Origin of the sequence: Streptomyces sp. NPDC088762 (genome assembly GCF_044750905.1) — a bacterium.
Lineage (GTDB): Bacteria > Actinomycetota > Actinomycetes > Streptomycetales > Streptomycetaceae > Streptomyces.
The window spans coordinates 527573-581217 of record NZ_JBIVKT010000004.1 but is presented as its reverse complement, the minus strand read 5'-3'; the positions used below and the strand labels follow the sequence as shown (position 1 = coordinate 581217).

Below are 53645 nucleotides of genomic sequence, written 5' to 3'. Positions count from 1 at the left end.
CTCCGGCTCCGGATCACAGGTCAAGACCCTCAAGTACCAGGGCTCGGTCGGCGCGGTCACGCTTCCCGAACTCGCCGCGGATCTGGGCTACTTCGAGGACGTCAAGCTCGAATGGGTCGGCAACACCACCAGCGGCCCGCAGGACATCCAGACCGCGGCCACCGGTCAGACCCACTTCGGCAGCGCCTTCAACGGCGCGGTCATCAAGCTCGCCGCCGGCAAGGCCCCGATCAAGGCAGTCATCTCCTCCTACGGCTCGGACCAGCACTCTTACGCCGGCTACTTCGTCCTGGAGGACAGCCCGATCCGCTCCGCCCGGGACCTGATCGGCAAGAAGGTCGGCATGAACACCCTGGGCGCCCACTACCAGGCGCTGCTCGACACCTACCTCGCCCGCAACGGTCTGTCCAAGGCGGACGCGGCCAAGGTCGAACCCCTGGTCGTGCCGCCCGTCAACACCGAACAGGCGCTGCGCGCGAAGCAGATCGAGGTCGGGGTCCTCACCGGCATCCTGCGCGACAAGGCCGTCGCCTCCGGCGGCATCCGCCCGCTGTTCACCGACGTCGAGCTGCTCGGCCCGTTCAGCGCGGGCACGTACGTCATGACCGAGCGCTTCATCAAGCAGAACCCGGACACCGTACGGACCTTCGTGACCGGCGTCGCCAAGGCCATCGAGTGGTCCCGCACCACCCCGCGCGAGGAGGCCGTCGCCCGGATGACCGAGATCGTCAAGAAGCGCGGCCGGAACGAGGACACCACGGCACTGCAGTACTGGCGCTCGTTCGGGATCGCCGAGACGGGCGGCCGGATTCCCGACAAGGAGTTCCAGCTCTGGCTCGACTGGCTCGGCGAGCGCGGTGAGATCAAGCAGGGGCAGTTCAAGCCGTCCGACCTCTACACCAACGAGTTCAACGGATACGGAAAGGGGTGACGGCCGCCATGGCGAAGATCGTGTTCGACGCAGTGACCAAGGCCTTCGGGGACTTCACCGCCCTCGACGGCATCGACCTGGAGATCGGGGCGGGGGAGTTCGTGGTCGTCGTGGGCCCCAGCGGCTGCGGCAAGTCCACCCTCCTGGACCTCCTCGGCGGGCTGTCGGCCCCGACGGCCGGGCGGATCCTCCTCGACGGCAAGCCGGTCACCGGGCCGGGCCTGGACCGCGGCATCGTCTTCCAGCAGTACGCACTGCTGCCGTGGCGCACCGCCCAGGGAAACGTCGAGTTCGGGCTGGAGGCCACCGGTGTGCCGCGACGGCAACGTGCCGCGCGGGCCAGGGAGTTCCTCGAACTCGTCGGTCTGACCGGCTTCGAGGACCGGCACCCGCACCAGCTGTCCGGCGGCATGCGCCAGCGCGTGGCCATCGCACGCTCGCTGGCGTACGACCCCGACGTACTGCTGATGGACGAGCCGTTCGCCGCGCTCGACGCGCTGACCCGGGAGTCCCTCCAGGACGAGTTGCGCCGCATCTGGCAGAGCACGGGCAAGACCGTCGTCTTCATCACGCACGGCATCGAGGAGGCCGTCTACCTCGGGCAGCGGGTGGCCGTCATGACCTCGCGGCCCGGCCGGGTCAAGGAGGTCGTCCCGATCTCCTTCGGCCACCGCGAGGGACTGCTGGGGGAGGCCCTGCGGTCCAGCCCGGAGTTCGCCCGCTACCGGCACGAGATCTGGGACCTCCTCCACGACGAGGTGGCCCGCGCCCAGCAACTGGAGAAGGAGGCGGCAGCCGCATGACCACGGGAACAGACACCACCGCCCGAGCCGCCGCGGGCCTCGCCACCCCGCCCGGCGGCCTCACCACCCCGGCCGCCGGCGAGCCCGCCCCGAGGCCTGACGCGACCCCGGCCACCGGCGGGACCGCCCCGGCCGGTGCCCCGCTCCCCAAGGCCCCGTCTCCGTCCGGGCCGTCTCCGTCCGGGCCGTCTCCGTCCGGGCCGGCTCCGGCCGGCGCTGCTCCGGCCGCCGCCGGGCCGACCCCGGCCGCCGAAGGGACCGCCCCGGCCGCAGCCACGGCCAAGGGCCTGGCGGCCGGCCCCGCCGCCACCCGTACGACGTCCGCCGCACGAGCCGCCGTCCGCGTACTGAAGGCCGCCGCCCTCCGGAGCGCCGCGGTCCTCGCGCTCGTCGCGCTCTGGGAGGTCGCCCCCCGTGCCGGGCTGGTCGACGCCACCTTCCTGCCGCCCATCAGCGAGGTGGCAGTCGCCTGGTGGGAGCTGGCCGGCGACGGCCGGCTCGCCGACCACACCCAGGCCAGCCTGGTCCGCTCCCTCGGCGGCTTCGCCATCGCCGTGGCCGTCGCCGTCCCGCTCGGCCTGCTCATCGGCTGGTACCGGCCCCTCGCCGACTTCCTCGGCCCGCTGCTGGAGGTCTTCCGCAACACCGCGGCCCTCGCGCTGCTCCCGGTCTTCGTCCTCCTCCTCGGCATCGGCGAGACCTCGAAGGTGTCGATCGTCGTCTACGCCTGCCTCTGGCCCGTCCTGCTCAACACCATCAGCGCCGTCCGCAACGCCGACCCCACCCTGATCCGGCTCGCCCGGTCGATGGACCTCTCCACGCCCCGCCTGTTCCAGAAGGTGATCCTCCCGGCCTCCGTACCGGCGGTCTTCACGGGCATCCGCCTCGCCGGCGCCGTCTCCATCCTCGTCCTCGTGGCCGCCGAGATGATCGGCGCCAAGGCGGGCCTCGGCTACCTGATCAACGCCTCGCAGTTCAACTTCGCCATCCCGCAGATGTACGCGGGCATCATCACGATCTCCGCGATCGGCGTCGCCTTCAACCAGCTCCTCGTCACCGTCGAACGCCGCCTCAGCGTCTGGCGCGTCCCCACCGCCTGAAGCCCCCGCCGCTCCCCGCGCGGGCCGGCCGGCTCGGCCCCCCTACCGCCCCCCAGAAGGAACGGACCCCCATGACCACCGCACCCCGGACCCTGCACCTCAACGCGTTCCTCATGAACGCCGGGCACCACGACGCCGCCTGGCGCCACCCCGGCAGCAGCCCCGAACGGGCCACCGACCTGCGGTACTTCCAGGAACTGGCCCGCACCGCCGAGCGCGGCAGGCTCGACTCCATCTTCTTCGCAGACGGCGTCGCCCTCTGGGGCAAGGCCCGCTACAACGCCCTCGGCGGGTTCGAGCCGCTCACCCTGCTCTCCGCGATCGCCGCCGTCACCGAGCACATCGGGCTCATCGCCACCGTCTCCACCACCTTCAACGAACCCTTCAACCTCGCCCGCAAGTTCGCCTCCCTCGACCACATCAGCGGCGGCCGGGCCGGCTGGAACATCGTCACCTCCGGCAGCGTCGACGAGGCCCGCAACTTCAACCGGGACGAGCACCTGGAGCACGCCCGCCGCTACGAACGCGCCCGCGAGTTCCTCGACGTCGCCACCAAGCTCTGGGACAGCTGGGAGGACGACGCGATCGTCCTCGACAAGGAGCGCGGCATCTACGCCGACACCGACAAGCTCCACCCCGCCGCCCACCGGGGCGAGTACTTCGGCGTCGCCGGCCCCCTCAACGTGCCGCGCTCCCCGCAGGGCTACCCGCTGCTCGTGCAGGCCGGCTCCTCCGAGGACGGAAAGGAGTTCGCCGCCCAGTACGCCGAGGCCGTCTTCACCGCCCAGCAGACCCTTGCCGACGGCCAGACCTTCTACAAGGACCTCAAGTCCCGGCTGGCCCGCTACGGCCGCGCCGAGGGCGACCTGCTCGTCCTGCCCGGCATCGCCCCCGTGATCGGCTCCACCGAAGCCGAGGCGAAGGCCCTGGAGCAGGAGCTCACCGACCTCCAGATCCCCGAGTACGGCCTCGCCCAGCTCTCCGGGATGCTGAACGTCGACCTCACCGGCCTGCCCCTCGACGGCCCGCTGCCCGACCTCCCCGAAGAGCGGGACATCAACGGCAACAAGAGCCGCTTCACCCTCGTCGCCGAGCTCGCCCGCCGTGACGGCCTCACCCTGCGCGAACTGATCGCCCGCCTCGGCGCAGGCCGCGGCCACCGTACCTACGCCGGCACCCCCGAACAGATCGCCGACCAGCTGGAGGAGTGGTTCACGCAGGGAGCCGCCGACGGCTTCAACATCATGGCCCCGATCCTGCCGACCGGCCTGACCGACTTCGTCGACCACGTCGTGCCGATCCTGCAGCGCCGCGGCCTCTTCCGCACCGAGTACACCGGCACCACCCTCCGCGAGAACTACGGCCTGCCGCGCCCGGTCAACCGCTACGCGCGGGAATCCGTATGACCGTTCACGAGAGCGTCACCGACGTCCTCGTCGTCGGCGGCGGACCGGCCGCCACCTGGGCCGCCCTCAAGGCGGCCGAGGCCGGGGCCCGGGTCGTCCTCGCCGACAAGGGCTACTGCGGTACCAGCGGCTCCACGGCGGCCGGCGGCACCGGCGTCTGGTACGTCCCGCCCGAGCCCGCCGCCCGCGAGGCCGCCATGGCCTCCCGGGAGGGCCTCGGCGGCTACCTCGCCGACCGCCGCTGGATGGCCCGCGTCCTCGACGAGACCTACGACCGGATGAACGAACTGGCCACCGACGGCCGCTACCCCTTCCCGACCGGCCGGGACGGACAGCCGCTGCGAAACGGCCTCCAAGGGCCCGAATACATGCGGCGGATGCGGATCCGGATCCGCCGCGCCGGGGTCCGCGTACTGGACCACAGCCCGGTCACCGAGCTGCTCACCGACGCCGACGGCGCCGTCGCGGGCGCCGCCGGGTACCGCCGTCAGGCCCGCGAGCACTACCGGGTCCGGGCCGGCGCCGTGGTTCTCGCGACCGGCGGCTGCGCCTTCCTCAGCGGCGCGCTCGGAACCAACACCAACACCGGCGACGGCGCGCTGTTCGCCGCCGAGGCCGGGGCGGAGCTCTCCGGAATGGAGTTCTCCAACGCCTACGGCATCGCCCCCGAGGGCACCTCCGTCACCAAGACCGCCTTCTACTCCTTCGCCACCTTCTACCAGGAGGACGGCAGCGTGCTGGAGGGCGCCGCCGGCCAGGGCGGCCGCTCGGTCATCGCCCGCGAACTCCTCACCGGGGCCAAGGTGTACGCGCGTCTCGACCGTGCCGATGACGCCGCGCAGGCCGCAATGCGCCTGGCACAGCCGAACTTCTTCCTCACCTTCGACAGGCTCGGCATCGACCCCTTCACCGACCGCTTCGCCGTCACCCTGCTCGCGGAGGGCACGGTCCGCGGTACCGGCGGGATCCGGATCACCGGCGACGACTGCGCGACCGGCGTGCCCGGCCTGTACGCGGCCGGGGACGCGGCCACCCGCGAGGAGATCTGTGGGGGCTTCACCGGAGGCGGCAGCCACAACGCCGCCTGGGCCATCTCCTCGGGCAGCTGGGCCGGCCGGGGAGCCGCCGGGCACGCCCTCTCCCTCGGCTCGGGACGGGCCGCCGCCCGCCCCGTCACCGGCGCCGGAGGCGCGGGGCTGCGCCCGACGGGGACCCCCGGAGCCGCCGACGGGCACCGCGCGGCCGTGGAACTCGTACAGGCGCAGGTGCTCCCGTACGACAAGAACTACCTGCGCCACGGAGAGGTGCTGGGCGACGCCCTGCGCACCCTCGACGGGACCTGGGCCGAACTGCGCGGATCCCTGCACGGGCAGGGCGCCGACCTCGTCAAGGCCCGGCAGGCGGCCGCGATGACGGCGCACGCGCGGTGGATGTACGCGGCCGCACTCGCGCGGCCGGAGAGCCGGGGCATGGCCCGGCGCCTCGACCACCCGGAACAGGACCCGAGGCTGCACCACCGCATCACCGTGGGCGGACTCGACCGGGTGTGGACGCGGGAGGAGGCGGCGGCATGATCGAACTGGTCTCGCAGGAACGCTGCATCGCCTGCGACAAGTGCGTCGAGGTCTGTCCGACGGACGTGTTCGAGCGGGGCCCCGACGGGATCGCGGTGCTCGCCCGGCAGGAGGACTGCCAGACCTGCTTCATGTGCGAGGCCAACTGCCCGGTCGACGCGCTGTTCGTGGCCCCGCAGACCCGGCCGCTGCCGGACGACCCGGCCGTCCGGGACGAGGCGGGACTGGTGGGGCGGGGCCTGCTCGGCAGCTACCGGCGCGAGATCGGCTGGGGCGAGGGGCGTACGCCCGGGGCGCTGCGGGCCGTCGGTCCGGCGCTCGGGCCGGCGGCGAAGCCCATCACCTCCTGAGCGCGCGGGGGCGGGTCCCGCTCGGACTCGCCCCCGCCCGTGTGGTCAGACCGTGAGGACGATCTTGCCGCGGGTGCGGCCCGCCGCGCTCAGCTCCCAGGCCTTGGCCGCCTCGGCGAGCGGCAGCACGTGCTCGACGTTCACGCTGAGCTTGCCGGCATCGGCCAGCTCGGCCAGGAAGGTCAGGTCGGCGGTGTCGGGGCGCACCCACAGCTGGTGCGCCCCCTTGGCGGCGGCCTGCTGGTCGGCGATGGAGACCACCCGGTGGCGCTCCTTGACCAGCGACTGGAGGGTCTCCACGACGTCGTCCCCGTGGAAGTCGAGGCCCGCGTCCACGCCTTCGGGCGCGAGCGCGCGGATCCGGTCGGCCATGCCCTCCCCGTACAGGACCGGCTCGGCGCCGAGCGAGCGCAGGTAGTCGTGGTTGTGGGCGCCGGCCGTGCCGATGACCCGCAGGCCGAGGGCGACCGCGATCTGCACGCCGAAGGAGCCGGTGCCGCCCGCGGCGGAGTGGATGACGACGGTCTCGCCGGAGGTGAGGCCCACGCGGGTGAGCGACTGATAGGCGGTCAGGCCGGCCAGCGGGAGGCCCGCCGCCTGCTCGAAGGTCAGCTCGCGGGGCTTGCGGGCCAGGGTGCGGACGGGGGCCGAGACCAGTTCGGCATAGGTGCCGAGCTGCACCCACTCCTTGCGGACGTAGCCGTACACCTCGTCGCCGACGGCGTGGTCGAAGGTGTCGGGACCGACCGCCTCGACGACGCCGGCGACGTCCCACCCGGGTATGACGGGGTGGCGCACCTCGAGGATCGGGGCGACGTATCCGGCGGCGATCTTCCAGTCGACCGGGTTGACCCCGGCTGCCTTGACGCGGACGAGGACCTCGCCCGGCCCGACCTTGGGCTCCGGGGCGTCAACGAGGGTGAGGTTGTCGGCAGTTCCGTATGCGCTGTACGTGATGGCCTTCATGATCTCCACCAACGGGCCCCGGGCTCACGCTATTCCGGGTTTTTCGCACCGCCGGATCCCCTGATCCCGCCTTCGTCCCCTGCTCATGGCTCAGGCCGGCAGGGTGTTGCGGTGCGAGCGCCGACGGGCCGCGCTGAAGAGCGCCTGGATCTGGGTGCCCGACTGGCCGACGTCGTCGAGGGGAGAGGGGAAGGGCAGCCGCACGTCGCGGTGGCCGCGCCGCTCCTCCAGCCGCAGGGTGATCCCGTACCGGTCCATGGCCACCGGCAGCGCGCGGAGCACGGCACCGGTGGGCAGCGGGTGGACCAGGCGCAGGAGCAGGGTGACGAGGTCCGCGTGGTCGTCGAGGAGGTGCGTGAGCATGCCCGCTTCGTACCCGGCCAGCGGATCGGGGCGGGCCGCCTCCAGCTCTTCGAGGCCGACGTACGCGAACCCGTCCGCGGTCTCGAGGACCGCCCGGCCGAATTCCACGCAGGTGGAGCCGGCCGCCTCGTCGCTGTAGGGGGTCAGCAGGCGGCCCGTGAGGGTGACGCGGGCGCGCACCCGGTCCCGTACGGGGGTGGGGGCGACGTCGGTGAACGGACCCGCTCGGCGTCGGTGGGCCGGGCGGCCGGACTGGCGGGGGTGCGGACACCGGACATGCGCATGCGGATCACTCCATCGTCCCGGAGGCGGACAGCTGGGTCGTTGTACTTAGGTAAGCCTAACCTAATGCTTGGGGTCCGGGGTGGGTGGCCGGGAAGGGTCGTGTCGCTGTTGGGCTGAACGGGTGAAACGCGAGAGGATGGGGGGATGCACATGAAGCGCACGGCCGAGGCGGCCCGGTGAGCAGGTACGACGTCACCGACGAACAGTGGGAGGGGCTCGCGCAGGTGGTCCCCCTGCGCAGTCGCAACGAATGGCCCTCCCGGGTGGACCACCGCACGATCCCCAAGGCGCCCGGAGCGTCCGCGGCGGAACAGCGGCGCTTCGTGGTGATCCGGGTTCAGATCTTCGCCGACGCCCGGGAGGTGGCGGAGTACCTGATCGCGCAGATCCCGGTGCTGCTCGACCTGACCGGAGCGGACAGCGAAGTGGCCAAGCGGATCCTCGACTTCAGCAGCGGTGTGGTCTTCGGGCTCGGCAGCGGAATGCACCGGGTGGACCGGAACGTCTTCCTGCTGGCGCCCGTCGGGACCGAGGTCGAGGGGATCGCGGCCGCGGCCGTCCCCCGATCGTAGGAAGGTCGCGACGCCGGAACGGTTCGCCGGGCCCACGGGGGGCCCGGCGGCCCGTACCGTCCCGCGCATGAACGCCCCCGAAGCCACCGTCGCGTTACCCGCGGCCCCCGGAACCCCGAACCCCTCCCGCCGGGCCGCGGCGGCGCCGCCTCCCGTGCCGCTGGCGCCCGTGCCGCCGCCGCCCGGGCCGGCCCAGGCCGCCCCCGGTGTCCGGCCGCCGGCCGAAGCTCGCGCGCGGGCGGGGTCCGCCGGTGCGGCACCGGTCGTGCCGACGCAGGTGGGTGCCGACGGCCTCGGGCGGCCCGCACCGCCTGCCGAGCCCGCGCGGCGGACGGAGCGGCGGCCCGTGGTCACCGGGCTGCGGCTCTCCGCGTTCGGACCGCATCGCGGCGCCGCCTTCCGGCTCGGGCCCGTCACGCTCTTCGCGGGGCCGAGCGGCAGCGGCAAGACCCAGGCGCTGGCCGCCTACGAGGCCCTCGCCGCGCTGGGTTCCGGCGCCACGCTGGAGGAGGCCTTCCCGGATCCGGGGCTCCGCATCCCCGACCTGGCCGTCCCCGACGCCGGTCGGCGGCGCGGATTCCGCATCGGCTGTACGGTCGACGGCCCCGCCGGGCCGGTCCGGCTCGACCTCGCCGTCCAGGCCGAGCCCGCCCTGCGGATCGCCGGCGAACGGCTCTCCCAGGACGGGCAGGTCCTGCTCGCCACCGCTCTGCGCGACCCCGGCCGCCGCTCGGTGCAAGCGGCCTGGCTGACCGGCGGCGCCATCGGAGTCACCCGGGCCCCGCTGCCGGACGACCGGCTCGGCACCGCCCTGCTTCCCCTCCGCGTCGCCGGGGCCACCGCCGGCCAACGGCAGGTACTGGCCGCCGCCGAGCAGGTGGTCGTGGCCCTGCGCTCGGTGTTCCCCTGCGACCCCGGGCCGGAACGCATGCGCGCGCCCGTCCCGCCGGGGGAGGGCAGGCTGCGGGCCGACTGCGCCAACCTGGCCGACGTACTGCGCCGGACCCGCCGCGAATGCGGCACGCGGCACGCGCTGCTGACCGAGGCGGCCCGTACCGGCTGCGCGGGCCCCGTCACCGGGCTGGAGGTGCGGGCCACCGCGGGCGGGCCCGTCACGGCCGTGCTCGACCGCGGCCCCGCCCGGCCCGCCACGGAACTGGCCCGCCTCGGCGCCGGCGAACTGCGCTTCCTCGCGCTGGCGCTGGTCCTGCTGACCGGTCCTGGCGTGCTCGCCATGGACCCCGCCGCCGAACTGCTCTCCGCGCAGCAGGCGCTCACGGTGCTGGCCGACGGCTTCGACCGCTGCCTTGACCGGCGCCAGGGCGCGGAACTGCTGCGCCTGGCCCAACTGGCCGGCGCACGCGGGCACGTCCGCCTGGTGGCGGCGGTGGGGGAGGAGCTCGGGGGCATCGCCCGGAGCCTCCCCGGTGTCACGGTGGTAGACCTGAGCCCATGAACGAGGCGAAGAAGACGAACGAAGCGGGCGAGGCGGGCGAGGCGGGCGAGGCCGGAGGGGCCGGCGGGACGCGCGGGGCCGCCGACCCGCACGGTGAGCGGCTGGGGCAACTCCAGCGCAGGCTGGCCGACTTCGCGGCGGCGCGCGGCTGGGAGCCGTACCACACGCCGAAGAACCTGGCGGTGGCGCTGAGCGTGGAGGCGGCCGAACTGGTCGAGATCTTCCAGTGGCTGACGCCGGAACAGTCCGCGGCGGTCATGGAGAAGCCGGAGACGGCCCATCGCGTGGCCGACGAGGTGGCCGACGTACTCGCGTATCTGCTGCAGTTCTGTGAGGTTCTCGGGGTGGATGTGCTGGATGCGCTCGCCGCGAAGATCGAGAGGAACGAGCTCCGCTTCCCGGTGACGGGCCCCCCGACGCCGAATCGTCACTCTTCGGAGTGATGGACTCGTCCACAATCACATTTGTGTCCACATTTTCCGAATACCCCTGGCTTTACTGACCCGTTGCCCTCACTCTGGGTAGTGGTGAGGAACGGCGGGATGTCGTGCGGACGGGGGACGGCATATGGATGCGGTACGGCTCATCGCGGCCGGCCGGCACGCGCTGGCACAGAGTGGGGCTGCGTGGGACATAGTGGGCGAGGCCTGGCAGGCCCAGGCGCTCGCGCAGGGAGTCGGGGGCTATCTGGCGGTCATCGGGCCGCCGGAGCTGAGATCGGAGGCACGGGGACTGGGGGAAGCGGGAAGCAGAGGCTGCGGGGTGCTCGACCGGGCGGCGCTGCGCGGAGAGGGCAGCGCGCCCGAGTATCCGCCGCGGGCGGCTCAGTTGACGCAGGTGTCGGATGTGCGTCAGGCGCTGCTCGGACTCCAGGCGCTGCTCGGCGAAGTGGGCATAGCCCTGGTCGGGGTGGCCTGCGGGACGGACGAGGAGGCCCTGTACTGGCAGTGCATAGAGTCGATCGACGCGGCGGACGAGTCGAGCGACCGGGTGCGGGCCCTCCTGCGCCGCATGACGGTGCGCGAACGGGGGTCCGCCTCGGGCGTGGCCTGAGCGAGGTGATGGGGAGGGAACGGGGTAGTGGGGTCCCGCCGCGCGCGACGGGACCCGCACGGTCAGTACGACCGGTCGGAGGGGCGCTCGCTCTCGGCGGCACGGCTGCCCGTGGCACCGAGGGTGCCGGGGGTACCGGCCGTGCCGGTGGCGCCGGGCGAGCGGTCGGTGGAGGACTGGAGGTCGGCGTCGAGCTGTGAGAGGTCGGCGTTCAGCGCCGCCATCAGCTCTTCCATCTGCTGGAGCAAGCCCTTCGGCGCGCCGCCCTGGGCGGGTGCCGCGGGCTCCGGACCTGCGTGGTCGTGTGCTGCCTGTCCGGTCTGTCCGTCCTGTCGGCAGGTCTCCGGCACGGACTCATGGGACATGGCGGCCTCCTCGGCCCTGGCCCTTCCCAGGCGGAAGGGTGCGGTGGACGCACCGGCGAAAGGCCGCCGGCGCGCGGGCCGGGCGGTCCGGCTCCCTCCGAGCCAACGATCCCCCTCCGGGCTGGTCACTGGCGGGGCCCGGGGTGGACCGTCCGGTTGACGCAGATTCACCCGGGCGGGGTGGGACGCGGGCGCCGCCCGGAGGCGGCCCGGGGAGGCAGGATGGGAGCATGGATCTTCGCATTTTCACCGAACCCCAGCAGGGCGCGAGCTACGAGACCCTCCTGACCGTCGCCAAGGCCACCGAGGACCTCGGCTTCGATGCGTTCTTCCGCTCCGACCACTACCTGAAGATGGGCTCGGCCGACGGTCTGCCCGGCCCCACCGACGCCTGGATCACCCTCGCCGGCCTGGCCCGCGAGACCAGCCGGATCCGGCTGGGCACGCTGATGACGGCCGGCACCTTCCGGCTGCCCGGCGTCCTCGCCATCCAGGTGGCCCAGGTCGACCACATGTCCGGCGGCCGCGTCGAACTGGGCCTGGGGGCCGGCTGGTTCGAGGAGGAGCACAAGGCGTACGGGATCCCCTTCCCGGCGGAGCGGATGGCCCGGCTGGAGGAGCAGCTGGCCGTCATCACCGGCCTGTGGGCCACCGAGGCCGGCGCCACCTTCGACTACACGGGCAGCCACTACCGGGTGGAGAACTCGCCCGCGCTCCCCAAGCCCCTCCAGGCCAAGGTGCCCGTACTCATCGGCGGCCACGGAGCCCGCCGCACCCCGCGGCTCGCCGCACGGTACGCCGACGAGTTCAACATGCCGTTCGGGTCGATCGCCGACAGCGAGCGGCAGTTCGGCCGGGTCCGGGAGGCCGCCGAGGAGGCCGGGCGCAAGGCCGACGACCTCGTCTACTCCAACGCCCTCGTGGTCTGCGTCGGCAAGGACGACGCCGAGGTGGCCCGCCGGGCCGCCGCCATCGGCCGCGACGTGGACGAGTTGAAGGCCAACGGCCTGGCCGGCTCCCCGAACGAGGTCGTCGAGAAGATCGGGGCCTACGAGGCCATCGGCTCCTCCCGCGTCTACCTCCAGCTGCTCGACCTCGACGACCTGGACCACCTGGAGCTGATCTCCTCCCAGGTGCTCTCCCAGCTCGGCTGACCCGGGAGCCGCACCCCATGCCACGCGCGTCCGGCCCGCTCGCCGAAGCCCTGGCCCGCAGGACCGTGCTGCTGGACGGCGGGCTGAGCAATCAGCTCGCCGCCCAGGGCTGCGACCTGTCCGGCGGCCTCTGGACGGGCCGGGTGCTCGCCGAACGGCCCGACCAGGTCGAGGCCGCCCACACGGCGTACGCCCGGGCCGGCGCCGAGGTACTGATCACCGCGAGCTACCAGATCGGCAAGGAGGCCCTCGCGGCCCACGGCCACGACCGCGCCGCCACCACGGCCCTGCTGCGCCGCAGTGTCTCGCTGGCCGCCCGCGCGGCCGACGCCGCCGACCACGAGGTGTGGGTGGCCGCCTCCGTCGGCCCGTACGGCGCGGTGCTCGCCGACGGCTCCGAGTACCGCGGCCGCTACGGCCTGAGCGTGCGCGAGCTCGCCGCCTTCCACCGCCCTCGCGTCGAGGCCCTGCTCGCCGCCGGCCCCGATGTCCTCGCCCTGGAGACCGTCCCCGATCCGGACGAGGCCGAGGCCCTGCTCACCGTGCTCGCCGAGACGGACGCCCCCGCCTGGCTGAGCTACACCGTCGCCGGGGGCCGCACCCGCTCCGGCGCGCCCCTCCCCGAGGCCTTCGCCCTCGCCGCGCGGTCCCCGCAAATCATCGCTGTCGGCGTCAACTGCTGCGACCCGTCGGACGTCCTGCCCGCCCTCGCATCGGCGGCGACCACCACCGCAAAGCCCCTCCTGGCCTACCCCAACGACGGCTCGGTCTGGGAGGCCACCACCCAGACCTGGCACGCCCCCCAAACCCCCGCCCCGTGGCCCACCGACGCCTGGCACCGCACGGGCGCCCGCCTCATCGGCGGCTGCTGCCGCATCGGCCCCGACCGGATCGCCGCCCTCCGCCGGAAAATGAGGGGAAGCGAGCGGCAGTGACCAGCAACAATCGGTCGTGTGTTCCTGACGATCTCCACCACCGGTTCCCCTGAACGACCCGCCACCGACCTGGGCTACCTGCTGCACAAGCATCCCGGGAAGACGCAGGCGTTCTCCACCTCCCACGGCACGGCGTAGATCACGTCCTGGAGAAACCTCGGGTTCCACCGCCGACGCCACGGCAAGGCGTGAAATACGAGGTGTAGCACCGTGAGGCGGGTGCACGGCGGTGTTGGTGCCGGGGAGGGCCGCCGCGGGGCTCGGGTCGCCCGACTGGTCCACACGGTTGAACATGGCCGGAGTCAACACGGATCGTCCGGTGGTGAAACACACCGACGTGGTAGTGCGGGCCCGCTGCACTGGGGGCCGAAAATCTGGCATCATGGCACGAGTCCGAGGTGATGTACGGACAACGCCTGCCCCGTATTGCCTGCTAGAGCGTTGGGGTAGAGCATCCGAGGATCGGTCACCGGTCCTCGCCTAGAGCCTCTGGGGTTCCCGCCCCGGAGGTTCTTCTGGTTTCAGAGCCTGTGAGCCTGAGCGTTTCTTCACTCAAGCGGGGCCATCTTGCCACAGCGGAAGGTGATCACACTTGCTCGCACGGCGACTTGGCGGACTCATCTGACGAGATGTCTACTCCGCGGCCGGGGCGGATGGGTACGGTATGCCCCCATGACCGCCGTGCTGTCCACCGTGAAGCCCCCGCGTGCCCTGCTGGTCTCCCGCATCAGCGTGGACCGCGGCGACAAGTCCACCTCCCTCCAGCGCCAGGCCGAGGAACTCACCGGATGGCAGGAGTCCAAGGGCTACGCGTTGACGCACCTCGTGGTGGACAAGGCCGTCAGCGGCTCCATCGACCTCCACAAGCGGCCTTCCCTCGGGCCGTGGATGACGGAGGAGGGGCTGCGGGCCTGGGACGTCATGGCCGTCACCACACAGGACCGCATCGGCCGCAACGACCTGCATTTCCTGGCGTTCGTCAAGCTCATCATCGACCTGGAGAAGCGCCTGGTCGTCCTGGACGACCCCGGCTTCGACATCTCCACCGAAGACGGCCGGATGATCGCCTACATCAAAGCGATCCAGGCCGCCAAGGAATTGAAGAAGATCCGGGAGCGGTGCACGAACACCTCGCGCTGGCTGCGGAACAACGGCTGGTGGAAGGGTGGCAACCCTCCGTTCGCGTACCTTCCTGAGAAGGTCCGCGGCGGCCGGATGGTCCTCGTTCCGGATACGAAGTACGCGAAGATCCTGAAGTGGATCTGCGAACAGATCCGCGAGGGCATCTCTCCCCAGTCCATCGCACAGCAGTTGAACGAACGGGGCGTGCTGACCTGGCGGGACCGGCTCCGGGAGCTGCGCCTGGAAGAGGCCGCCCGCCAGGAGGAGGAGTACACCGGCCTCGGCGTCCAGGGACATCTGTGGAACCCCAACGTCGTCGCCAACATCGTCCGGCACCCCTCCATCGCCGGGTTCCTCGCGTTCGAGGGGCGAATTCACGAGGACGATGCCGGCGAACCGCTGATGTGCACCGCTTTCCCGATCCTCTCCGAGTCCGAGTGGCGGACCACGGTCGTCTGCTTGGACGCCCGCAGCAAGCCCAAGCCGATCGAGGCCCCCCGGATCGTCCTCGGCAGCGGCGGGATCTCCCTGTACGCGGGCATCGGCAGCTGCCGCAACTGTGCGTCCGCGGTCTACCTGCACCGCACCACGAAGAAGCTCAAGTCGGGCACGGTCGTGTACGCCAACTACCGGTGCCACGCCTCCGCGCGCGGTGTCGTCTGCGACTTCCGGGCCGCGGTGAAGCAGGAGGAGTTCGAGGGCTTCTTCGAGGACACGCTGCTGACCGCGACCGGGCACCTGCCCGAGGTCACGAAGGTCTGGATCCCCGGCGAGGACCACACCGAAGAATTGGAACGGGCCCGGCGCCGGCTCGACCAGCTGGAGACCGACTACGCCGAGGGCGTCTACGACGACGACCCTCCCGCGTACCGCCGCATCCGGTCCCTGATCAACGAGAAGGTGGCCAAGCTGGAGCTGCTGCCGCACCGCCCCTCCCAGTACATCTACCGCGAGACCGGGCGGACCTGGGGCGAGAAGTGGCGCAGCATGAATGACCTGGACCGGCGCGCGTTCCTGACCCAGACGGGCACCCGCATGGTCGTCTGGAAAGAGGGCTACAACCCCGACCATGCCGGCCTCGTGGCCGACCTGGGGGACATGAAGGACCTGACCGCGGCGGCCGGAACGCTCTCGATCGACCTCAAGCGCGAGGCGGTGCGCCAGCACGCCCTCAGCAACGTGTCCAAGAGGCAGTTCCTGGAGATGGTCAAGGACGGCGTTCTGAACCAGCCCCGGCCCCTCCTACGCGTTGCCTGACTCCGGCCGGGGGAGCTGCTCGAACCGGACATAGATCGCCGACATGTCCGTGTCGGTCAGGGTGCCCTCCTGGTAGAGGGTGTGCAGGGCGTTCTCGTCCAGGGTCGGGACCGGAGGGAACGCGCGCTCGAAACAGCCGCGCTGTTCGCAGATCGCCACCGCGGCGGCGTAGTCGACGGCGAGTCGCAGCGTCGGAGCGATGGCGGAGGACCGGTAGGACACCGAGGGGCTCTTTTCTGCGCGAAATGATCAAGAAGATGCGGCGAAGCTGACGGCAGGGCTCAGCGACGGGAAATTCGTCTTCTTGATCACGCAGCAGTGAGGGCCGAGCGGCGGCCCTCGTACGTCCTCCTTGGACTCGGGTACTTCAGCACCCGCTCCTCCGTGACACAAGGCGACACGCGGAGGGGTCGACCCCCAGGGGGTCGAAGGCACCCCCGCCCACCGCCTATCCGCCGCGGCCGGCACGAGGACACGAAAAAGGGCCCGGTCAAACCAGGGCCCTTTTTCGACCAGAAGACATCCAACCCACTACCCGAAAGGAAATCGAAGTCAGTTTACCTCAACGGGGGCGAAACTAATGAGTGTGGATATCCGTGCGGGGCCGCGTTTATGTCGCCCTATTGCCGCGCTAGACAACCACAGGAAGAGCGAGAACGGTGACGTCGCCGCGGTAGCCGCCGAACATGTAATTCGGATTGATCCGCCACCCGCTCCGCTCCTCGCGCACGATCCCCGCCGTGCGGAGTTCCTTCAGCGCCTTCGAGACGGTGGCCGGCGTCGTGCCCAGTTCATCGGCGATGGTGCACTGAGAGCCTGTCGCGGACTCGCCCGGGGAGCTGGGGTACTGCCCACTCGTCAGATAGAACAGCACGCGGTACGCCTGCGGTGAAAGGTCGTAGCGGACATGGGAGCGGTAGTCGTTCCGCAGCAGTGCGGCACCGGTACGGAACTGCTCGGGGGTGTGCTTGTAATCGACTGTGGTCATGCCGTCACCTTCATCGGCTCGGGAGTGATGAGCAGGTTGAACGTGTCGATGGCCTGCGTGTGTTCCTTCGCCTTTCCACTGAAGGAGTACGAGGGGTTGACGCGCAGCTTGGCCTGACGTACCGAGTAGATCAGCTTCGCGTTCTTCAGCTTCTTCAGGGACCGAGCGACCTTCGGCTGATCCACCTTCGTCAGAGCGTCGGCGATCTCCTGCTGGCTGATGACGATGACCCGGTCCGGCTCGCGATGGTCCAGAAGCTCGAAGAGGACTCCGTACACCTCGTAGTCGAGCCGGGCGAAGCGGTCTTCCCGTGCGGTACGCCAGAACGCCTTGGCCAGGAGGGCGAAGCCCTGGTCCATGAAGCTGTACGCCCCGTAAACCGGCTCTTCCGTAACCGCCTCCCACTGCTGGTTCTGCACTGCGTACGCTCCTGTTCGACGGCCTTGTGGCGACAGGTTAGCTCCATGATTTTCTGTTCTTATAGCGCCAAACGGGGGGCGGGCCTCTCGAAACGTATGCCTCATGTGGCATACGTTTATGCCTTATGCGGCATACCAGAAGGCCACTTTGCCCAGTAACCGCAAGGGGTGTGGTCCCTATGAAGATGAGCAACAAGCAAAAGCACAAGCAGCTGCGTAGAACAATAGACACCTTCGGTGTCTATTGGTGCGAACCGTTCGAACTGTCGTTCGACTACGTCGAACGTTGTCCATCCGGGTTCGCCTGACGGGACGAAGGGTCAGGCGAACCCGAGAGGCTGTAGGCCGCGGACAGCACCCGCAGTCGACGCGGAGCGCTCCCCATGCTCTAGATAAATCATAAAAACGGCCTGGAGGGCGTCCCCGCCCCTGGTCGGGCAACGAGACCACCTCACCTCCCCCAGCCCCCCGCAGGGCCGTACAGCGATTCGAGAGACCCGTGACAGAACATCAGGCCCCCGCCACCGCGGTCGGCTTGCTCATCTACTTCATCAACCGCTGCCCACTCCAGCTGCGGGACAGGGTGCGCCCCGCCGACAGGCCCAAGCTCCACCGGCTGTTCGCGAAGCTCTGCACCCAGCACTCCGCGGCCAACCTCCAGGCCGCCACTGACGCCTACTTCGACCTGCTCAAGCTCCGGCGCCTGGAGCACTCCCTGGCGGATGACTTCATGTACCGCCTGGACGGCCTACTTGAAGGTGTCAAGGCGGAGTCGGCCGGACCGTGACAGCTGGCCCCGACGACACGAACCCCGCTAAAAATCACCTCCTCCGCGATGGCCTCTCTGTGTGCCAGCGTCTGTTCCATGAAGACTCAGCATGAAGAGGCCGCCGCCGACTCCGACCCCGCCAACGAGTGCGGGTGTGACCCTGGCCCGATGGTCACCCTGTCGGTTCAGGTACCCGAGTGGGTCCTTAAGACCGCGGCCGAGACCGCGGCGCTCAGCATGGCCGAAGCCAAGGAAGTGCTGAGCGGCTCAGCGGAGGAGAAGCGGGAGACCGTCCGGGGCCACCTCTATGTCGACGCGCAAGTCATGATGGACATGCGCACCGACGCGGAGAAGGCGTTCGTGCAGCTGCGGAGCACGCTTCCCGAGGGTGACATCTGCACCGACTGTGCCACGGATGCGAAGCTCGTGGAGGCCGAGGAAAACATGCTCGGCGCCCTAGGCTGCGCCATGACGGCGTGCTTCGTCTCCGAGCTGGCTGACTACTCCGAGGCGTTCACCGACATGCTCGTCGCACAGATCGAGGAGCCGTACGCCGTGAGCACGGCCGCGGCCTAGAACAAGACTTCCGCGTCCGCGCCGGCCGCGGGCACCAGCACCTCCTCCTGCTCGAAGGGCAGGAACAGCACTCCGCCCAGCTCCACCTCCCTCTCCGATCCGTGGCACAAGATCAGATCCAGTGCTCGCTCGCGGGGGCGGGGGTGCTTGTGATCGGCGATGCGCCGAGTGTCCGGGCTGACCGCCACGGAGCGCCGGCAGACGGGGCAGGAAATTCGAGGCCAAGCGGGCATGACGAAGTCCCCTTCGTGGAGGGCATGGTGAGTGTGAGTGCGTCCCGAGAACCGGGGTTGATTGGAGATTAAGAGCGGGCGGCTGTGGCTGGCGACTGCTGGCGGAAAATCACGTCAGGAACGGTGTCCTCCCATGTCCACCAGGGGGTAAACGGTGTCCACCCGGTGTTTTCGGGGAGTGGCCTCTAGCAGGCTCTAAATACCTCTAAGAACCTCTAGGCAGTTACACCACACATTGGCCGGTTCCGTTCGCTCATGGCCGGAGTCTTGCATGGCGGTTGGGCGCCTGCCGCGGCATGGGAGCGATCCCGGCCAGCACGGCGACAGTGAGCCTCGGTGAGGTTCGGTGAGAACCGGTGAGGGGTGCCCAACGGTGTGCTCCATGGATTGGGCTGAATCTCGGCGGCACCGCCTGGCGCCCGCAGGCGCCGCGTCAGGTCCTCGCGTAGGTCCCGGTCCAAGTGAAGGCGTCCAGGGCCCTCACCGCCCGCCAGCAGTCGAGGAATCTCGATTGCAGGTTGCAGCCGTCCAAGCCAAGATCACCAGCTCGGAGATCAAGGGAGTTCTGCATGAGTCTTCTGGTGCACACCTTCATACGCAACGCTGACGGCGGCCTGGAGCTGCTGGAGGACCCGCCCAACGGCGAAGACCTCGCCGGAGGCGAGCGCTGGCGCACGGTTGTGTGGGGGTCGCAATCCGCGCGGCTTCTGGGAGCGCGCTTCCTGCCGCGGTTGGCAGACGGGGACCTATACGTCGAAGCGGCGGACGTGGCCGGGTTCTTGGAGGAGTGCATGCTGCTCCGGAACGAGAGCGAGGCCCTCGTGGCAGGCGTGCAAGAGCCTGCTGGGCCTGCTCTCCTCGACAATGTGGAGAGCAAGCTGGACAACTTCATCACGGCCTCCCGCCGAGCTCTGGACGTGGGCGGGGGCGTCCTCATCTGGTAGCCGCGGAGGGGTACGTCTCCAGGTGGCGCACAATGCCCCTCTGGGGCTGCGGAACGGCGCACCGCGGTCCCCGCTACTCCAGGCCGTGAGCCGTATGCCAACGGCGGGCACGAGCACGCTCATCGGGGCCGGGGCCCCACACTGCGACCTCCCGGCGCTCGCCGACCTTGACGTGCCACAGCTCGTGCTGTGGCACCGTCCAGTGGGGCGGTAGGTGGCCGGTAGATCAGATATACGCCGCGGAGCGTTCGCCGGCTGCATCGGACGACGGTCGGACATGGTGAGGGCCTCTCAGGCAGGGGGAACCAGACATCCCTGTCCCAGCCGAGCCGCGAGAGAAGCGGTAGCGCCTGGAACCCTGACCGGGCCGCACAGAGGGGCGGGGCGCGTCTCTGTGCGGGAGCGTAGACATGCTGCTGACCGCGGGTCCAGCGCCGCCGCGGAACCTCACCCGGACGGTGCCCAGGCCAACGCCGGCAGTCCGGGGCCCTCTTCGTCGCCCCTGCCCCGAGGAGACTGTCGAGGCCCACATCTTGGGCACCCGGAAATGGAAATGCCCCTGCCGGCCACCCCGAAGAGCGGCCCCAGCAGGGGCGAGAGCACCGAACCTCTCCCGGAGGAGAGTTGGAACGTCGGCGCTGGTGATCCCGGATACGAACTCGCGATCAGGTCCGACACTACCAGCAGCACCGCGGCGTTGTCACTGCCTGAGGCCACTGTCCGCGGAATTGATACTGCCCAAATTCTAATTCGGCAATTCTATTTGATGGGTCAGGCAGGGCGGCTCGGGAATTTCGCGATTAATGGCCGGGGGGTCTTATCTGTCAAGAGGAATTCAAGAACTGCCCGCATGGTGAACGGTGGGATTCCTCACCTCCTAATTCCTATTTCTTTCCCCGGGGCCCTGGTATCGCCCCCGATTCTTTGAGAAAATCAGGGGGTAAAGCAGCAGGGCCCGCGTGGAACCGGGCCCCACCGGATACGACGTCTCGCGATAGGGGTTTCTCAAGAATGGCTCACGTTCAACGGGACAGCTATGTCCTGACCCCGGCACGGCGCGCCATTTTGCAGCGTGCCGCTTGGGGTCTCTTGCGAGTCTCGTATGAGTCGTACGAGCCCGGAACCAAGTCGGATGCCGTGCGGTACTACTCCCGCGAGGTAGACGTCAAGATCACCAAAATCAAGGGGGAGCGGCGCGGCGCGGTCCGTAAGGACTCCGTCGACAAGCTGATCAGGGAAGGACTCCTCTCCCGTCCCTTTCGCGCAAGTGTGGTCCGCGTGACGGAAGCGGGCCGCGCCGCTCTGGACGGTCGCCCCGTTCCGGCGCCGGTTGCCGCGCCCGAGCCTGCGCCGGTCGAGACCACGGTCACCCCGGACGTGTCCGGAATTCAGGACACCCCTGCGCCGGAGGAGAAGACTGCCGCGCAGTGGAACGGCTTGCAGCGCGCGGCCGAAAAGGCCGTAGCGGAGGAGCAGAGTCACCAGCCGCGCCGAGTGCCGTTCGAGAGCACGGACACGCGCGAGGCATTCGCGTCCGCCGATGGGGGACTCTCCTTCTCGCTCTTCCGTCTGCCGGATGACTGCACGTCGGAAACGCTCCTTGAAGAGCGCGCCAAAAAGGTGGCGGATTTCGAAAAGGCCGTGGTCAAGCGCGACAAGGGCAAGCCCGAGTGGAAGTCCTTCGGCAAGGGTCACGTGAAGCTCAAGCCCGGGAAGGCGCCTAAGACCGACCGGACTCCGGCGGACGTGGTCAAGGCGTGGTCCGGAGAGGTCATTCACGACGTCGCATGCAACCAGTGCGGCGAATTCGACTGCACGTGTGTCCGTGAAGTTGCTTCCGCCATTCTCGCCAACCTGGGTGGGCCGGTTGTAGATGCGGACGCCATTGCCCGGGGCCGTGAGCGTCTCACCGGCCAGGCCGAAACCACCGTGCGCCACGAGTGCGCCGATCAGATCACCATGGGGGAAGACGTGGCGGACATCGAGGAGCAGCAGCCGGAGTGCGAGGCGGCCCCGGCGGCCGAGCTGATCCACACGACGTCGGTCGTCGCGCTGGCGGACGGGCACCGGATCTCCTGTGTCTGTGGGTGGGTCCAGACGTCGCCCGGCATGTCGGAGGACCACGCGTATATGCGCGCCCACCACCACTTGGGGCATGTTCGGTTCGACATGGAGCGCATGGAGGAGTTGGCAGCGTGGGCGCTCCAGTTCCCGGGGGAGACGCTGGCCGGTGAGCGCATCGAGCCGTACGAGGGGGACCACCACCAGGAGGAGAACGACGGGTTCGACTGGTCGTTCACGACCGAGTCCGGGCGCGGCTACCGGCTGTGGTCGCCGTCCTACAAGCGGACCGCCGGGGAGTGGAACGTGGGCCGCGGCGCCAAGGCGGAAGGCTCGTTCTGGTGGGCGGAGATCGGCGAGGACAACAGCCTGACGGCGGCCGTCGCGTGGTGCCGGAAGGACTCCGCTTCCGCGGAGTGGGCGGCCGGTGTCGTGAAGCAGTACGGGCCCATGAAAGAAGAGCGCGTGGCCTGGTCGGCTGAGCTGGTGGAGACCGAGCTGGAACCCAACGTGTGGCGTTTCGAGCGGTACGGGCGCGTCGGCATCGCGACGAAGAACCCGTGGGGCTGGGAGTCCCGACCGACGGGGTGGCTGGCGGAGGCCGGTACGAGCGGCGCCGTGGATGGCATGTTCCGCAAGCGCGCTATTCACCGGCTGACCGTGGCCGGACTGCGGGAAATCCCGCTGGAGCGGTGGGTGATCACGGGGACCGACGGCGTGCAAGCGAAGTACGGCGTCCATGGCAAGAGCGCCATGGAGTGCGGGCCGGGCGCGTGGGCTGAGCCGGGGCTGTGCATCGGCGCGTGCTGGAACAAGAACGCGCCCGCGCGGTTCGTGGCGGACATCCTCGCCGAGGACGGCGTGACGGTCACGGGCACGGTTGGCGTGTGTGCGCTGCACCTTGCCCGGCCGTTGGCGCAGGCACAGGGACACATCGGAAACCCGTGGGACGCGGCTTACGAGCTGTGCGGCAAGACGTCGGGCCAGTGGGGCTCTGCCCTGGACTGGGAAGAGCGTTACTGCGACTTGGTCGCCGAGATGGTGACGGCCGCCCTGGACGCGGGGGAGTCCAACCCCCGGCCGGACGTCGTGGCGGCCCTGCTGGCCGAGGCCGAAGCGGTCCGGGTGCAGCAGGAGAGGAAGGCCGCGAAGTCGGCGCAGAAGAGCAGCAACAGGAGCACGGAGGAGAGCATGGTGGGCCGCGGCAGCATGGCGCCGAAGCGCAAGGCGACGGCGGCCAAGGTCGGCGACATCGTGTTCAGCGCCAAAAACACGTTCCCGTGCGTCGCCGAGCTGCGGGGTCACCGCTACGTGTTGCGCAAGCTCGCCGGATCCTTCTCCGCCCAGCACGAGCACTCGGACGGGGCACGGCTGGTCTTCGAGGGAGAGGACCCGAAGAACCGATGCCGGACCGGCGGGGACATGTTCCCGAACCTGCCTGCGCTCAAGCGGGCGATCCTGGCGGACGCCGTGGCTCGCGGGGAGGCGCAGGTGGAGCCGCTGGTGGAGCCGGTGGTGGAGGAGGAGGAGCCCGCCGCGCTCCCGAAGGGTCTCAAGGTCCAGGAGCAGCCGGAGGGGTGGGCGGTGTTGTGCTCCCACCACGCGGGGCACGGCTCCGTCTTCATCACCTCCAAGCTCACCGACCGCGCGGCAGCCGTCGAAGCGGCATGGGCTCACGTCGAGGGTGCGCCGGGCCAGCACAAGGGCGCGGGGGAGCGGGCGGTGCAGGTCTCGGAGGAGGACCAGGAGCTGATGCGGATGGCTGCGGAGGAGTACGCCGAGGAGCTGGAGGCCGCGGCCCAGCTGGAGGCGGAAGAGGCCGCGGCCGAGGAGTGGGACGCCGAGGAGGCGCCGGAGGTCTCACCCGGCGTCGCGGTGCAGCGGGTCAACCCGCAGGGGGAGAAGACCGACGGGAACGAGGGCATGTGGTGGGCGCACTGCAACGGTGGCCGGGAGGACTGCTACCGGTACGGGCACATCGTCTCGCCTGACCGTGACACGTCGTTCCGGGAGACGGAGGAGGGCGCCCGCGCGCTGGGGGAGTGGCACGTGGAGGGGGAGCAGGGACCGGCCCCGACGGATGATTTCGAGGGGCAGGCGCAGGCGTCCCGCGTGGTGTGGGCGTCGATGGGCTACGAGTTCATCTACCGCGCCGAGTGCACCGAGTGCGACGCCGAGCATGTGTTCCGCGGCGGCAAGGGGACGTCGAAGACGGCGGCGGCGAAGCGTCGCGCGGTGTGTGATGCAGCGGTGGCCTGGACGGTCGAGCACGCGGAGCAGCACCAGGACGAGGAATCGGCAGAAAAGTCTCCGGCCGACATCGAAAAAATTCAGGGTCAGGGTCCGATCCCGGCCGGCGAGTCCGTCGAGGATTCCGAGCTTGCCGACGTCCCGGCCCCCGCGTACGACCCCCGGCCCCGGGCGCAGCGGTGGGAGGTGCGCCGCGCGAAGGAGGTGCTGACCGCCGCCGGGTTCAACGACCACGACGCCGACAGCAGCAGCGGCGCAGGCTTCGTGGTCATCAACGACATGCACGCCGTGGCCGTGGTCCCCGTGCTGAACGGCGACCACCGGCGGCCCCGCAAGCTCGCCGACCGCAAACTGTGGGACGAAGCCTTGGAGGAGTTCGCGGACGTCCTGCGCGAGGCCGGGTTCACGGGCGTGGGCATCAACCCTCACCGGGTGCGCGGCTTCGCCCCCGTCCCCACCGAGCCGCAGACCACCGCCCGCGTGCGGGACGTGAACCACTGGGTGGCCAGCCCCAGCGGCTACCGCCTGCGCGCGGTCACCTTCGACGGGCACACGGAGATTGAGTGCCGCATCGGCTTCCACACCGCGGGCGCCGGGGCCTCGGTCTTCCACCTCCAGGATCACGAGCAGAACCAGGTACCCGCGCAGGCGGGGGAGACCCTCACGGAGTCCGTGGAGCGGCTGTGTGACTGGTACGGCCTGCCGGAGCCCTTCGCCGTGATGTACGAGGAGGCGGAGGAAATTTCTCAGACGTCAGCCGGCGAGTCCAGCCAGGATTCCGCGGTTGCCGACACGGCCGAAATCCCGGTCAAGCCGCAGCCGACGCCGGGCCTGTACGCCCCGACCCTGCACACCGAGGAGCGGACGGGCGACGTCGCCGACGACTGCCGCGAGGGCGGCCACCGGTACGTGTGGTTGGTCATCGAGGCCGAAGGCGTCGCGCGCATCTTGAGGTCGTATCTCACCTGCCAGTGCTCGGGCGAGAAGCTGGGCAACTTCGGCCGCTCCGGGCCATCCATGAGCCAGGGCACACAGCGGAAGCCGCTGGGCATCCGTGACGCGTCGATCGCGTCCGCCCTGGGCGTGGCCAAGCGCAACGACTACACGCCCAAGGGGCCGTGGGAGATCGTCTCCGACACCCTCAAGCGGTGCTCCGTGGAGTGGGACCACGCGAAGCCGCTCAAGGTCGCCGTAGACCCGAACAGCGCATCCCAGCGCCGCCGGTCCGCGGTACCGGAGCACGCAGCACCCTGCGGGCAGCCCTCTGCCTGGCGGATCATCTGCGGTGCGCACGGTCTGTTCATGCCGAGGGTCCCGCGCACCCTGGCCAAGATCGAGAAGCAGGTGCGGACGGAGATGGTCTACCGGGTGCGGGAGAACCGTTCCCAGCTCACCCGCAAGGAGCGGCGGACCGCGCACGCCATGCTCGTCCGGGAGTACAGCAGCGAGCGAACCGACCTCACCGGCTACGGCAAGACCCTGCACGGCAAGCAGGACCCGACGCCTCCGGCGGTGCGCGAGGGCGAGTCCATCCGCCCCATGAACCCGGGCTGGGCTCAGGAGTGGTGGTTGTTCGCGGACGTCTACGGCTACGGCTTCGAGGTCTCGCACCGCAACGAGAAGTGGACCGCGCTGGCCCGGCTGGACGAGTGGCAGTCCGAGGACGGCAAGGTGTCCTTGCCCGGCAAGCTGGTGCGCGTCGCCAAGACGCCCTGTGCGACTGCTGAGGAGCTGCTCGACCTCTGCCGGGAGGTGGGGGAGAAGCGGGCCGTTCGGGACGCTGGAACCCGCATGGTTCAGCGGGTGATCACCCAAGGCGCCGAGCCGGTCGAGGTTGGCGACGCGGTGGAAGCCCCGGCGGCCGTCCTGCCCAGCACAGGGCGCGGGTACTGGGAGATCGGCGAGCGCGTCATCTTCGAGGGCCGCGCGGGCCGCGTCGTCAGCGCGACCATCGGCAAGACCCTTGTGGAGATGGACGGCGCCGAGCCGGGCCACCTGGAGCACCTGGAGCCCCGCGACCTGGTAGCAGAACGGTACGTAGTCTGCGGCAGCGTGATGATGCCGACCATGCCGGAGAGGCCTGTACGCGACTGGTTCGCCGCCAAGGTGGCCCCGGCCTCGGCCGTCGAGGAGGACGGCCCCGACTACGCCGCGATCTCCCGCGCGAACCGCTCGGCGGCCGTCGCCGAGATGGTCGTCGAGGAGGACCAGGAGCAGCCGCTCGAAGACCTCCCCGCGATGGACTGGGAGAGCCTGACCACCGAACTCGCCGAGCTGCGCACGGAGACGCGCGGGGGCGCTGCCTTCGACTGGGACGACGTCGCCGCCGAACTGGCCGCGCTGCGGGAGTTGACGGCCGAAGGCAGCGAAGAGGTGGGCGAGCCCGTGCTCACGTGGGCGCAGGTAGAGCAGGAACTCGCCGAGCTGCGACAGGAAGCCGTACCGGCCGCCGTACCGGCCCCGGTTGTCCGCACCATCATCCCGGGCCGCCTCGCGCGGGAAAGTCTGTCCCTGGCAGCCTCGGCCGCCCTGGTGACGCTCGCCGCCTCGCAGCTCGCCGAGGTGATGCCTGTCAGTGTCTGACCCCCGGCGGGGGCGCCGGGTAGTACCTGCGGGCCCCGGCGGTAGCCGGGGGAGCGGGGGAGGGCCGAACCTAGGCGGCCTGACCTCAACCCTCCGGCCGCCACCGGCAGGACGGAGACGCTTCTCGAACCGCGCGGCGCGGAGCGGGTCCGGACAGAGCGACCCTGCGAAGGCAGGGGCGCGGGGGCTTGGTGAGGACCAGCGGTCGCAGGAGAGCAAGCCGGGCCAGCCGTGGGAACGGGAGCAGGCGGCCCAAGGCCATGCGGGCGAGGCCGGGCCGGGCGGGCGGTGAAGAAGTTCTCAGCGAGGCCGGGCCGGCCGCGGGGGTGCAGGGACGCGACACTGCCTGACACTGTTTTCTCCGAAAAAATGCATCGCGATCATGGGACGCATGACGCATATCCAGGCGGAATCCGCCCCCAGAACCAAGCCGCTCACCCGCAAGGGCCTTCATCACCAGCGGTACGTCCAGCAAATACGGCCCGATGGAAGTCGGGAGATCGGTCAGTTGGTCTCGCGGCCGGCGTTCGATGACGAGTTCGCCCGCTGGCTGATCACGCCCATGGCGACTGGAGGTGTGATGTGGCAGAGGGTCCAGTGGGCTGATGTCGAAGACGGTCAGTTCTTCAGTGCCGCGGCCGGCGATCTGCCCGAGGAGCAGCAGCGCGCCCTCGCTCAGTCGTTGCGCGGGTACCTGGACCGCGACTGACCGAGCCGGCCAGCAGATAGCGAACTAATCGGATAGGGCGCGCGATTTGTCCATTCCGGGCACCCGTCGGCCCAAGATCCGGACAACCACCCCTGAGGGCACGCCAGTTCGGTAAGGTACTGCTCAGTCCTGGTAATTGTGCTTACCGAGAGCGACAAAGAGGGGTGAAATGGACTCGCTGGAAATCATCGACGCAGAGCTGCTTCCGGCTACGGTCGGTGATCTGCTGCCGGGTCCGCGGTCGGGATATCCGGCCAGAACGCCCGAAGACTACCAGGTCAGTCCGGAAACGGTCGAAGCGCTCAGAAACTCCATCCCGGGTGAGACGCTGCGTAAGTACACGATGTGGCATGAAAAGGCCCGTACATGGTGCACCGCGGAAAACCGGACCCTGATGCCCATGACCAGCCAGACCCTCACCGAGTGGACACGGGTCCTGACCGAGACCATCTCCGAGCGCACCGGCGGCCCCTACGGCGCGTCCGCCCTCACGCAGGCCGTCTCGGCGATCCTCGCCCTTCACACCTGGGCCGACGTCCCGGACGACCTGCACCCCAACCCCAAGGCCGCCCGCCTTCTGATCAAGGCCCACAAGAAGCGCCAGGCCGACGCCGGCCGCCGCGTGAAGAAGTCCGCGACGCTCGACCTGGACGGATGCGCCGCCATGGTCCGGCAGTGCGACACCACCACCCTCGTAGGCCTGCGCAACCGGCTGATCGTCGTCTGGTCCGTCTGGGCCATGACCCGCCGATCCGAATTCGCGGACCGCGTCCTCCCCGACGCCGTCGTGGTCCCCACCAAGGGCATGCGCCTTTTCTTCGCCAGCAGCAAGACCGACCAGGCCGCCGAAGGCGAATGGGTCTCCATGCCCGCCCGCGATGACCTGCTCGACCCCGTCACCGCCTACGTCGAATACCGCGACGCCCTCGCCGCGGCCGGCATCACCACCGGCAAGATCCTGCGCCGCATCGACCGCTGGGGGACCATCGGCGACGAGCTGAGCGCCGAGTCCGTCAACGACATCATCCAGGCCCTCGCGGCCGCGGCAGGCGTCGCCTGGGACGACCAGGGCAACAAACTCACCGCCCACGGACTCCGGGCCACCGGCGCCACCCTCGCCGACGAAGCCGGAGCCTCCGACGCCGTCAAGCGCAAGCAGGGCCGCTGGTCCCCGCACTCCAAGGTCGCCGACGGCTACGTACGACACCGCGACGAGTGGGGCGGCAACGCCATGGCCAACGTCCCGGCCCTCCCGGCCCCCCGCGGCCCCATCCAGGAGGACTGACCAAGCCCCACGTCACAGGCGCGCCGTCCTCGCAGCCTTCGGGGACACCAAGCTCTCTGTGCAAATAGCCCCGAGACATTTAGAGCCGCACCCTAATTACTGTGAAGGGTGCGGCTTTCTCGCTCCTGGCGCATTTAGATTGGTGCTGCGGAAAAGCCACTGCCTCAGGAATTAATCGTGAGCCGCCGGCCGCCTGCCTGACTTTAGCTTCGCACGCTGCTGGTGGCTTCGCTGCTCTCGCTGGTGCTGGTGCTGGTGCTCGGCCGCGGTGCTGCCCTGTGTCTCTCTGTGTCTCTGTGGGTGTAATACCTCTAGAGGTCGCTTGTCGTGCGCCGAAAATTTAGCCATGCATTTTCTGGCCGTAGCGTTGGCGCCATATCTCCAATGGGCATGAAAAGCGTGTTTGCCGGCGGCAGCAAGAATCGGGACCTCAGCGCACGGCCATTTTCACGCCTTTAACGGCCCGGCCCGTCGTACGTTCCGTGCCGATCCTGGGATGCTTCGTCGATCTGTGCGGCGTACTTCTTGAGTTCCTCCACCTTCGCCTCGGCAGCCGCTTTGTCCCACCCACTGTCGTAGTCGCTGGCAGGGAAGCAGAATCCCGTGTCCTTGTAGAGGTCACCGAAGTCCGGCATCGTCGGGAAGGTCAGCGTTCCCCGCGGAGCTGTCACCGGCCCGCCGTTCCCCGTGGTTGCTGCCTGCTTGCTCTTGGCGCACTCGGCTTGGAATGCCTTGAGTTCGGACTGAGCCTTTGCCTTGTCCCATCCCTCGGCATGCGTGGGGGCGTGCTCGATGAGGGCGGACAGCTCCTCGATCCCCTGCTCGTGATTCTGGACAGCTTCGAGCCACGCGGGAGGCTTGTTGTTGGTCATAGCCGCCACTCCTACCGCGGCCGGTCGGCGTGTCTCCCGCAAGGACTCGATCGCGGGCGTGGCGAGTCAGGGTGTTGCCGGAGCAGGAGCGTGAACTCCTGCTGCCGCACAGGCCCGCGTCAGTCCCTCATGATTTCGAGTTCGTTCATGAACTCCTTGAGCTTCTTGACCTTCTCCTGGATGCGGTCCTTGTCCCAGTTCGGGCCGCCTCCGTGCTTGGGTGCAAACCATTCCTCTTCGACGGCGTCCAGGCTCTGGGGGAAGGTGAGGTGAACCATGGGGTCCGCGGACGTCCTGCGCTTGATCTTGGCCAACTGGGCTCCGAGGGCCTTCATGTCGGCCTGGACCTTCTCCTTGTCCCATCCATCCACGGACATCGGGGCGTCCTGGATGTAAGAGGAGAGATCCGCCAGCTCTGACTCGAACTTCTGGGCGGCCTCGGTAAATGCTTGGGGGTTCTGGTTCGCCATGGCTCCACTCCTACCGCGACCACTCGGCGTGTCTCCCGCAGGGACTCGATCGCGGGCGTGGCGTGGTGGACTGTTGCCAACCTAAGGCGCTGGCCTTACTGATCCCATGTCTCCGGTCCCCCGCCCATCCACCGGAACATCCCCGCGTCAGTGATGTCGATGCTGTCCCAGTCGGGCAGGCCGGCGCGGCGCAGAAACTCACGTAGGTCCATCTCGCTGTACGCCAGACCGAGGATGGTGGAGTCGACGTGTACGCGACGGCCGCCGTCGACGTCGGGCTCATGGATGACGATGCGCGGGTCCATGGAGCCAGCCTCACCGGGCAGCGCCGCGGGCGCATCTGGGGCGGGCCGGCGGTGACTAACACTTCGAAATTCATTGTTAGAGGCTTCGTCTCATGGCAGCTAACCAGAACCCCAAAGTCTTTATCAACACTCACCAGCGCGGTTTCCCGGCGCACTTGCATCTACCGCCGGGAGTTGATCCCTCACCCATCGTCGCAGAGTTCCCCGAGAACACATTCAGGTGGAACCCCATCGGCCATTACGCCGAATTCCCGGTGGACCTCAGCCAAACCGTCGTCGCCGTTTTGCACAAGCATTTCATGTACGTAGACATGCAATACGGACGCTCTGAAGCAGAGCCGGAAGCGACCACCACAGTGAAGCGCCCCGCCGAGGCCCGGCCCAGTACGTGGCGCCAGATGGGACCCCGCATTCCCGCGGCTGTCTGACATCACCCATAGACAACGTGCGGCCGCATCTCCTGTCAAGGCTGTGCGTAAGGAGGCCCCCGTGGCCATGGGGGGCCTCCTGCCTTTTCAGCGGTAGTAGTCCGCGCTGTTGTCGGCGGGCATGTTCTGCGCGGCCTGGAGCTGGCCCTCCGTCCCGCCGTTGCGGCTGCTGGGGCTGAATGAGCCCGCAGGGCGGTACCCAGTCTCCATGCCCTGCCCGAAAGGCGTGGACTTCCGAAACTGGGAGCCCAGCATGGCGGGGTGAATCTGCATCATGGACCGTTCCAAATCCGGGACGTTGACATACGAGCCCGGATTTCCTCCAGGAATCTCGGCCGGGTGCGGAGCGTGGAAATGCTCGCAATTGACGATGTGCTGCGGGTCTGTCGTCTCCCGGTAGGTGTTGCTCTTCTGGGCGTCAACCGTGGGGCTCAATCTCCAGCGCATTCGTACTCCTCGTGATAGAGGGAAGGGGTAGCCCCCAGTATCGCGCCGCGAATTCCTGGCCGAGAATGGTGAGGCAATGCAACTCAACCACGATTCAGGAGCCACATCATGTACGACTCCACCACCGACACATTCCGAATCAAGCCCACCGGCAACATTTCCATGGCAGCCCCGGCCAATATTTCCGCCCTGCGCCGTGACTCACATATGCGGGCCGTCATGCAGCACCGGAACACCACCCGCCGCATGCAGGGAGGCATGGCTGAGGCCATCGCCGAGCCCGACGCCGCGGCGGACTACTGGGCGCACGTCCGCTACGGCCACGCCCCGGACGTCACCGCCCGCTTCAGCGACGTGGTGTAGGCGTGAGGGGTACCTCGCTCTATCGGACAGGGCCGCAGCGCAGAGCGGCGATCCTCGCCCGGCTGGTGGCAGACCCCGCGCCCGCGGTGCAGGACCCCGCCCCGGCTGAGTACGAGGACACAAACCCCCTCCGCCGGGGCGGCCTACGCGGCGGGCAGCGGCGGGCCTTCGAACGGCTGCACCCCATGCCGCAGAAGGGTTGTTCCTGGAAAGGGCAGCTCCAGTTCTGGCAGCCGGGCCACGGGGCGGTACTCATGCGTCCCACGGCGATCGCCCAGAAACACAACGGGCGCCGGCTCTCTGCCGCTACTCGCACCGATCTCCTCGTCATCGACCACAACGAGCCGGACGGGTGGCTGCTCCTCACCGACGTGTGGGTGAGCGGGCAGTCCGTGGCCGAGGCCGTGCAGGAGTGGGAACCGGGCTGGTCGCCGGTGACCTTCCGCCGTTGGGGGCGGGGTGGCTGGCGGGCTGAGCGGACACCGGAAGCCGTTCCGGGGTGGCGGATCCTGGTCGCCGCGCTCGGCGAAACGCACACGCGAACCGCTGCATAGCGCAAACCAACGAGGGAGCTACTCCGTCAGTGACGAGCAGGACCCCGTTTTCCCCATATGGCTCAAGGTGTTACGGCGTCTCTGTCATTGTTTGCTCGATGCGCCGCAGGGTGGCATTTTTGCAGGCTGTTAATTGTCTGTTAACGGTCGAAACGGCGTGTTGATGCTGGATACGCCGAGTTTGTTAACAGTCGGAATCTCTCTCGCCGGATAGTTTCTACATGACGAAACGAGAACTCAACCCCGAGCGAGCGCAACGACTGCGGGCGGCACGTGAGGCCGCGGGTCTGACGCGTGCTGAAGTCTGCGAGACGACCGGCATTCCCGCTGGAACGCTGCGGGCCGCCGAAAATGGTGTTCGACTCCCCACCGCAACCAGCAAGCTCGTAGACCTCTACGGCATTGCGGACGACGAGCCCGTCACCGACTTCGCCAGCGACTACTTCGCCCGCCAGGAGCAGCAGCGCCAGCAGTACGAGCGTGAGGCCGCCTACCTCTCGGACCTGGAGCAGGACCCGGAGCGCGCGGAGCGGGAGGAGAAGCAGAAGCCGAAGGAAGCGCCGATCGGGTACATCCGGGCTGATCCCCCGCCACCGCCCCCTCCGCAGGAACCGCGGGGCCTGCTGTACCAGCGACTCATGATCCCGAGGTGACCATGAAGCTTTTCAACTTTCTGCGCCGGCCGCGGCAGGCCACTGCCGAGCAGATCACCGACCTCTCGACTCCTGAGGCCCGCGACGCGTACGCCGAGGCCCTGGCGGCGAAGGAAGCCGCGTTCCAGGCGGCGCGGTCGCTGGTGGACTTCTCCCGGCCGCCTACCCCTCCGGTCGTTCGTCGCCGCGGTGGCGGCGACCCTCCGCCGACGTTCGCCCTGACGCGGAAGGCGACGGCGCCCGAGCCGCCGCGGGCGTCGGGCCTGCCTGATCTGGTGGACTGACGATGCGACGTGCGCGAGGCACCAAGCGGCGCACCATGCTGCGGGGGCCGGAGTTCATCGACGCCGACCTCCCCGTAGAGGAACCGGAGCCGGAGCCCGTGCACGAGGCTGGGAGCCCCGCACGGGCGTCGGCTGAGCAAACCCTCGCTGAGCTGCCGCCGACCTGTCCCACGGTGCCGTACAACGCCGATGGACCGCCTCCGTGGATGGTGTCGCCGGTGCCAGTGTTCAACGGTGCGGGCGTTGCCGTCGCCTGGACCGACGAGCAGCCGCTGAAGGACTGGCGGGCCCGGCAGGGATTCGCGGCGTACGAGCTGCAACGCGAAGACGAGCGGGACCGGTTGCGCGAGGCGTCCGAGGGGCGCGAGGTACAGCCCTGGACCAGCTACGAGCAGTACAACCCCCTCGCCAAGACGAACGGCGTCGTCAACCACCTCCGCAACCGGCTCACCGTCCAGCAACGGGCACAGCGCGGATTCACCCTCCCCTGGAATCGCATCGCACCGCCGAAGAAGGCGGAAGAGGAGCTACCCGAGGCGCAGTGCTCATTCACCCCTATTGGCTGGTGGGAGTAACTCGCCGGCCCCGGATTTTCCCTACCCACCCGAAAGAGAGATCCCGATGACCTCCCCCACGTACGCGACCCTGGGTCAGCGCGTCACCCGCGACGACACACCCACCGACCCCGTCCCGATTCCCACCCCCACGTGGTACACCGCCAGCGCGGACGGCTTCACCGCCGAGCCGCCGCAATGCCAGATCCGCAAGGGTGACCCGATCCCGGGCGGGTACGTGGCCGAGCGGGAGTTCCAGCTCCGTTGGCACATGCTGACCCGCGCCATCCCCGTGACGCCCTTGCCTGGGGGCATGGGCAGCAAGGGCGTTGAAAGCCTTTGGGGTGTCCGCGGCTATCAGGTGTTCGTGGGTAGCCTCCCGATGCCTGCTGAGGGTCAGCCGGTACCGGCGCCCACCGTGCCCACCATCCCGTCACTGACGCTGACGACACCCGACCTGGAGACCGTGATCGGCGGCTACTGGATTCCGGCCCAGGCGCCGGCCCTGCCGACCTGGACGCCCATCGCACCCGCGACCGCGTACGCGATCCAGCTCCAGGCGATCGGGTTGGACGGGAACCTGGGCCCCAAGTCGGCTGTTCTCCAGATTCAGACCCCGAGCGCGCTGCCGCCGGTCGCCTACGGCCAGGCCGCGCCGCTCAAGACGCCGGGCATGCTGGAGTTTCAGCCCGGCAGCAGCGTGCCTTCACCGGCCTCAGGCAACCTCGGGATCTGGCATCTTCAGTTCAACGCGGTGCACGGGGCCGCCTCTTACCAGATTTACGGGAATTCAAATCCGCGGCCGGGCATGTCCGCGAGCAGCATCGGTCTTCTCGAAGGAGATCAACTCCTCGTCACCGTGCCGCAACCGGTGGGCGGCGTCGATTCCCAGGCGCCGGTGAAGTTCTCCGCCGACAACCCGTTCAAGGCCGGTGACCGTGTCGAGCTGAAGGTGCGCGCGGTACGTCCGGAGCAGCTGGGCGGGAATTCGTTCTCGGCGTTCGCCGGCTCGCTGATGACCGTCCTGCCGCGGACCTCGAAGCCCACCCAGCCGACGAGTCTTCGTCTGTCGGCCCCTGCAACCCAAACGTCTGTGCCGGTGCAGTGGAACGAGGGGACCGCGAATCCGCCGATTCGCCAATACCGGCTGTACGAGTCAGGGGTGTTCAAGATGGCTGTTCAGGCTCCAACCCTGACGGCGACAGTCCCGGGCTACACCGCGGGCCAGACCTACAGGCTCCAGGTGACCGCGGTGAACACCGAGGGCGAATCGAGCCCCAGCAGCACCTTGGAAGGCACTACGGCCCCGGCCTAGACATGCAGGTGCCCCGCTTCCCGGTCGGGTGCTGGGGGAGGGGCGTCGGTGTGTGCGGGGTCAGGACTGGGGCTTTCGGTGGCGACCGGGCTGCTTTTTCGGCGCGGGCTGTGCGGCCTGCTGCGGCTGCGGCACGGGATTGAGGATCTGGCAGGCCGCCGCGTAGTCCTCCACCACCGTCAGCGGCTGCCAGGCGAAGCCGTCCCATTCGAGGATCATCCGCGGGACGTCGGGGTCGAGGTGGACGGCGCGCTGCGGGCCAGCGCCGAGGGTGATGGCTTTCTTCTCGCCGGGCTTGCGCAGGCGGCCTTGGCGGCGTGCGGCCCACCGGTCGAGGGGTTCGTCGTTCATGGTGCTCCTCTGTCGAGCAAGGGCAGCACCCTACCGGCTCGGCCCGCGACGAAGCCCCCGTGCTCCTGGTGCTCGGAGAGGGGGCATCGTCATGAGCGGAGGAGGGCAGGCTGCGGCTCAGCGCGGGACCGGTGGGAGTTGGCTGACGGTACGCCGGGCCTCTTCGGGTGCGCGGAAGCCGAAGCTGACGAGGATGACGCGCTCCCCTACGCCGAGGGGGGTCCGGCCATGCGGGGTGAGCGCTCCGTCGAAGACGACGCAGTCTCCTGGTGCGAGATCGCATGCGCGGTAGCCGTCGGCGGTGATGAAGACGGTGCTGCTCGCCGTGGGGGCCGCGGTGGAGCGCTCGTGCTGGAGGCACAGGATCAGGTTGGCCTCGCCGAAGCCGAACTCGTCCACGTGGAAGTCGAGGAACTGCCCCTCCTCCAGGTATCCGATGTAGACGCCGGTGTGAGGCTGCTGGACCTCAAGGCCGGTGGAACGGGCGACGACCGAGGCCAGGTCGACCTCGCTGGCGAAGCGGTTGGTGGCGTCACCGACGGCGGCGTTCCACTTGCCGTTGTGCAGGTAGCCCTCGTCGGCCAGAGCCTTCTCCGCCTCCTCCGCCATCGCGGAGATCAGATCGACGGGAAACTGATCTTGCAGGTGCCGGGGTCGAAGGCGTTCGTGCTGGGTGAGCGTGTGCACCGCGTCTCGGATCACGGGGATGTCGTCGTTCCAACGGTGCGGGGTGTGGGTGGAGGTGTGGGACTGGAGCCATGAGGTCCACCTGCTGCTCCACTGACTCGGTTCCGCGGGGGCGGTGGTTGACGCGCCGGCGTCGGCCTGGGCGAGCAGCAGTTCAACGTGGTCGACGGCGGCCTGGGTGGACTCGATCAGCTCGGCGTCACCCTTGGCCTGCCGAAGGTGCAGCGCCTCCTGTAGGTGGGCGCGGGCCGGTACGAGGTGGCCCTGCTCCATGAGGTGCTTGGCGAAGTGCTGGAGTGCGAAGTCGAGCAGGTCGGGCTGCTGGGCGCGGGCGGTGTCCAGAGCGCTGCGGTAGAGCGTGTCCGCGGTCGATGCCTCCCCGGCGTAGCGGTACGCGTCCCCGAGGTTGAGCTGGGTGGCGATGACGGCGCGAGTGTTGCCGCTGGCCATGGCCAGGTCGAGCGCCTGCCGCAGGAACGCGCGGGCGCTCTGGTAGTCGCCCAGCGCGAGCGAGGCGATTCCGGTCCACCGGGCCAGTACCCGGCGCCTGGCGGCTTCCGTGGCCGGATCCCGGAGTTCCCCGCGGAGCCCGGCGGCGGCGGCCGTCAGCTCGTCCCGATCGATGGGGATCATGCGCAGGTTCTCGTCTTGGGTGATGAGGTGCTGGAGCACTCGCCCCTCCGATGGTCGTTTGCCGCTGTGGTGGACGAGTTCTACAGCTGGTCGGTCTGGTGGCGCAGGCCGGTCAGCAGCCCCCTGCCATGCACGGTGAAGTGCTCGCCGAGGAGTTCGAGCTGGTCCATGAGGTAGCGGACGGCCGGCATGCCCTCGTCGTAAGCGGCCTGGACGTGCGCACGCTCGTTGGCGGTCAGGTCGTCGCGGGCCAGCTCGGCGCGGCGGAACCGCAGGAGCTGGTTGTAGACGCACGTCGCGTGGAAGGCCCGGTCCACCTCCCAGAACTGGTTTCGGGTGACGCCCTGCGTGGCGCGCCACGCGATCTCGATCTTGGGGGAGGTCTTCGAGGAGTACTCGTCGGCGAAGACCTGGTGCTGGAGGACGTGGAAGCTCACCGACTGGTGGACCGCCTCGTGCAGGAGGTTCTCCGCGAGGAAGAGATGAGAGGGCTCCGGGCTGACGGTGTTCGGCGGGATGTGGCGCCGCGCCTTTTCGGAGAACACGATGACGTACGGGAGCGCCGGGTCGCTGGAGCTGGTCAGGGACGAGGCGCGGAAACCGGGCTTGAGCCCCACCCACAGAAAGCCTCGGACGAACTCGCGCACGCGGGCGAAGGCGTCGGGGTGAACCGTGGCCAGCCGCTCCAGTGCCCGGATCAGCGCCACGCGGCGGCCGTCGGTGTGCTCCGTGATCTCGTAGTCCGTCAGGTTGATCTCGTCGGCGATCTGTCCGGGCAGCTCGCCGTGGAACCAGTCGAAGCCGGTCCCGGCCGCGTACACGCGCTCGCTGCGCAAGGTGCGGGCGTGTTCGGCGTAGGGGACGCCGGACTTCACGAGGTGCTCCATCAGGACGAACGGGAGCGCCTGCTGGGCGTCGTCCTCGCGCAGGCGGATCAGCGCGGGGTCCTGGCGGCCGAGGTCGAAGAAGGAGCCGGGCTCTACGGTGGTGGTGATCTGCACGGCGGACTCTCCTTGGTCGGGGTGCGGAAAAGGAGGCGGGCCGGCCCGGCTGTCTGCTCCGAGTCGGCCCGCCATGCCGTCATTCAGGCGGCATCAGGTTCGAGTTGCGGTCAGATGGCGGGGGTCTGCGGCTCGAACACCCCGTCCGGGACGGAGTGGTCCAGGCGCCGGGTCAGGGACTCGACGGCCACCTCCGGCGCGAAGTCGCCGTCCGGGACCGAGTGGTCCAGACGCCGCGTCAGGTTGCTGACCTGGATGTTGCTGTTCATGGTGGTGCTCCTCTCGTTGCATGCGAGTGGTGCATGGGGTCGTGCTGGTGGTGCACCCTGCCCGTACCCGGAGCCTGCGATGACCGGGCCGTGCGGGGAGTCTGTGGGTCAGCGGCTGGTGTTGCCCGCGACGGCGAGCGTGATGACCAGGGCGCTGACGGCGAACACGTAGACGAGAACGGCCAGCCGCTGGCGCCACCCGCGTAACGGGCTCACCGGGGGTCAGCCTCGCGGAGGGCCTCGGGGGCCACGATCCACTCCCGGCCGCCGCCCTCGGGCCGCAAGAACACGGCGTTCGGCATGAAGCGGCGGGTGGCCGGGTCCTCGTAGTCGCCGATGAACTGGACGATGGCCTCGCGCTCCTGGCCGTCCACCACACGGGCGCCCTCATGTATCCAGGCGGGGAGTGACTGGTGCGAGGCGGGGCGCGGTGCGGTGGCCATGAACGTCTCCTCCGTCTGGGGCGAAGGCCGGTCCCTGAAGGGGGACTGCAAGGACCGGCCTTCGCTCGCGGTGCCGCGCGTTCCTGCTAGGGAGGGCCGGAGCCCGGTCCGTGCGGCGTGTGACCAGTCAACGGCCGCTGGGCGGCGCGGAACAGGAAAGGTTGCCGTCGGGTTGCTCCCGTCCACCCGGAAAACTTTGCGTGCGCATTACCCATCCGCTAGTGCGGGCTGTAGGGGTGCGGCTACGGTCTGTGGCATGGGAGCGAACCTCATCCTGAAAGCCCAGATGGACAAACTCGGCTTCGTGCAGGACGAGTTGGCACGTCAGATGAACACAGCTCTCCAGGAGCTGACCGGCAGACCGGGCGAAGTCTCTGCGCGGACGGTGAGGAATCTCCTCAACGGCACGACCAGGCGCCCCATCGGCCGTACCTGCATTGCGCTGGAAGCGGTGTTCGGGTGCCCGGTCGGGGATTTAGGGTTCAGCCCACCTCGTACTGCCGTACAAGCGGAGGACCCTGTGCATCGCCGTACCCTCCTTCTCGCAGCGACCACAACCGCCGTCGCCGCCGTCGCTCCCGCACGCCGCGCTCGTCTGGGGCAGTCCGACGCCGACCGGTTCCAACTGGAGTACGCAGAGCTGCTGCGCGATGACGCACGGCTTGGCGGCACGCGAGGGATCGAGAACAGGGCCGTCGAACTCGCCGCCCGCATTCAGTCCTCCGTGGCCGTCGGCACCGCATCGGACCGCGTCCAGCGCCAGGCCTACCGGCTCGCCGCCGACGTGACGTGCCTGGCCGCCTTCGGGGCGATCGACGCGCGGGCCCCTCTGCGCGCCCGCACCCACCTGGACAAGGCCCTCACCCTCGCGGGTCTCTCGCGCGACAGCACGGCTATGTACCGGGTCTGGGACCACCTGATGCTCGCCTCCAGCCAGCGGGAGAATCACGGCGAGGCCGCAGCCGGCGCAGAGGTCATGAAGCGGTCGTCCGTGGCCCGACGCGATCCGCTGTACGCGTCTCTGGGACACATGAGGAACGCCAACGCCCTGGCTCGGCTGCACCGGCCGCAGGAGTCCTTGCGGGCCATGCACCTCGCCGAGAACGCCTACGCGCGCGCTCAGGGCGGTCAGACGCCGGGGTGGATCTCGTTCTACAGCCAGGCCGAGTGCGACGCCTTGTCCTCGTACGTCTGGACGGCGCTCGGGGAGCACGAGCGGGCCGAGTCCTGCCTCCACCGGACCCTTGCCTCCATCCCCGACGACATGGTCCGCAACAGGGCCCTCTACACCGCGCACCTGTCCCTCGCGCAGGCCCGGCAGGGAGAGGTGGAACTGGCCTGCGCGACTGGACGGCGGGCGCACGAAATGCTGCCGCCGACGTCTGGTTCGCAGCGGACAACCAACACCCTCGCGGTCACCCGCAAGGTCATCGAGACCACGGGCACGAAGACGCCCTCGGTCGCGAGCTGGATCGAGGAGTCACGCACATGGATCTGAAGTGGTACACGCACGCCGACGCGCCGGACGTCCGCTCGCTGCTGCTGGACATCCACGACGAGGTCTATGCGTCCGAGCCCACCCCGTTCAACTCCCGCGAGCGGTTCGCCGGCTTCGTCGACCGCTGGTCGGGGCGCGAGGACTGGTCCTGCGTGTCGGGCTGGGAGGACGGCGGCCCGGTCGGATACGCCTACGGCTCGCGGTTCAAGCCGGGCGGCTGGTGGGTGGGAGCGGACCGCCCCAAGGGCGTCATCGGCCGGATCCTCGCACTGTCCGAGCTGATGGTGCTGCCGCGATGGCAAGGCACCGGCCGTGCCCAGCAGCTCCATGACGCGCTACTCGATTCCTTCGAGGTCGACTACGTCACGCTCCTCGTCGACTCCTCGCACCCGAAGGTGCAGGCCCTGTACGAGAAGTGGGGATACGTGAAGCGGAGCGAGGCCCAGCCCTCCGACGACTCCCCGCTGTACGCGGTGATGGTGAAGGACCTAGCAGCCGCCTGACCTGCGCCAGATTAGGGAGAAGGAGACATGAGTACCGATAGGAAGCAGGGTGCGGCGGTCTATGCGCCCATCTCGAACGGCTTTGGCTCCATGAGGAGCGTCCAGCTCATGAACCCCGACGACGCGGGCAGCCGCGTGCAGCGCAGCGAGTTCGAGAAGTTGCTGCGGAAGCAGTACGGGCGCGGCCGGTTCGCGTTCGAGGGTGAAGGCTTCGGCCGCGACCTCGGAACCGAGACGGCAACCTGCCTTGTCTGCAAGCAGGAGTCGCCCAAGATTAAGGATCACCAGGCCGCGAAGCTGTGGCTCGCCGGCCACGACTGCGGAGCAGCCGTGCCGACCAAAGCGAGCGACGTCTGAGTTCGTTGCTGACCCTGAAACGACGAAGCCCCCGCTGGCCGGCCGGGGCGGGGGCTACGGACTGCGGCCCTTGCCCAGGGATCTCAGAACGCGGATTCTCACTGGATGCCAGGCTAGAGGTCCCGGATACTCACGCAATGACCGGCAGCGAGCACGACGAAGAGAAACTGATACTTCCCGCGCTGTTCCTCGGCTACGGGCAGGCCATGTACTACGCGGTGATGCTGGAGACGATGCTGCACGCCTTCGATGCTGAACGCCGGTTCGAGATGATCGAGCGAGGTGAGCTTTTGGCTGCTGGCGGGTGGGGCGGAAGCGACAACATGTCGGACAACATCAAGAAGGTGAAGCGGCATGACGCCGTTCTCGGTAAGGCGCTTGAGGAAGCGGTCGCGAGCAGGAACCACCTGGCTCACGATTTCTGGCGAGTGAACGCGCTCAACGTCTACCGCCAGGACGACGCGCGAGTGGTCGGTGACGACTTGGGCAGGCGTGCCACTGACTTCCGTGCCCTGGCGCGTCAGGTTCTCGTCTTGATGGTGCAGATCGGGCGAGAGAAGGGGAGGATGCCGAGCAGCGGGGCCTTTGAGCGCAACCTCCAGATCATCCTCAGCGATCTGAACTGAGGGCGTGAACTGACTGGGAGTTGGACCCGAACTGATCAGGGCCCAACATCCCCCAAAGCGGAAACCCCCGCTGGCCGGCCGGGTGCCGGTCATGGGTTTCTTCTTTCTAAATGATCACCCGGTCGGCCGCAGCCGCCGAGGGCTTGCGGTTGATGAAGTGCAGGTCATGAGCTTCTCGATCGGTCCGACGATCACGACCAACCTCACGGGTCCGCCGCCCTGGTACATGACGCCCTGCTACGTCTGGCCGTGGGTAAGCACTCCGGCGGCTACCGGACGGTGAAGCTGGAGACTGGGCAAAAGCGTTACACCCACCGCATCATGTACGAGCAGGCGAAGGGGCCGATCCCGGAGGGGCTCCAGATTGATCACCTATGCCGAAATCGGGCGTGCGCGAATCCGGAGCATCTGGAGGCGGTGACGCAGAAGGAGAACATCCTGAGAGGGACCGGCCCTTCCGCGCAGCAGGCCCGACAGACTCATTGTTTGAACGGCCACCCGTTCGACGAGGTCAACACCTACGTCTACAAGGCAAGCGGCAATGCAAGACGTGTCAGTACGAACGGAACCTGCGGACGCGAGCCCGCGCTGCGGCACGGGCCTTGAGGTAGCAGGTGCACATCAGGTCGTCCGGCTCGGTGCCGCCGCCCTCGGGGCGTACAGGCGGGGTCTCGGTCTCGTTCATCGGGTACCTCCGTGGCGGCGGGCGGCGGGCGGCGGGCGGCGTTGGCGGAGACGCGGAGCCCGCGGTGGGGAGTGAAGGTCACGCGGTCCCCCCGCCCTGCTTGATCAGGCGGTCGGCGATGACGTGGATTTCCTCGGCGATCCTGTCGACGGTCTCTTGCCCGTGCTCCTCGATCAGCTCCTCCGGCTCCCAGCCGTTGAGGATGTCGCGGAGGAGGTAGCCGGCCCTGAACTTCGCCTCGTATTTGATCTCGCGGGCCCTCACCGGCCGGTCTCCGTGTAGTGGATGAGGGCCTCGCCGTCGTGTCCGACGGTGCCGTGCAGGAGGCCGCGGATGTGGGTGGCCTCCCATGAGCCGGGGCGGTTGCGCAGCACCTCTTCGACGCCTCCTTCGGCGGCGGCGACGTGGGCGAGGGCGTGAGCCAGGAATTCGGCGACGTCGCGTCCTTCCTCCAGGGTTTCGGTGATGGCGTTGACGGCCTGGCGGGTCGTGGGGTCCACGGAACTGCTCCTTCGGGGTACGCGAAGGCCCCCGCCGCGGTGCTGGTGGCGGGGGCCAGGTGATCGGGTAAATGAGGTGGTAAAGGTGAACGGTGAGTGGTTGACCTGCACTTTTACCCGCTTACTGGGACTGCCCCGCCTTCACGGGGGAGGGGTTGGCGGTCAGGTCGGGCACCAGGTGGTTGGGCAGCCGCGGCATGTGCTGGAGCGTCTTGGTGAGGTCGTCGTACGAGACGCCGATGGCCTTGTCCCCGACGACGCTGACGACCTTCGTCGGGATACCGGCGTCGCGGAGCTTCGCCGGGAAGGTGGCGGAGGTGAGGCCGACGAACTCGCCCTGCTTGTGCAGCCCGTGCAGCAGGTCCACACAGTGGACGCCGCCCTTGCCCTCCATCTTGGCGATGGCCACGCGCTGCTCTACATGGGTGAGGAGATCCCTCTTCCACTTCCCGACGTCGAGAAGCTGAGTCGCTTCCTCCTCCTCGGCCGCCTCCAGCGTGAGCCGGGCGGTGTCGGCTAGCAGCTCGGCGGGGACCGGGCGCACGGTCAGCTCGAAGGGGCGGTTCCCCCGGGCCCAGCAGGCCGTGACGGCGCCCAGGGTGGAGACCAGGAGCACCACGCCGTCCAGCAGCCACGCCCCCACCACGACTCCCGCGACGGGGAGCGTCAGCACGGTGCAGCGCAGAGCCGCGATCCGCTTCCGGCGGTGGGTCACATGCCCGGGGTCGATGTCGGTGATTTCCCAGTCCCCCAGGGCCGCCAACGCGACGTCGTGGCGGCGGCCCTCGCGTTCGGCTTGCTCCAGGTCGCTCTGGGCGGCGGGGACAAGTCCCCCGTCCTCGGCGGCGATCCGCCGCAGCTTGGTCGCCTTCTTGTGCGCCCGCTTAGCCTCCCGCTGGTGCTCTTCCACGGCTTCAGCGTGGGCCTCGGCGCGGGCCTTGAGGATGCGCCGGAGCAACTCCTCCTCCGAGACCGTGTGGCCGCCGGCCCAGTGCGCGAGGAACACCGCGATGTTCGCCGCCCCGGCCGTCGTACGCGTGATCAGGGGGCCCGGTCTGGTGCTCATCCGATGACCTGCTCTCCGAGCCAGGAGACGAGCGGAATGCCGATCATGGCCGCCGCCCCGCCGAGGGAGGTAGCGATGCCCCACGAAGCGCCGGAGAGCGCACCGGAGAGGGCCAGGGCCCGCTCCCCCCATCCCTTCGCGAACCACAGGAACAGACACCAGACGACGACCGCGCACAGAGCGATCCAAGAGCCGGAGTAGCTGAGCACTTCGGTGACGTGGATCTCCACCGCGCCCTCGCCGGACTGGCCGATGGCCGTGCTGCCGACCTCGGCCCCGAGCTTGTTCCCGGTGCCGGTGAATCCTGCGGAGACCTTGCCCAGGTACCCGCCGGACACCGCGGACGCCAGGACCATGACGGCGAAGGAGGACACCCAGGGGAGCCAGATTCTGTGCTTTTTGAGGCTCTTGATGGAGCGTCCGTTGCCGTAGAACACGGCCGCGGCGGTGACGACCACGAGGAAGAAGCCGAAGCCCGCGCCAGCACGGGTCACGGCGTGCGTGAAGGTGATCAGGTCCATGGTCAGGCCCCCACGATCCACGCGGCGATCAGGTGCCGAGTCGGGGTGGCGAGGAGCGTTCCGCCCACCGCGGCGAACAGCACGACGGAGGAGATCCAGCGGCGGATCCGCCCGCCCATCGCGAACCCGAGCCCGCACGCGAGGGACGTGATGAACGCGGCGGCGAAGGCGATGTGCACGGACCGCTCGGCGGACAGGGGCTCGGCCACGCGGTTGCACCACACGACCGCCGGGAACAGACCCACGCTCAGCAGGGCCAGCGCGCGGAGGGGGCGCAGGCGGCGGATCGTGGCACGTACGCGGTCCCAGTTGACGGCGTGATGGGCGCTGGGCGCGAGGACGGGGATGTGGTCTGATCCGTCCGAGCCGTGATCAACCTTTATATGCGACATGATGTTTCTGTCTCCCTCGGGAGCGATAGCGGGGACCCGGAGCCTGCGAAGCGTCTAGATCGGGTCCCCGCGCTTTTGTGTTCGATCCGGGCCGGCGGCCCGTGGCTCCCGCTCGGACCACCACGGCGGGCGGTTCGAGCGGGACCATGAAGCGCCGGTCAGGTGGTGCTGGAGGTGCTCTTCACGGGGGCGAGGGCGCCGTGTACCTCGCCCGTGGTCCATTTCGTCGCGCGTACGAATGCGGCTTTAGTGAGTGTTGGTTCCGTTGCTCGGGCGGCGTCCCATTCCTCCCGGATTGAAGATCGCTTGGCTGCGGTCTCCCGCATGACTCGCTCCCGGCGCTCGGCCAGCGGATCGACCGGCGGGGCGGGTGGCTGGGGCGGGGCGGGCGGGGCGTTCGTCGCTTCGGGAGCGACCTGCGGATTTCCCCCGGGAATTGTCGATTCGTCGGCAGGCTCCACCTTTCGAGCGTCCGGGGAAACCTGCGCGGGAACCTGCACTTCGTCCTCGCACTCCGGCATCTCCTCCTCCGGGATAGCGGCCTGCGGAATGCGGGCGGTGACCTCCTCGCGGGGGGCGTTGGGGGTCTCCTTGGCCGCGTACGCGACCTGTCGGGCAGTAATGACCGGCTCCAGTCGGCGCGGATTACCGATTTCCTCGGCGGGTGCCGGCCGCCACTCGATGTCGATCCCCGCAGCGACCAGCCCGGCCGGGGCGGTCTGGGTCAGGGGTACGCCCAGCTTGGCCAGGCGGAGCGGCAGCACCGCCTCCACCGGCGCCCTACGCCGCCATGCGCGGCCGTACCGGGCCTGGAGACGGGCCTGGTAGATCAGGCGGTCCTGTTCCATGCCGACGGCCTGTTCGTACTCGCGCAGCTCCCACAGCTTCATCCGGCGCCACAGCTTGAAGGTGGGGATCGGAGACAGGAGCCACCGGGTGATCCGCACACCCTCCATGGCTTTGTCCGCGGTGATGTCGGCGAGGCGCCCTATTGCGTGGCGGGCGGCTTCGACGGTGACGAGGAACAGAACCGGGATCACGGCGTGCATCCCGACCCCGAGCGGGTCCGGCCATGCCGCGGCCCCGTTGAAGGTGATGGTCGCCGCGGTCAGCAGCCACGCGATGTGGCGCAGGACCGGGAACGGGATGCGCAGCCACGTCAGCAGCAGGTCCAGCGCGAGCAGGACGCCGATGCCGAGATCGATACCGATGGGGAAGACGCGGGCGAAGCGGCCGAAGCCCTTCTCTACCGCGAGTTGGTGCACGGCGCCGTAGGAGCCGATGAAGCCGATCGTGGCGACGAGGACGCCGCCGCCGACCACGACTCCGATAAGGACCTGGTGGGTCCGCGTGAGCACGAGGGGCGCCGTCACCGCCCCCTCCTTTCCGTGGTGCTGGAACGCCGCAGGTGCAGGTGGCCGGTGATGCCGTGCGCCTGGCGGATCAGGGTGAGCCGTTGGTGGATGTGCAGTAAGCGGATGCCGTCACGGAGTCGGCGGCGGAACTCTTCGTCGGTCATGCTCCGGTCCCGACATGCAGGGCCAGCCAGACCACGAAGAGGATCACCGCGAGATTTACGAGGACCGATCCGCAGCCGGCCTTGTCATCGGGGTTCACGGCGCCTCCCCCGTCAGGAACTCGGCGGCAAGGCGGTGCCACTGGCGTCCGTCGGCCTGGTGGGCGCGGTGCTTGGCCAGCATCTCGGCAGTGTGCTGCTTGTCCTGGGCGGTGATGGTGGGGCCGATCGCCTGTGGGATGTCGTCCAGGCCGAGCTGGCCGAGGACATCGGCGAAGCGCTTCACTGCTCGCTCCCGATGATCAGGTCGATCTCGGCGGGGTCGATGCCGTAGGCGGTGAGGGTGTTCTCCAGGCCCTTGCGGTCGGTCTCGCGGGCCAGCTCGTACAGGTCGGCCCGCTCGGCCTCGGTGGCCTCGGTGTGCTCGCGGTCGGTCATCGAGCCCACCGCCGGTCACTCGTGGAGTTCTTCGGCTCCTTGGGGGTCCTGCGGGCCTCCTGGAGTCGGTCCTGGAGGCGCTGCTGCCCGGCCCGCTGTTCGGGTGTCCACGGACTCTCGGGTACCTTCTGGGTCATCTCGTTCTCCTGTGTGGCAGGTGATCGGGTCAGGCCCCGGCCGGCGTTGTGAGCGCCGAGCCGGGGCCGTCTTTTTGTGCAACGCGAAGGCCCCGCCCTCCTTCTCGGAGAACGGGGCCCTGCGGGTGGTGCTGTTCGGTTAGGGCGCGGTGAGCCGGTCGCGCAGTGCGAGCAGAAGGCGCCGCCACAGCGGCCGGTTTCCTCCGCCCGACTTCACGGTGAGGAGCGGGACCGTTTCGTGGTACTTCACTTCTGGCAGTCCTCCGCGCTGTAGGTCTTGGCTTCCGTCGTGATGGTGGCGTGGCCCGGTGCGGCGCCTCGGTCCTTGACCGTTTCCACTGTCGCATCCATCTTGGCCCGGTAGACGCCGGGTTTGCAGGCGATCGTGACGGTTACGTCCTTCTGTACTCCGAGTGCGGGCGAGACGTGGTTGGACGCCTTGCCGACCTCGACCCACGCCCCAGCCGTGTTGCGCTGCTGGATGATCACCGTGAGGGAGTGTTCCTTGACGGCCTCCCGGCATATCGAGTCGGCGTACGCCTTGATTTGCCCCGCGAGGATGTAGGGATACGCGGTCAGTCGTTGGGTGCACCGGCCGCCGATGACGCTGCCTTCCACCTTCGGCCGGTTGTCGTCGGCCTGTGGAGCACAACCGCTCGACTCCGCGCCGGTGGTGACGAGGACGGCGAGGGCTATGCCGGCCAGGGTCGCGGATCTTTTGGTCTTCAAAATCCCCTCCTTCGTGTGGGTCGTCTGGGTGCTGAGGACCCACAGCCGCGGCACGTACGAGACGCACCGGGCTGGAGATCGTCAGACCTCGTGGCCTCTCCGTGGCCGCCTTCCTCGCCGAGTGCAGCGAGTGGTTCGGGCGGGACGCCGATTCAGTTCTCAAGGAACAGACGCTTCCTTCGGTCCCCCTCGCGGGCTTCCTTCCGGGCGCTACTGGTGGTGCCTTTTGTGTCGATTTACGTCGCTGCCTTAACTCCGGCCAGGGTGGGCCTCGTTGTGGCTACTCCACCGAGTCTTGCGCAACATAGATATGTTGCGCAAGACCGATAACCCGTACGATGTGGCCATGTCGAGCGAGAACCCTGAGCTGCCCGAGACGCAGCAGATGAGCGCGGCCGATTTCCGGACGGAAATCGTCAAGGTCCTGGGCGCCCGGGTCGCGTACGGCGCCGAGCACATCCAGGTGATGCGCTACAAGGAGGCGCAAGCCGTGGTCGTGCCGGTTGAGTGGTACGAACGGGCCTGCCGTGCCCTCGGCGAGGAGTCCCGGCTGGGCGAGGCGAGTCCGCCGGCCACTGCCTGAAATTCCTTCACGGGCCCCTGCTTCGGCGGGGGCCTTCGTCATGCCCGGAGGCGTCGGTGAGGAGAACGCGGGTGAACAGCGGCTGCTGCGACTTGGAGGCGTGGCCCCAGCCGCCGCAGCGGCACACACACTTGGACAGCGCGTCGGCCTCGGCGCACGCCTCGCTCGCGCACGGTTCCGGGGCCATGCCGTCCTCCTTCGTGGTGGTGTTGTTGCTGGTCATGAGGTCCACTCGCTTTCGCCCAGGTCCACCAGGCGCTCGGCCGCGGTGGGCGCGTTGAAGATCAGCGGGGCCGGGTCGTAGACGGCCATCTCGGAGGCGTAGTCCTGAAGGCCGGACGCGGCCTCACGGGTGCTCACGGGGGCAGCTGTGGCGGCCTCGGTGTGCTTGCGGAGCAGGGCGGCCCGGCGGCTGGCGCTGGCGGTCGCCCGGCGGTACCGCAGGATCGGGCTGTCCAACTCGGTGTACCGGCTGATCGCGGCCTGGTCGTCAACGGCGCGGCGGCGATCGGCGGCCTCGGCAACGTGCCCAGCGGCAGCCCAGGCGGCGCGCTGCTTCTCGCGGGCGGCTTCGGCGTCGGCGCGCTCTTGAGCGGCCGTGATCCGGTTGAACTCGGCCACGGTGGCCGCGGTCTCACGAGCGGCGGCCACCGGGTCGGACCACGTGGGGCCGGGCTCCAGCGGCTCCTCAACCCGCACGGTCCACGGTCGGCTCGACTGGGTGGCCGAGGCGCCGTCCGCGTAGCCCGTCCAGCACCATCCGGGGCGCACCGACTGGGATTTCGACGGCAGCAGGGCGCCGGCCTGGTCGGTCCAGAAGCTCAGCCGGTACCGGAGCCAGGACCACGGCTGGCGGACGCGGTCGGTCTGGATGTGCTGGCCGCCGTCGGGGCAGTGCTCCATCGCGTGCCGGATGTCGGACGGGCTCCAGCCCGCGAGGGCGAACGGCTCCAACAGACCGGCGAGACGGCCGGGCGTGATCCGGTGCAGCACCACGTGGTGCCCGATGCCGTCGCGGAGCTGACGGGCGCGGTGGTGGTCCTTCTGGGTCTGGGTGATCCCCCCACGCCGCGGACGCGGCGCACCACTTCCCGGCCGGGTGCTGGAGCGGCGACCGGAGCGAGGCGGACGGCCTGCGGGGGGTAGGGGGGAATTGCCACCCACCTGGGTAATACCCAGGTTTCGGTGACCACTTCCGTCCACAGGGACAGAGCCCCGGCGCTCCACCGAGTGCTCCGACCGGCCGGAAGAAACCGCAGGTCGGTCCAGGTGACCACTTTCATCCACAGGCAGTCCGAGGGCCTTGCGGACCCGGTGCTCACGGTCGGCGGTGCGGTCGGCCGCGGTGCGCCCACGCCCGTTCGGGGTGCGGTCCGGGATCGCGTCTTCGACGGCCTCGGGCACGGTGAGCGCGTACAGCGGGACGACCGGCGGGGCCCCGGTGGAGGGGTTGCCGACGCGACCGGCGACGAGGACGACGATCAGGTCGTGCTCGGCGAGGCGCTTGATGGAGCGGGCTACTTGCCGGATGGAGATGGCGCGGCCGGACAGCTCGGCGGCCTTCTCGGCGATCAGCGCGTGCCGCTGCCGCACCGCGGCGGCCTCCTGGTGGGAGACGACCGCCAGGGCCTTGGAGACGGCCACCAGGACGGCGTGGAAGTCGCTGCGGACGGTGGCGAGCACCGGGTGCGCTTCGACGGCGTGGCGCCACTCTCCGGCATCCGCGGCGGGTCGCAGGGCGCCAACCTTGCCCGACTCCACCAGCTTGACGAGGTGTCGCACGACGGCCGCGCGCTCGGCCGCGAAGGGGGAACGTGTTTCGTCGCGGACCACGCGGCGGCCGTGGAAGCGGGCGTCAAGGTGGTCGCCGTGGTTGCCGGTGCGGTTCGTCCAGGGCGCGGATCGCTGGGCCGGAATCTTCACGGCGGTGCCGGCGGTCATCGGGCCACCGCCACGAAATCCGGTCGCCCGTCCGGATCAGTCAGCCCATACTCAAGCGCATGTTCCTGACGATCTCCACCACCGGTACGGCCGAGCACCCGGCCACTGACCTGGGCTTTCTGCTGCACAAGCACCCCGACCGGGTCAGGGTAGAAACCCAGTCCCACGGCACCGCCCACGTGTTCTACCCCGAGGCCACGGACCGGCGGTGCACGGCCGCGCTGCTGCTCGAGGTGGATCCCGTCGCGCTCGTGCGCCGCGGCCAGGGCAAGGGCCGGGGTGGGGCGCCCGACGCCGCGCTCGCGCAGTACGTCAACGACCGCCCCTACGCGGCCTCCTCGCTGCTGGCCGTCGCGCTCAGCGGGGTGTTCCGCAGCGCGCTCAAGGGCCAGTGCGCCGCCCGCCCGGAACTGCCCGGGCAGGCACGGCCGCTGCGGGTCGAGATCCCGGTGCTGCCCGCCCGCGGTGGGGCGGAGCTGGTGCACCGGCTGTTCGACCCGCTCGGCTGGGACCTCGTACAGGCTGAGCCCGTACCGCTCGACCCGCAGTTCCCCGAGTGGGGGGACTCCCGTTACGTACGGCTCGTCCTGGAGGGCGAGCTGCCGCTGGCCGACGTCCTGCGCCAGCTGTACGTCCTGCTGCCCGTGCTCGACGACGCCAAGCACTACTGGATCGCCCCCGACGAGGTGGACAAGCTGCTGCGCGCCGGAGAGGGCTGGCTCGCCGCCCACCCGGAGAACGGCCTGATCAGCTCCCGCTACCTGGCCCGCCACAAGCGGCTGACCCAGCACGCCCTGGAGCGCCTGGAACTCGTCCGCCTCGCGGAGTCCGACGGCAGCGAGGTCGAAGAGCTCGACAACGCCGTCGACGAGAACCGCGACACCGAAGAGCGGCCCGTGCCGCTCGCCGTGCAGCGGCGCGACGCGATCCTCGCCGCGCTGCGGGCCGCCGGCGCCCAGCGCGTGCTGGACCTCGGCTGCGGACAGGGGCAGTTGGTCCAGGCACTGCTGGGCGACCCGGCGTACACCGAGATTGTCGGCATGGACGTGTCCGTGCGGGCCCTGAACCTCGCGGCCAAGCGGCTGCGGCTGGAGCGGCTGGGGGAGCGCCAGAGCGCGCGCGTCCGGCTGCTCCAGGGTTCGCTCGCCTACACCGACAAGCGGCTGGCCGGCTATGACGCGGCCGTGCTCAGCGAGGTCATCGAGCACCTGGACCCGGAGCGGCTGCCCGCGCTGGAGTACGCGGTGTTCGGCTCGGCCCGCCCGCGCACGGTCCTGGTCACGACCCCGAACGTCGAGTACAACGTCCGCTGGGAGACGCTGCCCGCCGGCCAGGTCCGGCACGGCGACCACCGCTTCGAGTGGACCCGCGAGGAGTTCCGGGCCTGGGCCGGCGCGGTCGCCGAGCGGCACGGCTACGGCGTGGCGTACGTCCCCGTCGGGGACGACGACCCCGAGGTCGGGCCGCCCACGCAAATGGCCGTCTTCACCCAGGCCGACACCGACACCGCGGGCGACACCGCCGCCGCCGACACCGACACCCCGAAGGAGGGCGAGGCAGCATGACCACCGAGACCATCGCGAGCACCGAGACCCACCGCACCCGCGTACTTCCCGTCACCGACCTGTCCCTCGTCGTCCTCATCGGGGCCACCGGATCCGGCAAGTCCACCTTCGCCCGCAAGCACTTCAAGGCCACCGAGGTCATCTCCTCGGACTACTGCCGCGGCCTGGTCAGTGACGACGAGAACGACCAGAGCGCCAGCAAGGACGCCTTCGACGTCCTGCACTACATCGCCGGCAAGCGCCTCGCAGCCGGCCGCCTCACCGTCGTCGACGCCACCAGCGTCCAGGCCGACGCCCGCCGCCAGCTGGTCCGGCTCGCCCGCGAGCACGACGTCCTGCCCATCGCCATCGTCCTCGACATGCCCGAACAGGTCTGCGCCGAGCGCAACGCCGCCCGCCCCGACCGGGCCGGCCTGCCCCGTGCCGTCATCCAGCGCCACCGCCGCGACCTGCGGCGTTCGCTGCGCGGCCTGGAGCGCGAGGGCTTTCGCAAGGTGCACGTGCTGCGCTCCGTCGAGGAAGCCGAGACCGCCCAGGTCGTCCTGGAGAAGCGGTTCAACGACCTCACCCACCTCACCGGCCCCTTCGACATCGTCGGTGACATCCACGGCTGCTCCTCCGAGCTGGAGACCCTGCTCGCCAAGCTCGGCTACGAGGACGGGGTCCACCCCGAGGGCCGGACGGCCGTCTTCGTCGGCGACCTCGTCGACCGCGGCCCCGACAGCCCGGGCGTCCTGCGCCGCGTCATGGGCATGGTGAAGTCCGGCAATGCCCTCTGCGTGCCCGGGAACCACGAGAACAAGCTCGGCCGTTACCTGAAGGGCTCCAAGGTCCAGCGGACCCACGGCCTCGCCGAGACGATCGAGCAGCTGGAGAAGGAGCCGGCGGAATTCGTGGAGGAGGTGCGGGAGTTCATCCGGGGCCTGGTGAGCCACTACGTCCTCGACGGCGGCAAGCTGGTGGTCTGCCACGCCGGCCTGCCCGAGAAGTACCACGGCCGGACCTCCGGCCGCGTCCGCTCGCACGCCCTGTACGGGGACACCACCGGCGAGACGGACGAGTTCGGCCTGCCCGTGCGCTACCCGTGGGCCGAGGACTACCGCGGCAAGGCGGTGGTGGTCTACGGGCACACCCCGGTCCCGAACACCGCCTGGATCAACAACACCATCTGCCTCGACACCGGCGCGGTCTTCGGCGGGAAGATGACCGCCCTGCGCTGGCCCGAGCGCGAACTGGTCGACGTACCGGCCGAGAAGGTCTGGTACGAGCCGGTCAAGCCGCTGGTCGCCGAGGCGCCGGGCGGCCACGACGGGCGCCCGCTCGACCTGGCCGACGTCCACGGGCGCCGGATCGTGGAGACCCGCCACCTGGGCAACGTCACCGTGCGCGAGGAGAACGCGGCCGCCGCCCTGGAGGTCATGAGCCGCTTCGCGGTGGACCCGCGGCTGGTCCCCTACCTGCCGCCGACCATGGCGCCCACGGCCACCTCCCGCGAGGAGGCCCGCGGCGGAGCCGCTGACAGACCCTTCCTGGAGCACCCGGCCGAGGCCTTCGAGCAGTACCGCAAGGACGGCATCGCCCAGGTCGTGTGCGAGGAGAAGCACATGGGCTCCCGCGCCACCGTCCTGGTCTGCAAGGACGCCGACGCGGCCCGCGAGCGCTTCGGCGTCGACGGCCCGACCGGCTCCGTCTACACCCGGACCGGACGGCCCTTCTTCAAGGATCCCGAGGTCACCGAGGAGGTCCTGGCCCGGCTCCGCGCCGCGGTCACCGACGCCGGGCTCTGGGACGAGCTGGCCACCGACTGGCTGCTGATCGACGGTGAACTCCTGCCGTGGTCCCTGAAGTCGGGCGGCCTGCTGCGCAACCAGTACGCCGCCGTGGGCGCGGCCTCCGGCGCCGTCTTCCCGGACGCCCTCGCCGCCCTGGAGGCAGCCGCGGCCCGGGGCATCGAGACCGGTGACCTGCTGGAGCGCCAGCGCGGGCGGGCCGCCGACGCGGCCGCCTTCACCGAGGCCTACCGCCGCTACTGCTGGACCACCGACGGGCTGGACGGCGTACGGTTCGCGCCGTTCCAGCTGCTGGCGGCGGCCGGGCGGTCGCTGGCCGCCGTACCGCACGACGAGCAGCTGTTCTGGCTGGACCGGCTCGTGGCCGCCGACGAGGCGGCCGGCACCGGGCTGCTCCGCCGCACCGGCCGGATCCTGGTGGACACCGCCGACGAGGACTCCGTACGGGCGGGCACCGACTGGTGGCTGGAGCTGACGGCCGCCGGCGGCGAGGGCATGGTCGTCAAGCCGCTCCAGGCCTACGCGCGGGACGGCAAGGGCCGCCTGGTCCAGCCCGGGGTCAAGGTGCGCGGCCGGGAGTACCTGCGGATCATCTACGGTCCGGAGTACACCCGCCCCGACCACCTGGAGAGGCTGCGCGAGCGGCACCTCGGCCACAAG

General features: G+C 69.6%; 63 protein-coding genes and 1 pseudogene (2 of these 64 running past the window's edge). 35 read left to right on the top strand and 29 right to left on the bottom strand.

Annotated elements, in window-relative coordinates:
* The 6 genes from ACIP5M_RS14140 to ACIP5M_RS14115 all read left to right on the top strand — a co-directional run.
* Positions 1–931, top strand: the 3' portion of a protein-coding gene (locus ACIP5M_RS14140) for an ABC transporter substrate-binding protein (RefSeq protein ID WP_401196237.1). The gene continues 116 nt to the left of window position 1, outside the view; 931 of the gene's 1047 nt are visible here — the last part of the coding sequence; its start codon lies beyond the left edge, outside the window; its stop codon occupies positions 929–931.
* An 8-nt stretch (positions 932–939) separates the two neighbouring features.
* Positions 940–1734: an ABC transporter ATP-binding protein gene (locus ACIP5M_RS14135; protein WP_401196235.1), complete on the top strand. Its 795-nt coding sequence runs from the start codon at positions 940–942 to the stop codon at positions 1732–1734.
* A complete protein-coding gene (locus ACIP5M_RS14130; RefSeq protein WP_401196233.1) occupies positions 1731–2834 on the top strand; it encodes an ABC transporter permease in 1104 nt (367 codons plus the stop codon). Before ACIP5M_RS14135 ends, ACIP5M_RS14130 begins: the two co-directional genes overlap by 4 nt.
* A gap of 71 nt (positions 2835–2905) precedes the next feature.
* Entirely contained in the window at positions 2906–4240 is a 1335-nt protein-coding gene (locus tag ACIP5M_RS14125) for an LLM class flavin-dependent oxidoreductase (RefSeq protein ID WP_401196230.1), read from the top strand.
* Positions 4237–5814, top strand: a complete 1578-nt coding sequence (locus tag ACIP5M_RS14120; RefSeq protein WP_401196228.1) for an FAD-dependent oxidoreductase — start codon at positions 4237–4239, stop codon at positions 5812–5814. Before ACIP5M_RS14125 ends, ACIP5M_RS14120 begins: the two co-directional genes overlap by 4 nt.
* On the top strand, positions 5811–6164 hold the full coding sequence (locus ACIP5M_RS14115; RefSeq protein WP_401196226.1) for a ferredoxin family protein: 354 nt from the start codon (positions 5811–5813) through the stop codon (positions 6162–6164). The genes ACIP5M_RS14120 and ACIP5M_RS14115 overlap by 4 nt, the downstream gene beginning before the upstream one ends.
* 45 nt (positions 6165–6209) lie before the next feature.
* Here the strand turns inward: ACIP5M_RS14115 and ACIP5M_RS14110 are convergent, their stop codons facing one another.
* Positions 6210–7130 carry an NADP-dependent oxidoreductase gene (locus tag ACIP5M_RS14110; protein ID WP_401196223.1) on the bottom strand — a complete coding sequence of 307 codons (921 nt, stop codon included), beginning with the start codon at positions 7128–7130 and terminating at the stop codon, positions 6210–6212.
* A 90-nt stretch (positions 7131–7220) separates the two neighbouring features.
* Positions 7221–7673: a DUF2470 domain-containing protein gene (locus tag ACIP5M_RS14105; RefSeq protein ID WP_401196220.1), complete on the bottom strand. Its 453-nt coding sequence runs from the start codon at positions 7671–7673 to the stop codon at positions 7221–7223.
* A gap of 281 nt (positions 7674–7954) precedes the next feature.
* Between ACIP5M_RS14105 and ACIP5M_RS14100 the strand changes: the two genes are divergently transcribed.
* The 4 genes from ACIP5M_RS14100 to ACIP5M_RS14085 all read left to right on the top strand — a co-directional run bounded on the left by ACIP5M_RS14100 (position 7955) and on the right by ACIP5M_RS14085 (position 10859).
* Positions 7955–8350 (top strand): cell division protein SepF, encoded by a 396-nt coding sequence (locus tag ACIP5M_RS14100; RefSeq protein WP_189739116.1) that lies wholly within the window; start codon positions 7955–7957, stop codon positions 8348–8350.
* Positions 8351–8417: 67 nt separating this feature from the next.
* Positions 8418–9806 (top strand): ATP-binding protein, encoded by a 1389-nt coding sequence (locus ACIP5M_RS14095; protein WP_401196218.1) that lies wholly within the window; start codon positions 8418–8420, stop codon positions 9804–9806.
* Positions 9803–10249, top strand: coding sequence for a nucleotide pyrophosphohydrolase (locus ACIP5M_RS14090; RefSeq protein WP_401196216.1), 447 nt, complete (start codon positions 9803–9805; stop codon positions 10247–10249). Before ACIP5M_RS14095 ends, ACIP5M_RS14090 begins: the two co-directional genes overlap by 4 nt.
* Before the next feature lie 124 nt (positions 10250–10373).
* Complete coding sequence (locus ACIP5M_RS14085; protein WP_401196215.1) at positions 10374–10859, top strand: DUF6099 family protein; 486 nt, start codon at positions 10374–10376, stop codon at positions 10857–10859.
* A 62-nt stretch (positions 10860–10921) separates the two neighbouring features.
* Here ACIP5M_RS14085 and ACIP5M_RS14080 read toward each other — a convergent pair whose 3' ends face one another.
* Positions 10922–11224: a hypothetical protein gene (locus ACIP5M_RS14080; protein ID WP_401196213.1), complete on the bottom strand. Its 303-nt coding sequence runs from the start codon at positions 11222–11224 to the stop codon at positions 10922–10924.
* 230 nt (positions 11225–11454) lie between these two features.
* Between ACIP5M_RS14080 and ACIP5M_RS14075 the strand changes: the two genes are divergently transcribed.
* The 4 genes and pseudogenes from ACIP5M_RS14075 (at position 11455) to ACIP5M_RS14060 (ending at position 15692) form a co-directional block, all read left to right on the top strand.
* A complete protein-coding gene (locus ACIP5M_RS14075) occupies positions 11455–12378 on the top strand; it encodes an LLM class F420-dependent oxidoreductase (RefSeq protein WP_401196212.1) in 924 nt (307 codons plus the stop codon).
* Positions 12379–12395: 17 nt separating this feature from the next.
* Complete coding sequence (mmuM, locus tag ACIP5M_RS14070; protein ID WP_401196209.1) at positions 12396–13313, top strand: homocysteine S-methyltransferase; 918 nt, start codon at positions 12396–12398, stop codon at positions 13311–13313.
* Between the two features lie 18 nt (positions 13314–13331).
* Positions 13332–13448: pseudogene (locus tag ACIP5M_RS14065) on the top strand (hypothetical protein); the annotation flags it as partial.
* A 537-nt stretch (positions 13449–13985) separates the two neighbouring features.
* Positions 13986–15692, top strand: a complete 1707-nt coding sequence (locus ACIP5M_RS14060; RefSeq protein ID WP_401196206.1) for a recombinase family protein — start codon at positions 13986–13988, stop codon at positions 15690–15692.
* Here the strand turns inward: ACIP5M_RS14060 and ACIP5M_RS14055 are convergent.
* The 3 genes from ACIP5M_RS14055 to ACIP5M_RS14045 all read right to left on the bottom strand — a co-directional run bounded on the left by ACIP5M_RS14055 (position 15678) and on the right by ACIP5M_RS14045 (position 17099).
* Positions 15678–15914 (bottom strand): hypothetical protein, encoded by a 237-nt coding sequence (locus ACIP5M_RS14055; RefSeq protein WP_401196203.1) that lies wholly within the window; start codon positions 15912–15914, stop codon positions 15678–15680. The two genes, ACIP5M_RS14060 and ACIP5M_RS14055, sit on opposite strands and share 15 nt — an antisense overlap.
* Positions 15915–16323: 409 nt before the next feature.
* On the bottom strand, positions 16324–16680 hold the full coding sequence (locus ACIP5M_RS14050) for a helix-turn-helix domain-containing protein (protein WP_401196202.1): 357 nt from the start codon (positions 16678–16680) through the stop codon (positions 16324–16326).
* A complete protein-coding gene (locus tag ACIP5M_RS14045; RefSeq protein ID WP_401196199.1) occupies positions 16677–17099 on the bottom strand; it encodes a hypothetical protein in 423 nt (140 codons plus the stop codon). The genes ACIP5M_RS14050 and ACIP5M_RS14045 overlap by 4 nt, the downstream gene beginning before the upstream one ends.
* Before the next feature lie 499 nt (positions 17100–17598).
* Here ACIP5M_RS14045 and ACIP5M_RS14040 point away from each other — a divergent pair, with 499 nt between their 5' ends.
* The 6 genes from ACIP5M_RS14040 to ACIP5M_RS14015 all read left to right on the top strand — a co-directional run bounded on the left by ACIP5M_RS14040 (position 17599) and on the right by ACIP5M_RS14015 (position 28509).
* Positions 17599–17886 carry a hypothetical protein gene (locus ACIP5M_RS14040; protein ID WP_401196197.1) on the top strand — a complete coding sequence of 96 codons (288 nt, stop codon included), beginning with the start codon at positions 17599–17601 and terminating at the stop codon, positions 17884–17886.
* A 78-nt stretch (positions 17887–17964) separates the two neighbouring features.
* Complete coding sequence (locus ACIP5M_RS14035) at positions 17965–18444, top strand: hypothetical protein (RefSeq protein WP_401196193.1); 480 nt, start codon at positions 17965–17967, stop codon at positions 18442–18444.
* An 802-nt stretch (positions 18445–19246) separates the two neighbouring features.
* On the top strand, positions 19247–19621 hold the full coding sequence (locus ACIP5M_RS14030) for a hypothetical protein (protein WP_401196190.1): 375 nt from the start codon (positions 19247–19249) through the stop codon (positions 19619–19621).
* A 1137-nt stretch (positions 19622–20758) separates the two neighbouring features.
* Entirely contained in the window at positions 20759–26515 is a 5757-nt protein-coding gene (locus ACIP5M_RS14025) for a hypothetical protein (RefSeq protein WP_401196188.1), read from the top strand.
* Between the two features lie 391 nt (positions 26516–26906).
* Complete coding sequence (locus ACIP5M_RS14020) at positions 26907–27224, top strand: hypothetical protein (RefSeq protein WP_401196186.1); 318 nt, start codon at positions 26907–26909, stop codon at positions 27222–27224.
* A gap of 400 nt (positions 27225–27624) precedes the next feature.
* On the top strand, positions 27625–28509 hold the full coding sequence (locus tag ACIP5M_RS14015; RefSeq protein ID WP_401196184.1) for a hypothetical protein: 885 nt from the start codon (positions 27625–27627) through the stop codon (positions 28507–28509).
* A 455-nt stretch (positions 28510–28964) separates the two neighbouring features.
* Here ACIP5M_RS14015 and ACIP5M_RS14010 read toward each other — a convergent pair whose 3' ends face one another.
* The 3 genes from ACIP5M_RS14010 to ACIP5M_RS14000 all read right to left on the bottom strand — a co-directional run bounded on the left by ACIP5M_RS14010 (position 28965) and on the right by ACIP5M_RS14000 (position 30156).
* Positions 28965–29381, bottom strand: a complete 417-nt coding sequence (locus tag ACIP5M_RS14010) for a hypothetical protein (RefSeq protein WP_401196181.1) — start codon at positions 29379–29381, stop codon at positions 28965–28967.
* Positions 29382–29500: 119 nt separating this feature from the next.
* Positions 29501–29851: a hypothetical protein gene (locus tag ACIP5M_RS14005; protein ID WP_401196180.1), complete on the bottom strand. Its 351-nt coding sequence runs from the start codon at positions 29849–29851 to the stop codon at positions 29501–29503.
* 95 nt (positions 29852–29946) lie between these two features.
* Entirely contained in the window at positions 29947–30156 is a 210-nt protein-coding gene (locus tag ACIP5M_RS14000) for a hypothetical protein (RefSeq protein WP_401196177.1), read from the bottom strand.
* Between the two features lie 92 nt (positions 30157–30248).
* Here ACIP5M_RS14000 and ACIP5M_RS13995 point away from each other — a divergent pair, with 92 nt between their 5' ends.
* Positions 30249–30584: a hypothetical protein gene (locus tag ACIP5M_RS13995; protein ID WP_401196176.1), complete on the top strand. Its 336-nt coding sequence runs from the start codon at positions 30249–30251 to the stop codon at positions 30582–30584.
* Between the two features lie 87 nt (positions 30585–30671).
* Here ACIP5M_RS13995 and ACIP5M_RS13990 read toward each other — a convergent pair whose 3' ends face one another.
* The gene (locus ACIP5M_RS13990) at positions 30672–30860 is read right to left on the bottom strand and encodes a hypothetical protein (protein ID WP_401196174.1); all 189 of its coding nucleotides are present in this window, start codon (positions 30858–30860) and stop codon (positions 30672–30674) included.
* Positions 30861–31139: 279 nt separating this feature from the next.
* Here ACIP5M_RS13990 and ACIP5M_RS13985 point away from each other — a divergent pair, with 279 nt between their 5' ends.
* From ACIP5M_RS13985 to ACIP5M_RS13960, 6 genes are all read left to right on the top strand, one after another.
* Positions 31140–31394, top strand: a complete 255-nt coding sequence (locus tag ACIP5M_RS13985; RefSeq protein WP_401196171.1) for a hypothetical protein — start codon at positions 31140–31142, stop codon at positions 31392–31394.
* A gap of 254 nt (positions 31395–31648) precedes the next feature.
* On the top strand, positions 31649–31948 hold the full coding sequence (locus ACIP5M_RS13980; protein WP_401196169.1) for a hypothetical protein: 300 nt from the start codon (positions 31649–31651) through the stop codon (positions 31946–31948).
* A gap of 221 nt (positions 31949–32169) precedes the next feature.
* The gene (locus tag ACIP5M_RS13975; protein ID WP_401196166.1) at positions 32170–32601 is read left to right on the top strand and encodes a helix-turn-helix domain-containing protein; all 432 of its coding nucleotides are present in this window, start codon (positions 32170–32172) and stop codon (positions 32599–32601) included.
* Entirely contained in the window at positions 32598–32885 is a 288-nt protein-coding gene (locus ACIP5M_RS13970) for a hypothetical protein (protein ID WP_401196165.1), read from the top strand. The genes ACIP5M_RS13975 and ACIP5M_RS13970 overlap by 4 nt, the downstream gene beginning before the upstream one ends.
* A gap of 218 nt (positions 32886–33103) precedes the next feature.
* Positions 33104–33460, top strand: a complete 357-nt coding sequence (locus ACIP5M_RS13965; RefSeq protein WP_401196164.1) for a hypothetical protein — start codon at positions 33104–33106, stop codon at positions 33458–33460.
* Between the two features lie 46 nt (positions 33461–33506).
* Positions 33507–34754, top strand: a complete 1248-nt coding sequence (locus tag ACIP5M_RS13960) for a fibronectin type III domain-containing protein (protein WP_401196163.1) — start codon at positions 33507–33509, stop codon at positions 34752–34754.
* Positions 34755–34814: 60 nt separating this feature from the next.
* Here the strand turns inward: ACIP5M_RS13960 and ACIP5M_RS13955 are convergent, their stop codons facing one another.
* From ACIP5M_RS13955 to ACIP5M_RS13935, 5 genes are all read right to left on the bottom strand, one after another.
* Entirely contained in the window at positions 34815–35105 is a 291-nt protein-coding gene (locus ACIP5M_RS13955) for a DUF6087 family protein (protein WP_401196160.1), read from the bottom strand.
* Between the two features lie 117 nt (positions 35106–35222).
* Positions 35223–36464 (bottom strand): tetratricopeptide repeat protein, encoded by a 1242-nt coding sequence (locus tag ACIP5M_RS13950; protein ID WP_401196158.1) that lies wholly within the window; start codon positions 36462–36464, stop codon positions 35223–35225.
* 41 nt (positions 36465–36505) lie between these two features.
* Positions 36506–37426, bottom strand: coding sequence for a hypothetical protein (locus tag ACIP5M_RS13945; protein WP_401196156.1), 921 nt, complete (start codon positions 37424–37426; stop codon positions 36506–36508).
* Positions 37427–37536: 110 nt separating this feature from the next.
* A complete protein-coding gene (locus ACIP5M_RS13940; protein WP_401196153.1) occupies positions 37537–37695 on the bottom strand; it encodes a hypothetical protein in 159 nt (52 codons plus the stop codon).
* A gap of 212 nt (positions 37696–37907) precedes the next feature.
* Entirely contained in the window at positions 37908–38138 is a 231-nt protein-coding gene (locus ACIP5M_RS13935) for a hypothetical protein (RefSeq protein ID WP_401196150.1), read from the bottom strand.
* Between the two features lie 520 nt (positions 38139–38658).
* On the opposite strand from ACIP5M_RS13935, the gene ACIP5M_RS13930 reads away from it, so the two are divergent.
* From ACIP5M_RS13930 to ACIP5M_RS13910, 5 genes are all read left to right on the top strand, one after another.
* On the top strand, positions 38659–39636 hold the full coding sequence (locus ACIP5M_RS13930) for an XRE family transcriptional regulator (RefSeq protein WP_401196147.1): 978 nt from the start codon (positions 38659–38661) through the stop codon (positions 39634–39636).
* Positions 39627–40139, top strand: a complete 513-nt coding sequence (locus tag ACIP5M_RS13925) for a GNAT family N-acetyltransferase (RefSeq protein ID WP_401196144.1) — start codon at positions 39627–39629, stop codon at positions 40137–40139. Before ACIP5M_RS13930 ends, ACIP5M_RS13925 begins: the two co-directional genes overlap by 10 nt.
* Positions 40140–40247: 108 nt before the next feature.
* Entirely contained in the window at positions 40248–40496 is a 249-nt protein-coding gene (locus tag ACIP5M_RS13920; protein WP_401196141.1) for a hypothetical protein, read from the top strand.
* 137 nt (positions 40497–40633) lie between these two features.
* Positions 40634–41122, top strand: coding sequence for a hypothetical protein (locus ACIP5M_RS13915; RefSeq protein WP_401196139.1), 489 nt, complete (start codon positions 40634–40636; stop codon positions 41120–41122).
* Between the two features lie 249 nt (positions 41123–41371).
* Positions 41372–41728, top strand: a complete 357-nt coding sequence (locus tag ACIP5M_RS13910; RefSeq protein ID WP_401196138.1) for an HNH endonuclease signature motif containing protein — start codon at positions 41372–41374, stop codon at positions 41726–41728.
* On the opposite strand, the gene ACIP5M_RS13905 is transcribed toward ACIP5M_RS13910, so the two are convergent.
* From ACIP5M_RS13905 to ACIP5M_RS13850, 12 genes are all read right to left on the bottom strand, one after another.
* Positions 41676–41807 carry a hypothetical protein gene (locus ACIP5M_RS13905; protein ID WP_401196351.1) on the bottom strand — a complete coding sequence of 44 codons (132 nt, stop codon included), beginning with the start codon at positions 41805–41807 and terminating at the stop codon, positions 41676–41678. The two genes, ACIP5M_RS13910 and ACIP5M_RS13905, sit on opposite strands and share 53 nt — an antisense overlap.
* A gap of 78 nt (positions 41808–41885) precedes the next feature.
* Positions 41886–42071: a hypothetical protein gene (locus ACIP5M_RS13900; RefSeq protein WP_401196135.1), complete on the bottom strand. Its 186-nt coding sequence runs from the start codon at positions 42069–42071 to the stop codon at positions 41886–41888.
* A complete protein-coding gene (locus ACIP5M_RS13895) occupies positions 42068–42307 on the bottom strand; it encodes a hypothetical protein (RefSeq protein WP_401196132.1) in 240 nt (79 codons plus the stop codon). Before ACIP5M_RS13895 ends, ACIP5M_RS13900 begins: the two co-directional genes overlap by 4 nt.
* A gap of 121 nt (positions 42308–42428) precedes the next feature.
* Entirely contained in the window at positions 42429–43373 is a 945-nt protein-coding gene (locus tag ACIP5M_RS13890; RefSeq protein WP_401196130.1) for a hypothetical protein, read from the bottom strand.
* Positions 43370–43894, bottom strand: a complete 525-nt coding sequence (locus ACIP5M_RS13885) for a hypothetical protein (RefSeq protein WP_401196127.1) — start codon at positions 43892–43894, stop codon at positions 43370–43372. Before ACIP5M_RS13885 ends, ACIP5M_RS13890 begins: the two co-directional genes overlap by 4 nt.
* Before the next feature lie 2 nt (positions 43895–43896).
* Complete coding sequence (locus ACIP5M_RS13880) at positions 43897–44286, bottom strand: hypothetical protein (protein WP_401196126.1); 390 nt, start codon at positions 44284–44286, stop codon at positions 43897–43899.
* A 158-nt stretch (positions 44287–44444) separates the two neighbouring features.
* Positions 44445–45659, bottom strand: a complete 1215-nt coding sequence (locus ACIP5M_RS13875; RefSeq protein WP_401196125.1) for a DUF2637 domain-containing protein — start codon at positions 45657–45659, stop codon at positions 44445–44447.
* On the bottom strand, positions 45656–45805 hold the full coding sequence (locus tag ACIP5M_RS13870) for a hypothetical protein (protein WP_401196122.1): 150 nt from the start codon (positions 45803–45805) through the stop codon (positions 45656–45658). Before ACIP5M_RS13870 ends, ACIP5M_RS13875 begins: the two co-directional genes overlap by 4 nt.
* A 94-nt stretch (positions 45806–45899) precedes the next feature.
* Positions 45900–46088 carry a hypothetical protein gene (locus ACIP5M_RS13865; RefSeq protein ID WP_401196120.1) on the bottom strand — a complete coding sequence of 63 codons (189 nt, stop codon included), beginning with the start codon at positions 46086–46088 and terminating at the stop codon, positions 45900–45902.
* A complete protein-coding gene (locus ACIP5M_RS13860; protein ID WP_401196117.1) occupies positions 46085–46240 on the bottom strand; it encodes a hypothetical protein in 156 nt (51 codons plus the stop codon). The genes ACIP5M_RS13865 and ACIP5M_RS13860 overlap by 4 nt, the downstream gene beginning before the upstream one ends.
* A complete protein-coding gene (locus ACIP5M_RS13855) occupies positions 46237–46377 on the bottom strand; it encodes a hypothetical protein (RefSeq protein WP_401196115.1) in 141 nt (46 codons plus the stop codon). Before ACIP5M_RS13855 ends, ACIP5M_RS13860 begins: the two co-directional genes overlap by 4 nt.
* Positions 46378–46623: 246 nt before the next feature.
* A complete protein-coding gene (locus ACIP5M_RS13850; protein WP_401196113.1) occupies positions 46624–47106 on the bottom strand; it encodes a hypothetical protein in 483 nt (160 codons plus the stop codon).
* A 346-nt stretch (positions 47107–47452) separates the two neighbouring features.
* Here ACIP5M_RS13850 and ACIP5M_RS13845 point away from each other — a divergent pair, with 346 nt between their 5' ends.
* The gene (locus tag ACIP5M_RS13845; RefSeq protein WP_401196110.1) at positions 47453–47689 is read left to right on the top strand and encodes a hypothetical protein; all 237 of its coding nucleotides are present in this window, start codon (positions 47453–47455) and stop codon (positions 47687–47689) included.
* 7 nt (positions 47690–47696) lie between these two features.
* On the opposite strand, the gene ACIP5M_RS13840 is transcribed toward ACIP5M_RS13845, so the two are convergent.
* Complete coding sequence (locus ACIP5M_RS13840; RefSeq protein ID WP_401196108.1) at positions 47697–47912, bottom strand: hypothetical protein; 216 nt, start codon at positions 47910–47912, stop codon at positions 47697–47699.
* A complete protein-coding gene (locus ACIP5M_RS13835; RefSeq protein WP_401196105.1) occupies positions 47909–49630 on the bottom strand; it encodes a hypothetical protein in 1722 nt (573 codons plus the stop codon). Before ACIP5M_RS13835 ends, ACIP5M_RS13840 begins: the two co-directional genes overlap by 4 nt.
* A 59-nt stretch (positions 49631–49689) precedes the next feature.
* Between ACIP5M_RS13835 and ACIP5M_RS13830 the strand changes: the two genes are divergently transcribed.
* Both ACIP5M_RS13830 and ACIP5M_RS13825 read left to right on the top strand, forming a co-directional pair.
* Positions 49690–51195, top strand: coding sequence for a 3' terminal RNA ribose 2'-O-methyltransferase Hen1 (locus ACIP5M_RS13830; protein WP_401196104.1), 1506 nt, complete (start codon positions 49690–49692; stop codon positions 51193–51195).
* A protein-coding gene (locus tag ACIP5M_RS13825; RefSeq protein ID WP_401196102.1) for a polynucleotide kinase-phosphatase crosses the window boundary here: on the top strand, positions 51192–53645 show its 5' portion. Its footprint extends 141 nt past the window's final position; the window shows 2454 of its 2595 coding nt (coding positions 1–2454); its start codon is at positions 51192–51194; its stop codon lies off the right edge, out of view. The genes ACIP5M_RS13830 and ACIP5M_RS13825 overlap by 4 nt, the downstream gene beginning before the upstream one ends.

Coding starts and splice junctions, on each gene's coding strand:
- ACIP5M_RS14135 (WP_401196235.1), top strand. CDS start 940: ATGGCGAAGATCGTGTTCGACGCAGTGACCAAGGCCTTCGGGGACTTC.
- ACIP5M_RS14130 (WP_401196233.1), top strand. CDS start 1,731: ATGACCACGGGAACAGACACCACCGCCCGAGCCGCCGCGGGCCTCGCC.
- ACIP5M_RS14125 (WP_401196230.1), top strand. CDS start 2,906: ATGACCACCGCACCCCGGACCCTGCACCTCAACGCGTTCCTCATGAAC.
- ACIP5M_RS14120 (WP_401196228.1), top strand. CDS start 4,237: ATGACCGTTCACGAGAGCGTCACCGACGTCCTCGTCGTCGGCGGCGGA.
- ACIP5M_RS14115 (WP_401196226.1), top strand. CDS start 5,811: ATGATCGAACTGGTCTCGCAGGAACGCTGCATCGCCTGCGACAAGTGC.
- ACIP5M_RS14110 (WP_401196223.1), bottom strand. CDS start 7,130: ATGAAGGCCATCACGTACAGCGCATACGGAACTGCCGACAACCTCACC.
- ACIP5M_RS14095 (WP_401196218.1), top strand. CDS start 8,418: ATGAACGCCCCCGAAGCCACCGTCGCGTTACCCGCGGCCCCCGGAACC.
- ACIP5M_RS14090 (WP_401196216.1), top strand. CDS start 9,803: ATGAACGAGGCGAAGAAGACGAACGAAGCGGGCGAGGCGGGCGAGGCG.
- ACIP5M_RS14085 (WP_401196215.1), top strand. CDS start 10,374: ATGGATGCGGTACGGCTCATCGCGGCCGGCCGGCACGCGCTGGCACAG.
- ACIP5M_RS14080 (WP_401196213.1), bottom strand. CDS start 11,224: ATGTCCCATGAGTCCGTGCCGGAGACCTGCCGACAGGACGGACAGACC.
- ACIP5M_RS14075 (WP_401196212.1), top strand. CDS start 11,455: ATGGATCTTCGCATTTTCACCGAACCCCAGCAGGGCGCGAGCTACGAG.
- mmuM (WP_401196209.1), top strand. CDS start 12,396: ATGCCACGCGCGTCCGGCCCGCTCGCCGAAGCCCTGGCCCGCAGGACC.
- ACIP5M_RS14060 (WP_401196206.1), top strand. CDS start 13,986: ATGACCGCCGTGCTGTCCACCGTGAAGCCCCCGCGTGCCCTGCTGGTC.
- ACIP5M_RS14050 (WP_401196202.1), bottom strand. CDS start 16,680: ATGACCACAGTCGATTACAAGCACACCCCCGAGCAGTTCCGTACCGGT.
- ACIP5M_RS14035 (WP_401196193.1), top strand. CDS start 17,965: ATGAAGACTCAGCATGAAGAGGCCGCCGCCGACTCCGACCCCGCCAAC.
- ACIP5M_RS14030 (WP_401196190.1), top strand. CDS start 19,247: ATGAGTCTTCTGGTGCACACCTTCATACGCAACGCTGACGGCGGCCTG.
- ACIP5M_RS14020 (WP_401196186.1), top strand. CDS start 26,907: ATGACGCATATCCAGGCGGAATCCGCCCCCAGAACCAAGCCGCTCACC.
- ACIP5M_RS14015 (WP_401196184.1), top strand. CDS start 27,625: ATGACCAGCCAGACCCTCACCGAGTGGACACGGGTCCTGACCGAGACC.
- ACIP5M_RS14010 (WP_401196181.1), bottom strand. CDS start 29,381: ATGACCAACAACAAGCCTCCCGCGTGGCTCGAAGCTGTCCAGAATCAC.
- ACIP5M_RS14005 (WP_401196180.1), bottom strand. CDS start 29,851: ATGGCGAACCAGAACCCCCAAGCATTTACCGAGGCCGCCCAGAAGTTC.
- ACIP5M_RS14000 (WP_401196177.1), bottom strand. CDS start 30,156: ATGGACCCGCGCATCGTCATCCATGAGCCCGACGTCGACGGCGGCCGT.
- ACIP5M_RS13995 (WP_401196176.1), top strand. CDS start 30,249: ATGGCAGCTAACCAGAACCCCAAAGTCTTTATCAACACTCACCAGCGC.
- ACIP5M_RS13990 (WP_401196174.1), bottom strand. CDS start 30,860: ATGATGCAGATTCACCCCGCCATGCTGGGCTCCCAGTTTCGGAAGTCC.
- ACIP5M_RS13985 (WP_401196171.1), top strand. CDS start 31,140: ATGTACGACTCCACCACCGACACATTCCGAATCAAGCCCACCGGCAAC.
- ACIP5M_RS13980 (WP_401196169.1), top strand. CDS start 31,649: ATGCGTCCCACGGCGATCGCCCAGAAACACAACGGGCGCCGGCTCTCT.
- ACIP5M_RS13975 (WP_401196166.1), top strand. CDS start 32,170: ATGACGAAACGAGAACTCAACCCCGAGCGAGCGCAACGACTGCGGGCG.
- ACIP5M_RS13960 (WP_401196163.1), top strand. CDS start 33,507: ATGACCTCCCCCACGTACGCGACCCTGGGTCAGCGCGTCACCCGCGAC.
- ACIP5M_RS13955 (WP_401196160.1), bottom strand. CDS start 35,105: ATGAACGACGAACCCCTCGACCGGTGGGCCGCACGCCGCCAAGGCCGC.
- ACIP5M_RS13940 (WP_401196153.1), bottom strand. CDS start 37,695: ATGAACAGCAACATCCAGGTCAGCAACCTGACGCGGCGTCTGGACCAC.
- ACIP5M_RS13935 (WP_401196150.1), bottom strand. CDS start 38,138: ATGGCCACCGCACCGCGCCCCGCCTCGCACCAGTCACTCCCCGCCTGG.
- ACIP5M_RS13925 (WP_401196144.1), top strand. CDS start 39,627: ATGGATCTGAAGTGGTACACGCACGCCGACGCGCCGGACGTCCGCTCG.
- ACIP5M_RS13920 (WP_401196141.1), top strand. CDS start 40,248: ATGAACCCCGACGACGCGGGCAGCCGCGTGCAGCGCAGCGAGTTCGAG.
- ACIP5M_RS13915 (WP_401196139.1), top strand. CDS start 40,634: ATGACCGGCAGCGAGCACGACGAAGAGAAACTGATACTTCCCGCGCTG.
- ACIP5M_RS13905 (WP_401196351.1), bottom strand. CDS start 41,807: ATGAACGAGACCGAGACCCCGCCTGTACGCCCCGAGGGCGGCGGCACC.
- ACIP5M_RS13890 (WP_401196130.1), bottom strand. CDS start 43,373: ATGAGCACCAGACCGGGCCCCCTGATCACGCGTACGACGGCCGGGGCG.
- ACIP5M_RS13885 (WP_401196127.1), bottom strand. CDS start 43,894: ATGGACCTGATCACCTTCACGCACGCCGTGACCCGTGCTGGCGCGGGC.
- ACIP5M_RS13880 (WP_401196126.1), bottom strand. CDS start 44,286: ATGTCGCATATAAAGGTTGATCACGGCTCGGACGGATCAGACCACATC.
- ACIP5M_RS13870 (WP_401196122.1), bottom strand. CDS start 45,805: ATGACCGACGAAGAGTTCCGCCGCCGACTCCGTGACGGCATCCGCTTA.
- ACIP5M_RS13860 (WP_401196117.1), bottom strand. CDS start 46,240: ATGACCGACCGCGAGCACACCGAGGCCACCGAGGCCGAGCGGGCCGAC.
- ACIP5M_RS13855 (WP_401196115.1), bottom strand. CDS start 46,377: ATGACCCAGAAGGTACCCGAGAGTCCGTGGACACCCGAACAGCGGGCC.
- ACIP5M_RS13845 (WP_401196110.1), top strand. CDS start 47,453: ATGTCGAGCGAGAACCCTGAGCTGCCCGAGACGCAGCAGATGAGCGCG.
- ACIP5M_RS13840 (WP_401196108.1), bottom strand. CDS start 47,912: ATGACCAGCAACAACACCACCACGAAGGAGGACGGCATGGCCCCGGAA.
- ACIP5M_RS13835 (WP_401196105.1), bottom strand. CDS start 49,630: ATGACCGCCGGCACCGCCGTGAAGATTCCGGCCCAGCGATCCGCGCCC.
- ACIP5M_RS13830 (WP_401196104.1), top strand. CDS start 49,690: ATGTTCCTGACGATCTCCACCACCGGTACGGCCGAGCACCCGGCCACT.